Origin of the sequence: Haematospirillum sp. H1815, assembly GCF_012102705.1 — a bacterium.
Taxonomy (GTDB): Bacteria; Pseudomonadota; Alphaproteobacteria; order Rhodospirillales; family Rhodospirillaceae; genus Haematospirillum.
In genome coordinates this window covers 1-56102 of sequence record NZ_JAAVTA010000011.1, presented here as the reverse complement: position 1 = coordinate 56102, position 56102 = coordinate 1, and the positions used below count along the sequence as shown (strand labels likewise).

Sequence of the window (56102 nt, the reverse complement as noted above, 5' to 3'; positions counted from 1 at the left end):
CAGAGATATGGTGCCGGGGTCATAGCCGGCATCACCTATGTTCTGCCACGCGGGCTGCTATGCTCAGCACCCACCATTGCGGGCCAGAACATTACCAGCCAGATAAAGGGAGCCACAGATCAGGACACGCCGTGGGGAATCACCTGCTTTTTCCGCAAGGCCTGCCAGCGCTGCCGGCACATCGGCGCAGGCAGCCGTATCCTCTACCCCAAGACCACGGGCTACCTGTGCCAAATGTTCGGGAGAACGACCCGCCAAGCTTCCCTGCACCGGAACAGTTCGGATACGAGAGGCAACACGGACCAAGGGTGCCAGAAAACCACCTTCATCCTTGGTATCGATCATACCAACAACCAGATCCAGCGGCCTGTCCTGCCACTGTGCACAGATGTAATCTGCCAGATTCAACCCGGCATCCGGATTATGACCGCCATCAAGCCAAAGATCCCACCCCTTTGGCAAAAGACCTGACAGAGGTCCCTGACCCAGGTTCTGCAAACGCGCAGGCCAGACGACACGTGGCAGCCCACGCCCCCACGCATCAGATGGGACCATGCCAAGCTGCTCAATCACGGCCAGGGCAAGAGTAGTATTATGGACCTGATGCCCCCCGGGCAGAACGGGGGCAGGAAGAGTATGAGCCGCCCCATTCAACCCCGTATAAACCAGAGACCGATCATGCAGCACACCGGAAAAGTCCCTGTCCTGCAACAGGATCGGTGCCCCGATTGCGGACGCAGAAGACTCCAGAACCGGGAGCACATCTGCTTTCTGCTTCATGCTGATACACGGCACCCCGGCACGCATAATGCCGGCCTTTTCTGCAGCAATGGCCGCAACCGTATCTCCCAGATAGGCTTGATGATCAAGAGAGATAGAAGTCAGAACAGTCACCGAGGGTTTCTCGACAACGTTGGTCGCATCAAGGCGACCACCCAGACCGGTTTCAAGCAAAACAACATCAGCCGGTACGCGCGAAAAAGCCAGAAAAGCTGCCGCAGTTGTCACCTCAAAGAACGTAATGGGCTGCCCGGCATTACAAGCCTCGACCTCTTCAAGAAGAGCAGACAAGGCTTGATCTGTAATCCGTGAACCAGACAGAACAATGCGTTCATTGAAGCGAACCAAGTGCGGAGAGGTGTAGGCATGCACACGCAGGCCACCTGCCTCCAGCAAAGCCCGCATCGTTGCCAATGTCGAGCCTTTACCATTGGTCCCGGCAACATGGACAACCGGCGGCAGAGCGTTCTGTGGATTCCCGAGACGCCCCAGCAGAGACCACATACGGTCAAGGGAAAGATCAATAGCCTTGGGGTGGAGCGCCATAAGGCGCTCCAGAACACAGTCCGGACCCACGACGGGGGGAGAGATCAACATCAACCGTTCCTTTACTCCTGCCCGTCACTCCGCCGGAAAACGTGAACGCAGCGGCACCACCTGTCCCGCCGGCCCCCGGTGCCGCAGAAGATTCAGGATATTCCCCAAGACCCCGGGCAGCTCCTGCCGGGTGGCAACAATGTCAACCATACCATGCTCACGCAGATACTCCGCCTTCTGGAACCCTTCGGGCAACTTCTGGCGAATCGTGCTCTCAATCACACGGGCACCGGCAAACCCGATAACGGCACCGGCTTCAGCCACATGAATATCCCCCAGCATGGCAAAGCTTGCCGTTACCCCGCCCGTAGTTGGGTCCGTCAGGAGCACAATGTAGGGCAGGCCCTTCTCCTTAACCTTGTCCACAGCCACCGTGGTACGAGCCATCTGCATCAGGGACAGCGCCCCCTCCTGCATACGGGCCCCCCCGGATGCCGGCACAACGATCAAGGGCGCATCCTGTACTACAGCCAGTTCAGCTGCAGTAACAATGCCCTCACCGACAGCCATACCCATCGATCCGCCCATGAAGGCAAAGTCAAAGGCGGCGACAACGGTTTCAACACCGCCAATCGTACCGGTTGCCACGATAATCGCATCATGCTCCCCGGTCTTGGACCGGGCATCGCGAAGCCGGGACGAATAGCTCTTCAGATCCTTGAAGCGCAGGGGATCTTCCGCCACTCTGGGCAGTTCAACCCGCTTGTACTTTCCATCATCAAACAGCAGCTCCAGCCGCTTCTTGACGGCAATCCGCATATGATGGCCGCAGTGCGTACAAACATGGAGGTTCTTCTCCAGCTCGCGATGGAATACCATCTGCTCACACGAAGGGCACTTGACCCATAAATTGTCCGGCACATCCTTGGGACGAACCAGTTGCTGGATTTTGGGGCGGACGAAGTTGGTCAGCCAGTTCATTATCGGGAAATCCCGTGTTGCCTCGACTATAAAATAACCCACCTGTTCGGGGGCAGGACAGAGCGTATACCCTATTTCCCCGCCAAGCGCACCCCCTCTGCCAAAGAGGCTACAAACCCAAGCGCTGTCGGCACCTGCCCCAACCCTTTGCCCTTGTCGGCAATCACCTCAACAAGGGCAGAGCCAACGACAACGGCATCGGCAAATCGGGCAAAGGCGGCTGCCTGATCCGGCGTACGAATCCCGAAACCCGTTGCCACAGGCAAATCGGTCATCCGCCGCAGGCGATCGACAGAAGAACGAACTTCTTCGACATCGGCAAGGACGGTCCCGGTTACTCCCGTGACAGAGACGTAATAAAGGAAACCACCCGCACGGTCCAGTATGACCGACAAACGGCGACTGTCCGTCGTAGGGGCCGCCAAGCAAATCATATGCAGGCCGTTATGAGCAAGATCCACAACAAAGGACTCGGCTTCCTCGGGCGGAAGATCCACAAGAATCACACCATCAGCACCAGCCTCCGCCGCATCCGCAGCAAAACGGGCCGGCCCGTAAGAATAAACAGGATTGTAATACCCCATCAGAACAACCGGCGTCTTGCGGTCCTGCCGACGGAATTGCCTCAAAAGCTCCAGCGTACCCGGCAGGGTCATACCCGCCTTCAAAGCACGACCGGCTGCTGCCTGAATGGTTGGACCATCAGCCATGGGGTCCGAGAAGGGCATTCCCAGCTCGATGATATCAGCCCCGGCTGCCGGTAAACCGGCCATAACCTCCAGGGACAAAGCCGGATCAGGATCACCGGCCATAATATAGGTCACAAGAGCAGCCCGCCCTGCCTGCCTCAGGTCGGCAAAACAATCATCCAAGCGATTGACCACAAGGGTCGATGTATGGGTGTGCATTGGTCTCTCCATCTTCACAGCGCAATCCCCATGGCCGCAGCCACAGTGTTCATGTCCTTGTCCCCCCGCCCGGACAGACAAACCACCATCCGATGATCCTGCGGTAAATCCGGTGCCACACGGATGGCATGCGCCAAGGCATGCGCTGACTCAAGAGCCGGTATAATACCCTCCCGCCGCGTCAGACGATGAAAGGCTTCCAATGCTTCCTCGTCTGTGACCGATACATATTCAACACGCCCTGTATCATGCAACCACGCATGTTCCGGACCAATCCCGGGATAATCCAGACCTGCTGAAATGGAGTGAGCCTCTGCAATCTGCCCATCATCATCTTGCAGGATAGAGGTACAGTTGCCATGCAAAACACCGGGACGCCCCCCGGCCAGGCTGGCGGCGTGCTTGCCCGTTTCCAGGCCATGCCCCGCTGCCTCCACCCCGATAATGCGGACATCACGGTCATCAAGAAAGGGATGGAACAAGCCCATGGCGTTGGATCCACCACCAACACAGGCCACCAGGCTGTCTGGAAGCGACCCACACTCACCCTGCATCTGGGCGCGGGTTTCCTCGCCAATAACACACTGAAAATCACGTACCATGCTCGGATAGGGATGCGGACCGGCAACAGTCCCGATCAGGTAGTACGTATCCCGGACGTGGGCAACCCAGTCCCGCAGCGCTTCATTCATCGCATCCTTGAGGGTTGCAGCACCACTCTGGACTGCCCTGACATCGGCCCCCAGAAGTTTCATGCGGAAAACATTGGGCTGCTGCCGGGCGATATCTGTCGCCCCCATATAAATGACGCAGGACAAGCCAAACAGGGCGCAAACCGTTGCGGTTGCAACCCCGTGCTGACCTGCACCGGTTTCGGCAATAATACGCGTCTTCCCCATCCGACGGGCCAGAAGAATCTGCCCCAGGCAGCTGTTGATCTTGTGGGCACCGGTATGGTTGAGGTCTTCCCGCTTCAGGTAAATCTTGGCCCCACCCAGCTCGTCACTCAGACTGCGGGCCAGATATAGCGGACTGGGACGTCCAACATAGGCGGATAACAGCTGGTTCAACTCGGCCCGGAACGCGGGATCTCGGCGAAGGGTATTATAAGCCTCCTCAACCTCCAGGATCAGCGGCATCAGGGTTTCTGCAACATAGCGGCCACCATAGATACCAAAATGGCCGCGCGAATCGGCTCCCCCACGCAGGGAGGAGGAATCTGGATGATGTGTCATTGAACAGTCGTCTCATCAAAACAGGAAAACAAGGGAATGGCACAGCAGCCAATCCCACGGGGCAGCCTTTTACCAGGCCCCTGTTCCTGTCCAGACTGTAGCGCTCAAGACCAAGCGCCGCATGGACCGCATCGGCGGCCGACGCCACACGCGCCCTGCTGACAACAAGGAGAAAAGAGGAAACACACACGGCTCCCACGGCAACCGTAAACGAACAGGGAGAACGGTCGCACATCCTGAACCAGGACGCAAGAGGCATCGCTATTCTACTGCTGGGTACCCGCTGCGCTCCGACGGGCCAGCACATCCTCAAGCGCCTTGTTGAAGGGAGGAATCACGCTTGCATCGACCGATGCCTTGCCAAACATGTAATAGACAGGGCCATTATCAAGCAGATAGCCAGGGTACAACGTGACCGTATCATCCAGCCCGTTTCTATAGATGGAATACAGGCCGGATCCACTGTCTGTCAGGAATGCATCAATCCGCTTGGTTGCCACCAAGGCAAACTGGTCCTGCCGGGGATCTTCAACAACAACCTTCTTGAAAGCAGGGTCATCAACCAGCTTTTCATACTCTCCACCGATGTAGGTATCAGCTACAACGCCAAGCCGTAGCGGTGTTCCAATGAACGAGGACAAACCAGTCAAGGTCAGCTTCCCCACGTCCGCACTGCGAACAAACAGACCCAGCGTCTCCTGGCGATACGGACTGCTGTAATGATGATTCCGGGCCCGCTCCTTGGTCCAGGAGGCCCCCCCGATCACATCAATCTTGCCCGACAGAAGACCACTGAGAAGGCGACTCCAAGAGGTAATTTCAACAACCAAGGGACACCCAAGGGCCTTGGCTGTCTCGCGAATAAGCGCAACATCATCGCCCAAAGGGGAACCACTGGGGCTGACATACTGGTAAGGCGGCCAGTCCGGCGTAATGCCAAAATACAGGGGGCGGCTGCATGTTCCACGTTCCCAGCGCATGACGGGGCCGGATGCCTCTGCCGGGCGCAACGGCCCATCAACGGCCAGAAGAAGCGCAAGAGCAGCACATACAGCCGCACCAAAACGCCTTGGACATCCCCAGAAAGAAGCCATTGCGACACTCTCCTGCCGTAGCACCCCGTTCTTTTCCCCGATGGCAGTGGAACACGCCACCAATAACACCGCAAGAACGTTCTGGATTGGCTGTCTGACGGGATAAATGACCGACCCTGGAACCTGCTATAAAGGCAACTTCGAGTATAAGAACTGGACACAGCTACGGATATATCTCCGTACAAACATTATGTGCACCATAAAGCAGGATCTTCCTAGTGCTGTGCAAATGACTTGGCATGATCCCCCAAGGCAACCAGGCGCGTTTCTGCCCTTTCTACCAGCAAGCGACAAGAGCCGGACGTGGCCTGCCTGTACAAACCGGCCGCGGAATGCCAAAGCCCCGCAGTCTCGTGCAGGCCGGCCAGTCGGTATGCATCCAGCCCTTCCCTGTCAGCTTGGCAGGTCTCTAGAAGCACAGCCAGGGCCAAAGGATAGCCGTGAGCGTTCAGCACGGATCGAGACTGTGCCACGCGCCGGAAATACAAGGCAGCCCGCGGGTATTGCCCATGAAGAAAAAATGATGTAGCCCGCCAGTACGTTGCGATGGGCTCTCCGCGCGTTCCCTCACAGGCATGTACAGCAAAGGCTGTTGCCCGCAACGCATGCTCAACCCACGCACGTTCATCAAAGCGCGACGGCGGCAAAGCCAGATAACCGCTAACAGCATCAAGTGCACCCTCAATCGCAACCGGACACCGTGCATTGCTGTCGATATTCTGTCCATTACCAGAATTTGGAGGGACTGTGGGAGGACGGGACAGAAAATCAGCAACTGAGGAATGGTCACCTTCAGCAAGACGCGGAGACGGTCTTGGTTCAGGCGCACTGAAATCAACAAAAGGCAGGGAAGAAGCGTCATGCGGAGCGCCAACTGGTACTTTCGCTTCTCCATCTTGCGAAACATGCAAGGCAGAAGGCGCACCAAAGTAGCGTTTCTCCAAAACAGGCGCCGATGTATCAGCAACATCAGACTCTGGACTCTGTACACATCCAGATACCAAAAGCATAATCAGTGAAAGTGTAAGGACAGGACGCCAAGAAAACATCAGACGGAAACCCAACATGCAAGCCAGAGTACTTTTGCGCACAGACACTACCATGACACGAATACAATGAATGGCACAATCCATGTGACATAATACGCAAAAAAGTCCCCCGTTGTAGCGGAGGACGAAGGCAGAAATTCAGAATAACGTACTGTCATTGTGCCTGCTGGCTCTAGGCCCGCCGACGGTCAGCATAACTTCTGACCTTTCGGCTCATTGCTTCAAATGCATCCCTGAGCGCGATCGCAATATCCTCACCCCCATCGCTTTCATGGGGGCCGCGTTGCACCACCAGCACATCACCGGGCACGGCAACGTCTATACCAACCTGGAACGGCTCTCCCTTGTGATATTCGACATGCGGGCTCTTCCGCTGCTTACCTATCGTGACACGGCAACTGATAATATCAGGACAAAAGCGCCCAAGCTTGGCGACCTTGTCATGCACCTTCTGCTTTACCGAATCGGAATGATCTACACCATGAAAGGAAACCTGAACGGGAATCTGCATCAAGGCCTCTCCCTTGGATCGGACCCCACCTTCTACTCGTGCGGTAGCAGTGGGGCGCTGAAAACACCGGCCACCAGAGCTGACCTGCACACCATCCAAGGGCTGCGTAGATCATGCCCAACGGCCAGATCTATGGGGCGCAACGCCGCGCCCGGGAATTCAGACAACCGTCTGTTTATAAAGACGACTCTGATTCACTTACCCTCGTATTCTGATCCCTTTTCCCCAACGCTGCAACAGGCATCAACAACCTTCACCGGAGGATATTTCTTGCCCCTTGCAAAATATGGGAATCTCCACCATATGGGCCCCTACCTGTGGAAAAAACGGATGCACTGCATCCTGCAACCGAAGCAATCATGATGACCAGAGGAAAACCATGACGATCACCGAAGAAAAGATGACCTTCCAGGCCGAGGTCAACAACCTGCTTGATATAGTGGTAAACTCTCTTTACTCGCAGCGGGACATCTTCCTGAGAGAGCTGATATCAAATGCCTCGGATGCCTGCGACAAGCTGCGTTATGAGGCACTGACCAAGCCTGAGCTGATTGCTGAAAACAGTACCCTCGCCGTACGGTTACAAACCGATCGTGATGCGGGAACCTTGGTCGTTGCCGATAATGGTATTGGCATGAGCCGTGATGAACTTGTCACCAATCTGGGAACCATTGCCCGTTCCGGCACCAGCGAATTTCTGAAGTCACTGTCCGGCGACGCCCGCAAGGATATGACCCAGATCGGCAAGTTTGGCGTTGGCTTTTACTCTGCCTTCATGGTTGCCGACCGGGTTGAGGTCGTATCGTGCAAGGCCGGTTCAGAAGAGGGATGGAAATGGTCCAGTGACGGGCGCGGCAGCTTCACGGTGACAGAAGCCCCAGGTGCCACGCGCGGCACCGTCATTACCCTGCACCTGAAAGAAGATGCAAAGGAGGATTTCCTGGAAGGATGGACCCTGCGCAAGGTTGTAAAGTCCTATTCCGAGCACATCGGGCTGCCAGTCATTCTGGTGGGCGGCAACGATGGCAAAAGCGATGATGAAACACTGAACACCGCCTCGGCTCTCTGGACACTGAACCGCAATGACATCACAGAGGATCAGTACAAGGACTTCTACCAGCACGTTGCCCATGCCTTTGACACACCATGGATGACAACGCATTACCGTGCTGAAGGAACTCTGGAATACACGGCTCTTCTGTTCGTGCCGTCCGAAAAACCTCTGGATTTGTTCGAACCATCCCGTCGCCAGCATGTGAAGCTCTATGCCAACCGGGTCCTGATTTCCGAAAGTTGCGAAGAACTTCTACCAGCTTGGTTGCGTTTTGTGCGTGGCGTCGTGGACAGTGCGGACCTACCGCTGAACGTCAGCCGTGAAATGCTGCAAAACAACCCGATGGTATCGAAAATACGCACGGGCCTGGTCAAACGTCTCCTTGCCGATCTGAGCAAGAAGGCCAATGACACGGACAGCTGGCTTGTTTTCTGGAAAACATTTGGCCCCGTCCTCAAGGAAGGCCTGTACGAAGACTTTGAGCGGCGTAATGATATTCTGGAACTGGCGCGCTTCCATTCCACAGCCAGCGATACACCCGTCAGCCTGACACAATACCTGGAACGCATGAAGGATGGACAGGAAGCCATCTATTTCATAACAGGCGATTCCACAGAAGCCCTGCGCAAAAGCCCTCAGTTGGAGGGTTATCTTGCACGCGGGATCGAGGTTCTTCTCCTCTCTGACCCTATTGATGAGTTCTGGACCGGCATGGTGCCGTCATTCCGTGACAAGCCGTTCCGTTCCGTTAGCAGCGGCGCAGCCGACTTGGATACAATTGCGTGCGAGGACAGCAAGCCTGACGAAGAAAAAGACGTGCCACCAACCGATCAAATGGACCGGCTGGTTGCCGTGCTGAAAGGAACACTGGGCGACAGGGTCAAGGATGTTCGTCCATCGTCACGTCTGACAACATCTGTGTGTTGCCTTGTTTCGGACGAAGGCCAAATGTCCATTCATCTGGAACGTCTGATGCGTCAGCACAGGGGTGAAAAAACAGATGGAGCCGCTGCACGGGTTCTGGAAATCAATCCAGGGCATGCCTTGATCCGCAGCCTGGCAGCCCGGGCCAATGAAGAAACAACCAGTCCGGCACTGGAAGATGCAGCGTTTCTCTTGCTGGATCAGGCACGGATTGTTGAAGGGGAACTGCCCATTGACCCCGCCGCCTTTGCAGGACGCATGGCTCGCCTGATGGAACAAGGACTGGTTTAATTGAAAAAGACAGCCTGACCGGTGCCACAAAACCCGGTCAGGCTGTCGCTACGGCTTCGTAAACAGCCGCTGCCCTTGACGTGTCGTCACATACCGTCAATGGCAAGAAGACAACAAACGTCGAGCCTCGTCCTATAGCTGACGAAACACGGATGCTACCGCCGAAACTCTCGACAATCTTGCGGCTGACAGCCAGCCCAATGCCACGTCGTCCGCATTCTGTCACGGAACTGGAACCTAGCTGAAAATCAAAAAGATTGACCTGCGCATCATCCGGAATGCCAATGCCGTTGTCAGCAATGGATACCTCCACTCCCTGTTCTGTGCAGCATACAGAAAAGCGTATCTCCGGTGCGTGTCCTGCTTTCTTGTACTTCAATGCATTATCAAGAAGATTGCCAAGAACCCGGCACAACATGTCACGGTTACAACGCACATCGGCATCCGTACCGATAACCCGCACCAAGGCGCCGGCGGCTTCAATCTGCCCCCGGAGAGCATCACAAACATCGTTGATAACATCCATGACAGAGACCTGATCGGCGTGCACCTGAACACGTGTCAGGGATATGTAGTCCAGAAGGCCCTCAAGGGACCGGTCTATGCATAACGCACCCTCCGATGCCAAACGCAAATACTCGCGCTCTCCCTCACCCAGAAGCGATTCTATACGACGCTCCAACAGGCCAAGATAGCCGGATATGGAGCAAGCCGGGCCTCTGATATGGCTGGATACAAGGGCTGCAATCTGATCCAGATCCTTGTTACTACAGCGCAGGGCCGCGCGTTCCTCGACCAAGGCAGCCTGAGCATGACGTCGTTCCGTCACATCAACAACAGACATAACAAGACTGACCGGATCGCCACCCGCACGGCATACCATGGCCAGCATCCGGTCAACCCAGATAACCTGGCCAGAACGATGCAAGCCGCGTTTCTCAACATGACTGACTGTGCATTCGCCCCTGAGCATGGAGGAAATGACATCCCGCTCGGCCTGTACATCTTCTGGGAAAGAAAAATCATGGCATGAAAGACCCACAACAGGGTCAGAGGCGTCATACCCAAACAGGCGGACAAACGCATCATTGGCTACAACAATACGGCCATCAAGATCCATCAGGGCAATACCAACGGCAGCCTGACGGAAAACAGCCTGAAAACGGACGTCAGCCTCTTCGCGTGCACGCTCTGCCTTTGCACCTGCCCGGGCCGCAGCCACGGCCGTTGCCTGCCAGCGGCTGGTCATAACCCAGCTGAAGGCAACGATAGCAGCATACTGCAGCATTTCCGCAACAAGGATAGTTACGGAATTGACATTACCAAGCTGCAGAAAATCAATACCGGGCGGCAGGGAAACACCATACATTCCGCGGCTGCCCATGGCCACACCCAGAAAGAAAAGAATAATGGCACCAACCGTGCCCGCTTCGCCTTCGACAGATGAAAACATCCTCCATGCTGCAACCCAGCAGAAAAAAGCCGCAAAGATTCCCATAAGAACCATACGTGCCGGCAAGCTGGGATCCACAATCGTGAACCAGGTAATCAGGAAAGCGAAAACAACAACACCCAGTACAGATGCCAATGTAACCCGGAACGAACGGCGCATACCACTGAGACGGTCGACCACGACAAGAGACAGGGCGATAACCACCAGCAAAGAAATATTGGCGACAATGACAAACAACCAGTCCCCAGCAGATCCACGCAGGGCAAGCAGAAAACTGCCCAAGGCCTTGAGTATCTGGGACAGGCATAAAGGTGCCATAATAGGGCGCCATCCTGGAGCAAAGGCCATTATGCCGGTCGTTACTGCCATCAGGGTTGATATCGCCACCATCGATACCCATAACGTTGGCATATCAAGCATTGGTCCGTTCCCCCGGCAATCCCCATCCGCCCGGTCGCGATTATGGCAGAAGCGTTCTCGTGGACAAGCCCTGTGGTGTATGGTCAAGCATCCCCCTTGCCAGAACCGATGGTTTGCATAGGATGGTCCGGGCGTCCGGTGCCTGGAGCGATCACGCCTTTCATGATCTGAGTGGAGCCTGCTTCCTGTGTCCAATACACCTTCGGTATCACTGTCCCTGATGGCGGTCATCGCCGCAGTGACCGACGATGTTCCACGGATCCTGCTTGCCAGAGATCAACCTTCGCACTTTGATGTTACAGGCCATACCCATTATGCCTCTGCAGGAACACTGCCCTGCGGCCCCTTTGATCCAGCCAGCCATCGTAGCCTTGATCATGGGTGCCGGCAGTGGGTCGAAACACGAACAGGCCTGGCACTGCAATATGTGGAGCAGTTGTACACGTTCGGCGGCCGGAATCGTGATCCGCATGAACTACACGGAGCCGGACGCTTGGTTTCAATCGCATATCTGGCCCTGACACGCGAAACAGGAACCAACAAGCACAACAAGGCAACATGGCATGACTGGTACAGCTTTCTACCATGGGAGGACTGGCGAGCAGGACGTCCGGAACTGATTGACCGTGTCATCATGCCATGCCTGCGCTCATGGGCAAAGGAACAGGCCTGCTCCGTACGTAAACACCGTCTGGATCGTATTGATCTTGCCTTCGGAACAACAGCCCCCGGCACATTCGATCCTGTCAGAGCCCTGGATCGCTACGAACTTCTCTACGAAGCCGGCTTGGTCCATGAGTCCCGGCGTGATGCCGATGCCTTGGCCCAGGCCAATGGCAAAAAAGCCCCACCTGTGCCTGACACCAAAAGAAACGTGATAGCCGCCTTGGGCAAACCCATGGAAATGGATCACCGGCGCGTACTGGCCAGTGCCCTGACCCGGTTGCGGGGCAAGCTGGCATGGCGCCCGGTTGTTTTTGACCTGGTTCCGGATACCTTTACCCTGCTGCAGCTTCAGCGCGTTGTTGAAGCCTTGTTTGGCACCACAGTTCACAAGCAGAATTTCCGGCGGACCATCGCAAGCATGGATTTGGTGGAACCAACAGGAAAAATGGAAACCCAGGGACGTGGTCGTCCGGCTGAATTGTTCCGATTCCGCCGCGCCGCTATCCTGGAACGCCGCACGCTGGGTATTGGCGTCCCGGTTGTACGCGGAGAACAATCCTAACACATTGATATACATCGTGTAGAGCAGGCATAAACATCCATATCTTTGTTTCCGGGCTCACATTCCTCTTGCCACATTCCATAATATACTCTAGAAGAGCATATTAATTATACTCAGGATGAGCACGATTCTGCCCGCTTCCCACAGGCGGCAAGGAATCATCGGGAGTTTTTCCTATGAATATGCCCCGGAAACCGGATCTTGACCTTCTCTATACGCGCATGCAGTCCATGCTGACGCCAATGGAATGGTCCCTGATAACACCGGTTATCGAACACATTCAGGCCCTGAAAGCAGAGCGTCAGGCTGTTATTCTGGCCCATAATTATATGCGCCCGGAAATTTTCCACGGCGTTGCCGATATCACGGGGGACTCTCTGGCCTTGGCGCAGAAAGCCGTTGAGGTAGATGCGGAGGTTATCGTCGTTGCCGGGGTTCACTTTATGGCAGAAACAGCCAAGCTTCTGAACCCGACACGAACGGTCCTTATTCCGGATATGCGCGCCGGGTGTTCACTGGCTGAATCTATTACACCAGATGCTATCCGGGCCTTGAGACAACAATGGCCCGGGGTGCCTGTGTGTGTGTATGTCAACACCTCGGCTGCCGTCAAAGCCGAAGCAGACATCTGCTGTACATCAGGAAATGCAGTACGAATTGTGGAGGCGATTGCCCGCGAAACCGGCAGTGACAGCGTTCTGTTCCTGCCCGATCGTTATCTGGCAGCATGGGTTCAGACCCAGACCGATGTCCGCATTATCCCCTTTGATGGATCCTGCGAGGTGCATGAACAGTATCGTCCCGAGGACATACACAGCATCCGCGAAGACTACAACAATGACCTGGTTGTAATTGCCCACCCGGAATGCCCATCTGACGTGATCCAGGCCGCAGACTTTGCCGGTTCAACCGCCCAGATGGCAGATTACCTGGAACGGGAGAAACCCGGTCGGGTCCTTCTGATCACAGAATGCTCGATGGGGGACAATCTGATGAAGTCCCATCCTGAAACAGACTTTATCCGATCCTGCCACATGTGCCCGCACATGAAGCGCATTACCCTGGAGTCTATTGCAAACAGCCTGCAAACGCTGGAGCCACGCATTGATATTCCGGCCGAACTGGCACGCCGCGCCCGGGTATCTGTTGAACGGATGCTGGCTGTCGGGCGTTCGTAACATGGATCAGCCCGTCGTTGTGGTAGGAAGCGGGGCCGCAGGCATGGCAACAGCCTTGGCCTTGGCGCCCCTTCCGGTTGTTCTGATCACAAAAACCAATGCCATCATCTCAGGCTCAACGCCCTGGGCACAGGGGGGAATGGCAGCCGTTCTGTCTCCGGACGATCATGTTCGGGAGCATGCAGCCGATACCATTGCAGCGGGGGCAGGCCTGACGGATTCCGAAATGGCCCATCTACTGGCAAAGGAAAGTGCATCATACTTCTTGGAGGCGCTGAAGAAAGGGCTGCCCGCCGACCGCAAGGAAGATGGTTCGTTGTGCCTGGGGCGTGAAGCAGCGCATTCTACCAATCGTATTCTTCACATCAACGGCGACCGGTCTGGCCTTGGTCTCGCATCCTGGTTGGTCAAACAGGTGCAGGCTGCAGAACATGTAGCAGTCCTGACATCAACCATGGCCGCACGGCTGACATCAACAGACAGCCGCGTGGATGGTATCTGGCTGTATAGCGACACGATGGGATGGTTCCATCAACCGGCCCGGGCCGTTGTTCTGGCAACGGGCGGCTGGGGGCAGCTATGGCCCGGCACAACCAACCCGGTGGAAAATACGGGTGATGGTCTGGCAATAGCCGCTCAGGCCGGGGCCATGATCGCAGACATGGAGTTCATGCAGTTCCATCCAACGGCCCTGTCCGTTCCGTCCCGCACCATACATGGCTTTTCCCGCCTTCCCCTGCTGACAGAGGCACTGCGCGGGGCTGGCGCCATTTTGCTGAATGAACACGAACACCGCTTTGTCGATGAGCTGGCCCCGCGTGACATCGTTGCCCGCGCCATAGAAGCCGAACGCCTGCGCGGACAAACTGTCTTTCTGGATTTACGCCCTGCCCTGGCCCGAAAAGATGGCAACACGTTTCCCCAGGTGATTGAAATCTGTCGGTCACATGGGCTGGACCCCAGACGGACACCAATTCCCGTAGAACCCGCCGCACACTACGCCATGGGTGGCATCGTAACAGACAGTCACGGACGAACCAGCTGCCAAGGACTGTGGGCTGTCGGAGAGGTTGCGTGTACGGGCATCCACGGTGCCAATCGCCTGGCTTCGAACTCCCTGCCCGAGGCTCTTGTTTTTGGAAAAAGGGCAGCTACGGGTATTCAATCCACACCTTCTGTTGGTAGAAAATATAGAGTGGAGCAGAGGGACAAGCCACCTTTCAACACCCTGCCCGATCCTGGCTGCCTTGGAACCTTGCGCCTTCTGGCTGGTCAGGCACTGGGGATCAGTCGCAACGCGGAAGGAATGGAACGCATGCTTGCCTTCCTGGATGAACGAACAGCAGAAGCACCAAACGGGATGCATCCAAGCGCAGCCCTGGAAACACATTCCCTTCTGATGACGGCGCGCCTTGTCTGTACTGCAGCCTTGAAACGCAAGGAAAGCCGGGGAGCACATATGCGCACAGACTTCCCCCATTGCGACCCTGCCCTCGCACACCGTCACAAGCAAATCCTGACACCCGCTACACTAACGCACCAAAGCGCAGGGGCCATGACTTCTCTCTCGTCCCACACTGTGCCGGAGCCTTTCTTGTCATGAGCATACCCCACCCCCTTCTGCTTGACCCAATCCTTCAACAAGCCCTGCGCGAAGACATAGGACGGGCCGGTGACATCACCACCGATGCCATTGCGCCACCACATCTGACCATGCAGGCTGAATTCCGGTTCCGTGAAGGAGGGCGCCTGTGCGGTCTTGCTGCAGCAGAACGAACCATGATGCTGGTAGACCCATCCGTGGCCTTCCGAAGCCTGGCAAAAGATGGCGATGATGTTGAAGCCGGCACGGTTGTTGCTACGGTTACAGGCTCAGCGCGCTCCATCCTGACTGGAGAGAGGGTTGCCCTTAACCTTCTGGCCCGCCTTTCGTCCATTGCCACGGTAACACGGCTCTGCGTCCAGAACGCCCAACCACACAAGGCACAAATCGCCGATACCCGCAAAACAACGCCAGGGCTTCGCATTCTGGAAAAATGGGCTGTCCGGACCGGTGGAGGAATTAATCACCGCTTTGGCCTGGATGATGCCGTCATGATCAAGGACAATCACATTGCAGTGGCTGGTTCTGTCAAGGAGGCTATTCGGCGTGTCCGCGAGCATGTTGGTCATATGGTGAAAATAGAGATTGAGGTTGATACCCTGGATCAGCTGGACCACATCCTGTCTCTTCCACCTTCACTGTCTGTTGACGTCGTCTTGCTTGACAACATGACACCAGATGCCCTGGGGCAGGCCGTGGCCATGGTAAACCATCGCCTTGTCGTAGAGGCCAGTGGTGGTATAACCCCCAATACCATCGCAGACGTTGCGGCGACTGGTGTAGACGTCATATCTCTTGGCTTCCTCACGCACAGCGTACGCCAGCTTGATATCGGCCTGGACGTGGCACCACTGTAAACAAATACACCTATACGGAGATGACTCCCCATAAGCATCAACCCCTGTTATCATAATGGCATCACTGTGCCTGATGGGGGTGAGCACATGAAACGGGGACAAAGCCTATGGCCTGCCGTTATGGCATGGATTGGCATTATCACGGTATGTTCCGGATCCTGGGCAGGCAGCGCTCCACCCTCCATCAATCTTCCCGCACTGGGACTTGAAGCCGACAGCATCACCGTTTCCGGCCTGAGTTCCGGCGCGTTTATGGCTGTACAGATGCAGGTTGCACACTCGGCAACAATCAAGGGAGCCGCTGTTTTTGGCGGAGGACCTTTCGGGTGTGCCCGTGGCGACGGCACGATGGCGACACTGACAGAAGCGGCAGCTCATTGCCAGAATCTTGTTGGCATGCCGTGGAATCCTATCAGCAGCTTTATGGGGCCTCCCGATACGCTGGCCTTGATGAACGGGGCGCAAAAACTTGAAGAGCAGAACAAGATTGATACGCTATCAAACATCAGAAAGCATCGTGTTTTCCTGTTCTCAGGAATCAATGACACCCTTATTCCTCAAGCTGTTATGCAGGCACTGGAGAACTGGTACGGGAAACTGATGCCCGCTTCTCAGATAGAAACGCTCTTTGATGTCAACGCCGGCCACGGAATGTTAAGCTTGCAAGGCTCTGTCCCGTGCCCTGTGACGCGCCTGCCCTATATCAATGACTGTCATATGGATGGTGCAGGTCGAGCCTTGTCTTTCCTGATGGACGAGACGCTACAACCTGCCGACAAAGAAAAGGGAAGATTATTCGCTTTCTCACAGCGCCCTTTTGTCCCCAACACACCAACGCGGGATGGCATGCACGAAACCGGCCATGTCTTCATTCCTGATGACTGCACAGCCGGGGAATCCTGCCGGCTGCACGTGGCTTTCCACGGATGCCAACAGAACCAGTTTTTTATAGGGAATCGCTTTTTCACAGAAACAGGCTACAACCAGTGGGCAGCCAGTAACAGGATTGTTGTTCTGTACCCCCAAGTCAGCGCAGCCCCTCTCTATAACCCGGCAGGCTGCTGGGATTGGTGGGGCTACACCAATCAAGATTACCTGAACCGTGACGGCATCCAGATACGATCCGTCCGGGCTATGATCAACCAACTGACATCACTGCCCATGGAAAGTAAAAAGCAACCAGCGCAGAAGCCAACTGGGCAATTTGCCTCCCGCTGATCCAAAGCACCGGTACCATCAGGCCCCCCCTGAGGAACTAGGAAAGGATCAGCCGAACATCAATATTCCCGCGGGTGGCATTGGAATACGGGCAAACCTTGTGGGCCTTGTCGATCAAGCCCTGCGCCGCTGCACGATCCATACCCGGCAAGGAAATCTTCAGCTCAACCTCTATCCCAAAGCCGTCCGGGATGGGACCAATGCCAACAGACCCCTCTATGCTGGCATCTGCTGGCATTGCTATACCGTCACGGTTTGAAACAAACTTCATGGCACCCAAGAAACAGGCGCTATACCCGGCAGCAAACAGCTGTTCAGGGTTTGCTCCCTCGCCACCGGGACCATTCAGCTCCTTGGGACTGGTCAGTTTAAGCTCAAGACCAGCCTCCGGGATCGAGGCATGACCATTGCGACCGCCCGTCGCCTTGGCATGGGCACGGTAAAGAACCTGCGCAATAGACATGGAACATACTCCGTAGTGAATTCAAGCGAACAGACCATCCGATCGCCTTGGTCAGCTTCCCATCTTGCGACGCAAACGACCATCCAGTTCTTCCAGGAATTGGGTCGTCGTCATCCACGGCTGATTCGGACCAATCAGGATGGCCAAGTCCTTGGTCATCTTTCCGTCTTCAACCGCCTCAACACAGACAGTCTCAAGAGCTTCCGCAAACTTGATCACCTGTGGTGTATTGTCAAACTCACCACGGAATTTCAGGCCACGAGTCCATGCAAAAATCGAGGCTATGGGATTTGTCGACGTTTCTTTCCCCTGCTGATGCAGACGATAGTGACGCGTCACAGTACCATGAGCGGCCTCAGCCTCGATTGTTTTACCATCGGGGCTAAGAAGAACGGATGTCATCAAGCCAAGCGACCCGAAACCCTGCGCTACAGTATCAGACTGCACATCACCATCGTAATTTTTGCAGGCCCAGACGAAACCACCGGACCACTTCATGGCGCAGGCAACCATGTCATCAATCAAACGATGCTCGTACGTTATGCCCCGCGCCTTGAATTCCGAGGCAAATTCGCTGTCGAAAACCTCTTGGAACAGGTCCTTGAAGCGACCGTCATACGCCTTGAGAATAGTATTCTTGGTGGACAGATAAACTGGCCAGCTCCGCATCAGTCCGTAATTGAAACAGGACCGGGCGAAGCCACGCACAGATTCATCCAGATTATACATTCCCATGGCCACACCAGCCTCGGGGAACTTGAAAACCTCATACTGGACAGGCTCACCACCGCCATCCGGCGTAAACGTCATGGTCAGGGTGCCCTTGCCCGGAACCCTGAAGTCAGTAGCGCGGTATTGGTCACCAAAAGCATGGCGACCAATGACGATTGGCTTGGTCCAGCCGGGTACATAACGGGGAACGTTACGGCAGATAATAGGCTCGCGGAATACGGTTCCATCCAGAATATTGCGGATTGTCCCATTCGGGGATTTCCACATCTTCTTCAGGCTGAATTCCTGAACCCGCTGCTCATCCGGCGTGATGGTCGCACACTTGACACCCACCCCGTACTGCTTGATCGCGTTCGCAGAATCAACCGTAATCTGGTCAGCGGTCTCATCACGCTTCTGGATGCTGAGGTCATAATACTTCAGGTCAATATCCAGATACGGAAGGATCAGCTTATCCTTGATAAACTTCCATATGATGCGGGTCATCTCGTCGCCGTCGAGTTCGACGATCGGCTTGGCGACCTTAATCTTGCTCATGTTCGGACCCTTTTACGGTTTGAGGATGGCCACACGCCCGGGATGGAGGGATCGGCCCGGTCCGGCCCACCTGAAGAAATCAGGCGGATGCACGAACCTTAAGCGCAACAGCACCTGTCACGCAAGAGCCGAACCCATATTATCTACTGACTTGAAAAACAAAGAAGACAAGAGACATCAAAACAACCCGACCCTTTCATGCACACGGCTGGCCAGATCAAGATTATTACGCGCCGCCGGCAGAACATCATCTACGTCGCTGACAACTGAATACAGCTCAAGGCCCTCGGGCCGCACGAATCCCTCGGCCGCCATGGATTCATTGAACCGCAGGAACGGAGTCCAGTACCCCCCTATATCCGCAATCACAACCGGGCGATCATGGAGCTTGAGCTGCTTCCAGGTCAGAATCTCGAACGTCTCATCCATGGTCCCGAAACCACCGGGAAGAACAGCAAAAGCATCGGAGCGCTCAAACATCATGCGTTTGCGTGTGTGCATGTCCGGCACAACAATCAATTCGGTTAGGCCTTCCATTGCCACCTCGGCGCTGGCAAGATGCTGCGGAATAATGCCGGTTACCTTTCCACCGGCCTCCAGACATGCCTTGGCGACAGTTCCCATCAAGCCAACGGCACCGCCACCATAAACCAAGCGAATTCCGTTCTCCCCAAGAAGAGTTCCCAAACGATTTGCGGCATCGGCATAGCGTGGGCTGGAGCCAAAGGAGGATCCACAAAAAACACACAGGGCATGTAAGGATGACTGCAATAAAGACATGTCAGGATTCCCGATTGTTAGACATCAAATCAAATGTTCGACGCACGGATTATGTTCAGAATACTTTCAATCCATCAAGAAACATGACAACAAGTCATGTCCATCAAAACAATTAACATAACAAAATATCTCCATGGACGATTTTTTTTCGGTACTTTACAATAAAGATTATTAAAATTCCGCCATATTTGTTAGCAAAGTGTCATTATTCATGATCTTGGACAACACCATACAAAGGAATCATCTCATGCATACGATCAAATCTATGACCTTGGTCACATCCTGCCTGCTGGCGCTTCCGATCTGCGCACAAGCTGGCGAGAAAGAAACCATCAAATACCGTGAGAACAATATGGAGATCATAGGAGCTCACATGAACTCGATCGTGGCCATCATTAAGGAACAAGTTCCGCATAAAGAGCACTTGACGGCACACGCAAACGGCCTGTCAGCGGCAGCTAAAATGAGCAGCGCTGCTTTCAAGGAAAAAACCAGTGGCGGGGATACGACAGCCAAGGACACAATCTGGTCTGACAGTGCAAAATTTGATGAAGCCATGCAGATGCTACTGACAAGCACAGCCAAACTGGAAACGGCCGCCGCATCCGGCGACATGCCTGCTGTACAGGCCGCCGTCGGGGATGTCGGCAAGAGCTGCAAGAACTGTCACGACACATTCAGAAACAAGAAATAGATCGCCTTACGATCACGTGGGAAGCACCCGCCCCTTCCCACGTGATACAGAACGCACGCACAGGCCCATCTTGGCTCACATCAAAGCTTCAGAATAAAGCCCCACACGATGAAACACGAAAAAGCAAAAAGAGCTGCGGCCCAGATCGGCCTGACAAAAGCTGGCAGCGGGGAATCGGCGGGGACATCGGCAGAATGCTTCCAGCCTGTTATCATCGGCGTTACCAGATCTTCCCCCCGTATCCGGTAATACAGCGCAGCGCTGACGTGCAGCGACACGCACAACAGCAAAAGACTAAACGAGATTCCATGAATCTCCGTCATCAGGTCGCTGATATCTTTGCCAACCAGATGCGCCAAGGGACCTTCGGAGAATATATCATCATTGGAAAAAAGCCCTGTTCCAACCTGCAGAAAGAGCACACCCAACAGAGCCAAGACCATAAGGGCACCGGCAGGATTATGACCAACATGCCGCGGTAATTCACCACGAAGGAGTGCACGCAGGTAATCCAGAACGTCAGATGGACCACGCACAAAGTGAATGAAACGGGCCGTTGATGACCCCACGAGGCCCCACAACACCCTGAAAATCAGCAAGGCCAGCACAACACTTCCCAAGGTCATGTGCAAATCCATATTGCCAACCAACATCCCCGTAAATGGCATGCTGAAATCAAGACCGCCAATCTCGCCTGTCAAGAACAGCATCAGAACACATGTGACCAGAGACCAGTGAAAAAGCCTTACCGGCAAATCCCAGACCTCCACTCCCTTGTCATCACCGCTCATCAAAAACCTCCTCTACATACTTCAATTCTTTGAAAAAACCTATAATACTATTCCAGTATAGAGAAATGCTCCCCTTGACACATAACAGTGTACCCCCCATAATTCTTTCGCGCAAATGCTGCAAAACAACGCAGATTTGCGCCTGCACCGTAGCATGACACGCCGCAAAGCGGGTGATATGCGCTTGGTGCCAGATAAAACCCGGGCAGGAAAACCTTGCTTTTCAAAAGGTTGGCCCGCACGGGCGGTACGACGTGTGGTGGCCATAATGGCACCTTTATTCATGTCGGAGTTCCTGACTTGGTCCGTATGATGGGAAATCACGGATTAAAGACATGAAAAGCGGCAATTTTTTGGCTTTCCATATGCCAAAGATGCGCCGATGCGGGCCTGAAAACGCTGCTCTACGGTTATGGGCAGGAAGCCTGCACACTCCACCACACGTTCATTGAGTTACCGCGTTCGCCTCGCTGAGGATCGAACTCGGGGTCGGTGCTGCTTGGTCTACAGGACGGGCAGCGTAACATCGCTCGAAGGAGGATGGACATGAATACGTTTGATTTTTCCCCCCTGTTCCGCTCTGGCGTAGGATTTGACCGTCTTGCGCGTCTGGCAGAGTCCACGTTGCGGCATTCGGGAGAACAGGCCACAAGCTGGCCACCATACAACATTGAAAAGACAGGCGAAGATTCGTACGCCATCACACTGGCCGTTGCCGGCTTCCCTGAAAATGACCTGGACGTTGAAGTGCACGACGACCTGCTGGTTGTCCGTGGCGATCGGTCTCCCTTGGCCGGTAACACTGACGCCGCCCCGAATAACGGGGACCAAGGGGATCGCCGCTATTTGCATCGGGGTATAGCGTTCCGCAGCTTTGTGCGCCACTTCCAGCTGGCAGACCATATGACGGTTACAGGCGCCCATCTGGAAAACGGGCTATTGACCATCACACTGGTCCGCAAGATCCCTGAGGCGTCAAAACCAAGGCATATTGCCATCGCCACAGAGGCGAAGGCATTGCCCAGCGCCGCTTGATCCCGGCTTGTACCGGGGCAGGTGCCATGATCCTGCCCCGGTCATGAGGGATAATTGCATCGCCACACAGCAGGGAGATGATCATCATGACAACACTGGCGCTCTCGCCCCCCCGCTCGTCGTTGCCGGTAGAGGAAAGCTTAACTCTCTACTTGGCCGAGATACGGAAGTTCCCCCTTCTTTCTGTGGAAGAAGAGCATGGACTGGCGCGTGACTTCACCCTGACAGGCAACCAGAAAAGCTTGCACCGCCTGGTTACGAGCCATTTGAGACTGGTCGTAAAGGTAGCCATGCAATACAAACGCTATGGCTTGCCAATGGCAGACCTGATTGCCGAAGGCAACCTTGGCCTGATACGGGCCATACAAAAGTTTGAGCCAGACAAGGGATTCCGCCTCTCCACCTACGCCGTATGGTGGATACGGGCTGCCGTCAACGAGTATGTCCTGAACTCCTGGTCTCTTGTCAAAATCGGAACGGCATCAACCAGAAAGCGGCTCTTCTATAACCTGAGACGCATGAAAGCCAAGCTTGGTATTTATGGGGACAAACCGCTCCGGGATGAACAGGCCGAGGAGATTGCCCGCACACTGGATGTCAGCGCAGATGATGTGCTGGCCATGGATGCCCGCCTGAACCGACGGGACGGATCGCTGAACGCAATGGCAGGAGCCGAAAGCGATACAGAGCGTCTCGAGCTTTTGGTCGACGAACGGCCGGACCAGGAGTCTGTCCTGGAGACAACCGAGGAACGTGACCGCTCTCACCACCTTGTGCACACGGCGCTCGGTACACTGAACGAACGCGAGAAGGACATCCTGACCCGTCGCAAACTGACGGATGATCCGGCCACTCTTGAAAGCTTGGGCGAAGACTATGGCCTGTCACGGGAACGCATACGCCAGATCGAAGCCCGCGCGCTACAGAAGCTGGAAACCCGCATCCGCGAACTGATTGCAACAGAGCACCGGAACATCAGACAGGCCCTGCAACGCTGGAAAAATCCGATACTGGCAAACCCAAAAATGGGTGGAATATGCCCCGCCTGAAATCGGAAATTCCTGATGAAAAGGGCTATATGAACAGGAGAGCCTGCCTGCAAAGATGTGGACCTAGCGTGGAAGATGAATAACGGCCCGCAGTCCACCGAGGGTGCTGTCATCCAGCAAAACCTCACCCCCATGGGCGTGGGCCATCTCACGCGCAATGCTCAACCCCAGGCCGACACCGCCGGTCTGGGTGTTGCGTGAAGGATCACCCCGCCAGAAAGGCCTGAACACATCCTCTCTGACAGGGAGCGGTATACCAGGGCCATCGTCTTCAACAACCAGGCTGATCCACTCTTTCCCCACTTCAAGCCCCAAACGCACACGCGTCCCGTAATGGGCTGCATTGGACAGCAGGTTTCCCAGGGCACGCTCCAGCCCTTGGGCCCTTGCTGTCAGAAGGACCGGCGCATCAGGCAAAGGAACAAGCTCAATATTCACCCCGTGGCGACGAAACCGACCAGCCATTCTGTCAACCAAGTCCGAGAGGTCGGTCTCGACGGCTGTTTCTGTCCCCTCTCCACGGGCAAAATCCAGATATCCGTCCAGCATCCTTTCCATCTCGGCAATATCATCCTTGAGATCAGACGTTTCCGCACTATCCCCCATCATCGCTAATTGAAGTCGCATCCGCGTCAATGGCGTACGCAAGTCGTGGGAAACACCCGCCAGCATCTCTGTACGCTGATCGATTTGCCTACGAATTCTAGCCCGCATCTGATTGAAGGCGATGCCAGCCTGCCGGACCTCTCGCGCTCCTTCCGGTTTGATCGGTGGAAGGTCACGTCCCTTGCCAAAACCTTCTGCACTGGCAGCAAGACGCCGGATGGAGCGCACCTGATTAGATGTAAAAAGGATCGCGATCCCCAGCAGGATCAACGACGTGCCAACCATCCAGAGCAGAAAGATATACGTTGTCGATGTAAAAAGCCGTTTGCGTGGTGCCACCACGTGCAACACACCATCGGACAGCTGAACGGCGATGACGATATCTCCGGAAAAGAAATTGGCCTCGATCAAAACCGGACGCTGCAAGCTCTCACGCAGGCTGGCAGCCAGAACATCGGCCGCTTGCTCTCCTGCACTGGGTGGCGGAAGGTTCGGAAGAATCTCATCGGGAGCAAAAACGCTGTCCAAGTGCATCCGGCTGCGAGCCAGATCAAGAATCCAGCCCTGCTGTCCCTCATCCGGAAAACGGGCGAGAAGCTCGACGATAACGGCAACATCGCCGGCAATACCCAATGCCAGCCGCCGCAAGACTGTATCCCAGTGACGATCAAAAAAGACCTGCGCCGTCACAGCCTGCAGCACGACAAGAGGAACGGCAAGAATCAGCAGAAAGCGGCCCAGAAGCCCCCTTGGAACAAGACTGCGCAAGGCACGCGGTGTACCTGTTACAAGACGCATCTCAGTCCGGCCTCAAACAGTAACCGGTGCCACGCACCGTCTGCAGATAAAGAGGCTGGCGCGGATCAACCTCTATCTTGCGACGCAGGCGCGTGACCTGCACATCAACAGCTCGCACACCCCCCTCAATACCAAGGGCATCGGCCAGATCTTCACGCGACAAGGGCTCCCCGCTACGCAAAGCCAACGCCATCAACAAGTCGACTTCTGCCGTTGTCAAATGCACCCGGTCCCCACTGCACACAAGTTCTCGACGCTGAAGATCAAAAGAACACTCCCCCATACGGATATGACGAACAGCAGACTGAACATCAATGGGCCTTGGCTGCCGCCGGCGCAGAATAGCCTGGATGCGCAGCAAAAGCTCCCGCGGATCAAAAGGCTTGCCAAGATAATCATCCGCCCCGGTCTCAAGGCCTGCAACCCGATCGTCCTGCTCTCCCTTGGCGGTCAGCATCAGAACGGGAACATCAGACTGTTGACGGATTGCACGGGTCAGACTGTAACCATCTTCACCGGGCATCATGATATCGACGATCAGCAGATCAAATTCAACGGCGGCCATTTGCGTTCTGGCCTCGGCCGCATCGGGAGCAACAGAGACCATATATCCTGACTGCCCCAGAAAACGACGCAGAAGATCGCGCAAACGCGTATCGTCATCCACAACCAGAATATGAGCTGGCGCGTCGACTGGATCACTCACGGCTCAGGTCCGGTCCAGATCAGGTACCTTGGCACCACCGGGCACAGAAAGCTTGGAACGGTCTGTTTCACGCAGGATCATACCCGAGAGGACATGCCGGAAACCATCAACAGCTTCCCCCCCCGCATCACGGTAAGAACGCGCCAGAATACTTTTCTGACTCTCAAACAGCTGGCGTTCCAGGGCATAGCCCTTCTCGGTCAAATCCAGAAGGCGCTGTCGCCGGTCTTTGGTGCCCGGATTCTGGATAATATAGCCATCCCGCACCAGCTCCCCCAGAACACGCGAAAGACTTTGCTTGGTAATTTTCAGGATCGAGAGCAGATCAGATACGCTAAGCCCGGGATGACGCCCGACGAAATAGATCATCCGGTGATGGGCCCGACCAAGGCCCAGCTTGCGTAGCACAAGATCAGCTTCGGCTGTAAAATCACGATAGGCAAAGAACAGAAGCTCCATACCGCGCCGCAGCTCCTCCTCGCGGAGAAAAAGCTGGTTAACACCCGCCTTGAGATCAGTCATGAGGAAATCACCGTCATCCTTCACCTTACCCCTGGAATACCTGTAAAAAAGCCACGCTGCAACTCTGGCTCTTGTCAGCCTGTTCCAGATCGCTACAAGACATCACACAAACGACGCCACATCATCGCCAGAACCAGCAACGGCGTGCGCATCCAGCGCCCCCCGGGGAAGGCATGGTGTGGTATACGGGTGAAGACATCAAACCGACCGGCTTGGCCATCAATCACTTCGGCCATCAACTTGCCGGCCAATCCGGTCAAGGCAATGCCATGACCGGAAAAACCATGAGCAAACAAAACATTTGGTGCCAGTCGTCCAAAGTGAGGCATACGGTTCATGGTAATGGCAACCAATCCACCCCATGCATAATCAATACGCACATCGGCCAGCTGCGGGAAACAGTCCACCATGTTTTTTCGCATAGCCTCCGACACACTGGGGGGATCCAGGCGCGAGTAACTGACACGACCACCGTAGAGCAAACGATGATCACGTGAGCAGCGGAAATAGTTCAGGACAAAGCGACAGTCAGCCACGGCCTCGTTACCGGGAACAAGCGCACGGGCACGCGCCTCCCCCAAAGGCTCCGTCGCCGCAATATAGGTGCCAACCGGCATAATCGTACGGGCAAGGGTAGGCTCGCTTCCCCACAGATAGGCATTGCCGCAGAACAAAACAAAGCGTGCATAAACCTGCCCATGAGGGGTCCGGACAACAGCAGGATCGCCATCCTGCCAGGACACCATCGGGGTTTGCTCACAAAAAACAGCCCCGGCACGCTCGGCTGCAGATGCAAGTCCAAGGGTATAGTTCAATGGATGCAAGTGCCCGCCACCAGGATCATAGAGAGCGCATGTATAACGGGGGCTTGCAACATGAGCCTGTGTTTGCGCGTGGTCCCACAGCTCCAGCCCCTTGCGCCCGCCGTCTTCCCACTCCCGGCAAAGCGCATGCAAGGCAGAGGCATGCCGGCTCTGCTCCCCGACCATCACGTGACCATTCACAAAGTCACAATCGATGGCATGCTCTGCAACAAGCGAACGGGTCAGTGAGAGGGACTCTTCACACAAATCCCACAAATGGCGGGCATCATCCTCGCCGACCAGCCGGGCAATCCTGTCCTGCCCAAGATTATAGCCAGCAATCATCTGCCCGCCGGAACGGCCGGATGCACCACATCCGACCGTTCCAGCGTCCAGAACCAAGATGCGGTACCCGCGTTGCGCCAGATGCAAAGCGGCAGAGCATCCCGTAATACCTGCACCGATGATACAAACATCAACATGGCAGCTTTCCGACAACGCAGGACGCGGAGCAGCCTTGTGGGCTGAGGCAGCATACCACGACATAGAGAATTTCTGCATGTTGTCTCCCGGTTCTGTCCGTCCACATCAGCAAGATGTAACTTGAATGAATTCAGCAAGAATATCAACTTGCACAGCATCCAAAAGGTTGCGACATTTCATCCGCGTACGCGCCATGCTGTAAAATCTTGCACGCTGGCGTCCGCATAATGTTGGCCCTGCTTGGCTGTGCCCTGTTGCATGGCATACAAAACACTTCCCGGTCCCGTTTGATATGCGGGAACCGGCCATGATCTGGGAGGAATTATCGATGTCCAGGTTCCGGATTGCGCTCTCCGGCCTTCTTGCCCCCGCACTTGCCCTGATGACGGTTGTCACACCGGTGAAGGCCGAGGAAGAGAAGAAGCTGAACCTGTTTATCTGGTCGGACTATCTGGGTGAAGATACGATCCAGACCTTTGAGAAAGAAACAGGAATCAAGGTGACCGTGGATGTCTATGATTCCAATGAAATGCTTGAAGCCAAGCTTCTGGCCGGCAAGTCCGGCTATGATCTTGCTGTCCCTACCGGCGCATTCTTCCAGCGCCAGATCAAGGCCGGCGTATACCAGCCCCTGAAACAGGACCTGATCCCCAACCTGGGCAACCTGGATCAGAAACTGATGAAGGGTGCCCAGGAATTCGATGCAAATAACACCCACGGCATCATCTACATGTGGGGCACCAATGGCATGGCCTATAACCCGGCCAAGGTCGCCGAAGTTGCTGGCCCTGATGCACCGGTGGATTCATGGGCACTCATGTTTGATCCCGTATGGGCCGAAAAAGTATCAAAATGTGGCTTGTATATGATGGACAGCCCATCCGAAGTTTTTCCTTCCGCCCTGAAATATCTTGGACTTGACCCCAACTCTTCAGATCCGAAAGATATCGAGAAAGCTGAAGCCCTGCTCATGAAAGTTCGCCCTTTCGTGACCAAGTTTCATTCTTCCGAGTCCATCAATGCCCTTGCCAACGGTGATATCTGTGTGGCCATGGGCTTCTCGGGCGATATGTTCCAGGCTATCAACCGTGCTGAAGAAGCAGGTAAAGGCGTAAAGGTCACATACGTCATTCCCAAGGAAGGCAGCGAAATCTGGTTTGACTTCATGGGCGTTCTGAAGGATGCCCCACACCCGGACAATGCCATGAAGTTTATCAATCATATCCTGAAGCCGGAGATTACGGCCGGAATATCGAACACCGTGTTTTATGCCAATGCAAATACCAAATCTTTTGACCTGATTCATGATTCCATCCGCCATGACCCGGGGGTTTACCCTCCGGAATCCGTCATGAAGCATCTGTTTGTCAAAAAGGTTCCGGATCAAAAAGCTGAACGGGTCTTCACCCGGATCTGGAACCGGATCAAAACAGGGATATAAGCAATACCTGTCTCCGCCTGCCTCCAATCTTGGCCAGGCAGGCGGTTCGCCCTTTACGGCAGGCCTATTCACCTGTATTGGTCGGCACCATTCGCTCCAGTCATCGGTATGCCTGCTCGGCGACCCTCGCTCTCGCCGGTTCGGGAGACCAGGGCGTAACGGCCGCGTGCTTTTGAATCAGGGATCACGCACGGAATGTCACAACTTGCCAGAAATCTCCGCGACAAGGTTAGTAAAACCGAGAAGGGAGAAGGTCCGGAAGAGACTGTAAAAGCACTCATCCGTATTGAAAATGTCACCAAGCGCTTTGGTGACTTTGTCGCTGTCAGCGATGTATCCCTGACCATATATCAGGGGGAGCTCTTTTCCCTTCTTGGCGGCTCTGGATGCGGAAAGACAACCTTGCTGCGCATGCTGGCGGGATTTGAGACCCCATCTGCCGGACGGATCCTGATCGACGGACAGGACATGACAGACGTTCCGCCCTATGAACGTCCGGTCAACATGATGTTCCAGTCCTACGCCCTATTCCCCCATATGTCTGTGGAGCAGAACGTCGCCTTTGGCCTGAAGCAGGACAACCTGTCACGTGTTGAAATCCGCAACCGGGTCGAAGAAATGCTGGATATGGTGGAACTGGGGCATCTGGCACGCCGCCGGCCACATGAATTATCAGGTGGCCAGCGTCAACGCGTAGCCTTGGCCCGTGCCTTGGCCAAGCGACCGAAAGTCCTGCTGCTGGATGAACCCTTGGCGGCCCTTGACAAGAAACTGCGCGAACGCACGCAGCTCGAACTGGTTGGGATCCAGGAGAGTCTTGGCGTGACCTTTGTGGTTGTGACCCACGACCAGGAAGAGGCCATGACCATGTCAACCCGGGTTGCCATCATGAACCAGGGGCACATCCTCCAAGTTGATACTCCATACGCCATGTATGAGTACCCCAACACCCGGTATGTCGCGGAATTTTTTGGATCCGTGAACCTGTTTGAAGCCGTCCTGATCGAAGACGAACCTGATCATATCGTGGCACAATCCAGTGACCTTGATAAACCAATCTATGTTGGGCACGGCATCAGCGCCCGTGAAGGAGCTACGGTATACGCGGCAATCCGCCCTGAGAAAATCACCCTGTCAAAAGAAATGCCGACGGATACCAGTCATAACGTTTCTGCCGGTACCGTTCAGGACATTGTCTATCTGGGCGGTGAGAGCACGTACTTGGTCAGGCTGGATACCGGTCGCATCGTACGCGTTGACATGCAAAACCAGACCCGCTCTTCCCAGCCGGAAATCACGTGGGAGGACCGGGTCTGGATAGCATTTGAAGGCAGCAATGTTGTGGTTGTGACGTCATGAGCAACCCCGCCATCTTTGAGGATGAAGGGGTTGTTCCCCCCCATCATTCCCGGAACAACAGCAACGACAGCACCACAATACCTCCGAACCGCTTGGGACTGGGCGGACGGCGTCTGGTAATTGCCGTGCCCTATGGATGGCTGCTGCTTTTCTTTCTGGCTCCCTTTGTCATCGTCCTCAAAATCAGCTTTGCTGAATTCATGGTCGGGATTCCGCCGTATACGCCACTGATTGAGTGGGTTGATGATCAGTATCTGAAGCTGACCGTATCGCTGGAAGCATACAAGTACCTTCTGTCCGATCCCCTATACATCGGCGCCTATCTCAGTTCGCTAAAGATTGCCTTGATCTCGACATTGCTGACATTACTGCTCGGCTACCCAATGGCATACGGCATCGCGCGGTCCCCTGAAGGAATCCGCAGCGTCCTGTTGCTGATGGTGGTTCTGCCGTTCTGGACCAGCTTCCTGATCCGCGTCTATGCTTGGATTGGCATCCTGAAGCCTCAAGGATTCCTGAACAATTTCCTGATGGGTCTTGGCCTGATCACTGAGCCCCTGCCCATCTACAACACGGAAATCGCGGTCTATATCGGCCTTGTGTATTCGTACCTGCCTTTTATGGTGCTACCGCTGTATACAACCCTGGAAAAGATGGATACCTCACTGCTGGAAGCCGCAGAAGACCTTGGCTGTCGCCCGTTCAAAGCATTCCTGAGCATCACCCTGCCCCTGTCCATGCCGGGTATTATTGCTGGCTGCATGTTGGTTTTTATTCCTGCCGTCGGGGAATTTGTTATCCCGGATCTTCTGGGTGGTGCAGAAACCTTGATGATCGGAAAAGTGCTGTGGGCCGAATTCTTCAACAACCGTGACTGGCCTGCTGCATCAGCTGTTGCCGTGGCCATGCTGCTGTTTCTGGTCGGGCCCATCATGCTGTTCCAGCATTACCAGAACCGCCAGAACAGAAAGGCAGGAGAGATAACCTGATGAACCGTCGCTCTCCTTTCCTCGTCACAACACTGGCCTTCGGATTTGCATTTTTGTATATCCCGATCCTGTTGCTGGTCATCTATTCGTTCAATGAATCACGCTTGGTAACAGTATGGAGTGGCTTCTCAACGCATTGGTACGGGGAGCTGTTTCGTGACCAGCAAATTATCGCTGCGGCAAAGGTCAGCCTGCTGGTTGCATCCCTGACCGCTACCTTTGCCACTGTGCTTGGTACAATGGCGGCCATCGTGCTGACACGGTTTCGTCGATTCCGGGGACAAACCCTGTTTTCCGGGATGATCACCGCCCCCATGGTGATGCCCGAAATTATCACCGGGCTTTCCATTCTTCTGATGTTCGTCGCCCTTGAAGACTTGGTTGGATGGCCGGACGGGCGGGGCATCACAACCATTACCATTGCCCACATCACGTTCTGCATGTCCTACGTCACCATTGTTGTGCGGGCACGCCTGTCCCAGATGGACGAAAGCGTAGAGGAAGCAGCCATGGATCTGGGGGCAAGGCCGTTCAAGACCTTCCTGTTCATAACGCTGCCAATCATCAGCCCTGCTCTTCTGGCGGGGTGGCTCCTAGCGTTTACAATCTCTCTCGATGACCTGGTCATTACCAGCTTTGTTGCCGGCCCATCGTCATCAACCCTGCCCATGGTTGTTTTCTCCAGCGTCCGCCTAGGGGTAACCCCGAAGATCAATGCACTGGCAACCATCCTGATATCGTTGGCCACACTCTGTGTCCTTGTAGCAGGCTGGCTGATGGTACGACGCGAAAAGCAACGCAAGGCTGCAATGGCCCGCGCCATTGCAGAGCAAGAGCAAAATATCGCCATGCAGGGCTTGACACGATCATAGTGGATCGTCATCAAGGGCTCTTGGTTTTCACATCCACGAGCCCTTTTTCTCTCAGAATGACCCGCATTCTTGTTTTTGACTCCGGCCTTGGTGGCCTTTCTGTTGTGCCGGAAATCCGTCTGTCCCTGCCAGGGGCGGCCTTGACCTATGCCGCAGATGCAGCGTTCTTCCCTTATGGAGATCGCGACCCCTTGTTTCTGCGTTCCCATCTTGTCAGGACTTTGGGTCATCTTATAGAGACAGAGCGCCCCGATGCTGTTGTCATTGCATGCAATACAGCATCAACACTGGCCTTGGATACACTTCGGGATACCTTCTCCGGAATGGCATTTGTTGGAACCGTACCCGCTCTGAAGCCAGCAGCCCAGGGCAGCAAAAGCGGCGTAATCGGCCTTCTGGCAACACCGGGAACCATTACAAGCCCCTATATCGATGCCCTGAAGCAGAAAGTGGCACCGGCTTGTATCTTGCTTCGGCATGGTACAGCCCGCCTGGCCGCTATGGCTGAAGCTTGGTTGCAGGGTGACATGGTCAAGGATACAGATATTGCCGAAGAAGCGGCCCCACTCTTCCAGCATCCGGATCTGGATACGGTGGTTCTGGGGTGCACCCACTATCCCCTTCTTCGGCACATTCTGGAAGATACCGCACCCCGCCCCGTGACATGGCTTGATTCCGGTGCGGCGATAGCCAGGCAAACCGCACGCTTGGCTGGCCCGGTCAGCCCCGGGGGCATGGATCGGGCTTTGGTATCCCGGCTGTCTGCCGGATACGAGAAAGCTATGGCACACTATGGCTTCCCGGCACCTATCGTGTGGGATATCAACAAACATCCTGCCGTTCAGGATTTGGCAAGCAATCACCCCTAAACTGTTCAAGGCGGGCGTATCATGGCCTCATGTATGCGGGTTTCAGGGCATGGCCAAGGCTTTTCTGTTGCATATCCTGTGGTACGGGGCTGTCTTGGCCCTTACCTTGCCTTGGCCTTCCACAAGCCAGGCATGGGATGGGAATGCACGTATTTATGCCAAGTCTAACGCGCCATACTGGGATGTCGGGCGACGCGACAATAATCTTTCACGCTTGTGTGGACTGGGACGATTCAATCAGAAATATAAGAACCGGATGTACATTCAATTTTCCGGTGAGAAGGGACGTGGCCTGACCGGCATTGCCCTGAAAGGCTGGAATCTGATTGATGTTGATAGCAAGGCACTGGACGGCAAAACATATCATTTCTACCGTGACGGTACCAGCCAGTGCATAGTATTCGTAGCTCCGTAATAGATGCATACGCCTGAACAGACTGCTGATACGGAGAAAGAAACGGATGAAATACCTTGCTGCCGCCCTTGCTTGCATTACCCTGCTGAGGAGTACCCCCTCAGGGGCAGAAGATATCGGATCTGTTGATACGGCCTTCAAGCTGCTGGGACCCAATCACAAAATTGCCATAGAGGCTTTTGATGACCCGGATGTACCCGGGGTTACATGCTACATCAGCCGCTCGAAGACAGGTGGCATCAGCGGTGCCTTGGGCTTGGCCGAAGACACATCGGATGCATCTATAGCCTGCCGTCAAGTTGGCCCCATCACCGTCCCTGCCAATCTGAAGGCAAAAGACGGCGACAACGTATTCAGCGAAAGGCGATCGATCCTTTTCAAGACGATGCAGGTTGTAAGGTTCTACGACCAGAGCCGGAACGTTCTGCTGTATCTTGTTTATTCTGACAAGCTGATCGAAGGATCACCGAAAAATGCCCTGACAGCCGTGCCTGTCATGCCATGGGACATTGAGACAGCGCCACAATAAAAATAAAGGGGTGACGCACGATCACATTGCACACCCCTTACGCTGATCCTCTCACAATATACCGTACGTCAGTGCATTCCGTCATGACGCTCGCCTTCACCCTCAACCCTGCCTCCTGTCAGCATGACAACCAAGGTCAAGGCCAGAAACGTTAACAAGACAGCAGGCAGGGTCAGGAAGCCACTGATACCGAAGACACCGGCAACGTAAGTGCCGATGTAAAGAAAGAGCGCAACCAGACCAACCAACAAAACACCGACCGTTGCCAATGTACCCCGCCAAGGCTCTGGTGACTCCTCTTGTGCAGCATCAGGGGCGAAGGCAATGGATATGGTCCGGAAAATCCCGAAACCTGCCAAGAGGCATACGATCAGCAAGATAACAGAGGGCCCAGTTGCCGTCTTGGCAAGGGCAGCTGATCCATATAGCGCTGCAGCCGCTACAATCGAGAAGATCGTTCCGACTATCCAGTATCTGGCCATGTTCGTTGCTTCCTTCCCGAATCAAGAGGGCACCGCAGCAAGGCTTGGCGCATTCCGCAGTGCTTATGTGCGTAAGTCTTAATTTTATCTAATATTCAAGTCAATTCCTGACGATAATCCTGGAGCCACAAACAAGCCCAACGAGCGCCAAAAACATCGGGAACCCACTCGCATACAGAGAAATACCCTGTGTCCCGTGGGCGACAGTCTTTCCACAAGACCTGCAATGGAAATCCAAAGCTAACCACAATGCGCCGGAGTCGGGTTCCGACACGACAGGACTGGACAGAATGCCTCTGTCAGGGCAGGAAAGAAGGCTGATTTTCTACCCAACGGAGAGACCCCTGTGGCCTGCACCTTGCCTCCAACACTTCCCCCGACAGCTCTGGTGACCGGTGCCGGACGCCGAATTGGACGCGAGATCGCCCTTGCCCTGGCTGCCGATGGCATCGCTGTGGCTGTTCACTGCCACACATCAACAACAGAGGCTCACCAGGTTGTGGCCGCAATCGAGGCCAACGGCGGGAAAGCCATGGTTGCCCAGGCCAATCTGGCGCGGGATGATGAAACGGAAAGCCTGTGCCAAAAAGTTACCAACCACTTGGGTCCCATTGGCATCCTGGTCAACAATGCATCAACGTTTACCTATGACGATGTGGCAACGGCCACCCGGGACAGCTGGAATCATCACATGGAGACCAATCTCAGGGCACCATTTGTCTTGGCCCAAAGCATGGCATCTACGCTGGATACGGATCAACAGGGCTGTATTGTCAACATCATTGATCAGAGGGTCTGGAATCTAACCCCCCATTTCATGACCTACACCCTTTCAAAGGCCGGACTCTGGACCTTGACCCAGACCTTGGCCTTGGCACTGTCACCGCGCATACGGGTCAATGCCATAGGGCCTGGCCCGACACTTCCCAGCAGCCGGCAAACAGAAGAACAGTTCCGCTCGCAGTGCGATAGCGTCCCCCTGCATCACGGGACCAACCCGTCAGAAATTGCCGATGCCGTGCGCTTTCTTGTTGCAGCCCGGTCCATGACAGGCCAAATGATAGCCTTGGATGGAGGGCAGCATCTTGGCTGGAGTTTTCCCACCCCCGGCACACCCCCAGAAGAGTAAAGAGATACAAGGGTCTCTTTTGGTTCCCGTTCCGTACCCGGAGTACTGTTTTCAATGACCACACGGCTAGCCAAGCCCGGACCGGGCCCCGTAGACCATCCAGACCATCCCTCTGGCCCCGTCCTTGCGCCAATAAAGCCTGTCACACCATCCATTGCCAATGCATCACACAGGATCCGCCACGTCTTCGTACGCGACATGATCGTGTCGTGCCTGATCGGCGTGTACAAACACGAGCACACCGCTCCCCAGCGTATCCGCGTCAATGTTGACCTTGGGGTTCTGGAGCAGCCTGGAACAAGGCATGATGATCTGGCCGAGGTGGTCTGTTACGAACATATTTGCCACTGTGTACGGTCCGTTGCCCATGATGGCCATGTCAACCTGGTCGAGACCATGGCAACCCGCATTGCCGATATTTGCCTGCAGGACCGGCGGATCCGCTCGGCCAGGGTGCGCATCGAAAAGCTGGACGTGATCCCCGATGCCATTGTCGGGGTGGAAATTGAACGGCTGAGCCACCTCCCTCCTCCCTGAGACTGCTTCTGAACAACCACCCGGGAATGGCCCACTCATGAATCGTGGCGGTGCCTCATGGCTGTGTATAAGATAGCATGGCGTCTCACACAGCGAGCCAAGCTGGCTTCTTCTGTACAACAGGATGCTTGTGGAAACAGGATATCCACACACTTACTCTTTCTCTTGACGTACGTTATCAACATCAAGACCATTTCAGATCGTAAGGTATTCCAGTATCGCATGAAGCTCTCCTCCATCACCAAACAGAAAGTTTGCCTATTTTTTGGGCAAACAGCTTGGTAGCAAGGCGTCATGGGGGACTCAGGATAGAGCACCCATATCATGCACGACTTTATCCACAGATTCCGTGGACAGCCGGAAAAGAGAGTCCATGTCAGCCTCTCGTGGACCTTTGACGGATCAGCGAACCCCATGCGATAGAACATGCCATGAGCAAGCGCCCATCCTCTCCATCAGACAACCACGACACCGCACCAGAAGCCCTGCGCGGCGCGGCGTTAATACGCTCTGTCCTAAGGACCCTTCCGGACTCTCCGGGCGTATACCGGATGCTGGATGAGCAGGGAGCGGTCCTGTATGTTGGGAAAGCCAAGAGCCTGAAGAAACGGGTTGTCGCCTATACGCGACCAGAATCCCTGTCCTTGCGTCTGCAACGGATGGTGCGGGAAACAGCGTCCATGGACATTGTGACCACCCATACCGAAGCCGAAGCCCTGCTTCTGGAATCCAACCTGATCAAAAAGCTGAAACCACGCTTCAATATCCTGCTGCGCGATGACAAATCCTTCCCCTATGTTGTCATTACCAGCGGGCATGACTTTCCCAGACTTGTCAAACACCGTGGAGCGCGCGACCTTCCGGGGGAATATTTTGGGCCCTTTGCATCAGCCGGGGCTGTCACCGAGACCTTGTCCATCCTGCAAAAGGCCTTTCTGCTCCGTACCTGTACAGACTCGGTTTTTGCCAATCGCAGCCGCCCCTGCCTTTTACACCAGATACGGCGATGCTGCGCACCATGCGTCAACCACGTCGAGCAGAGCGAGTATGCAACATTGCTGGACCAGGCCCGGTCTTTCCTGTCAGGCCACAGTACCGAAATTCGCCAACAGCTTGTGCAGCACATGGAAGCTCATGCCGAAGCACTGGAGTTTGAACAGGCCGCCCGTTTGCGCGACCGACTGAAAGCCTTGTCGCACGTGCAAGCACGTCAGGATGTGAATGTCGAAGGACTGGCCGATGCCGATGTCATCGCCTTGTACCAGGCCGGTGGACAAACCTGTATCCAGGTTTTCTTTTTCCGGGGTGGGCAGAACTGGGGCAACCGGGCCTATTTTCCATATCATGCCGCCGAAGACCAATCCGGCGCCATACTGGAGGCCTTTGCTGGACAGTTCTATGCCGCCCACCAACCTCCCCCCCTGATACTGCTATCAGAAGATGTACCGGATCACACGACACTGGAGCACGCCCTGCGTTTGCGGCGCGAGCACAAGGTCGATGTACGCGTTCCGCGCCGTGGAAGTAAAATGAAAGCGGTTGAGCACGCCCTGACAAATGCCCGGGAAGCTTTGGGAAGGCGCATGGCCGAAACATCCGCCCAGCGCACTCTTCTTCAGGAGATGGCCACCGTTTTTGCCCTTCCTGCCCCGCCGGAACGCATTGAGGTGTATGACAATGCCCATATCCAGGGCACACACGCTGTAGGCGGTATGATTGTCGCAGGACCGGAAGGATTTATACGACAGGCTTACCGTACATTCTCCATTCGCGGAGATAATATAACCCCCGGAGATGACTTTGGCATGATGCGGGAAGTTCTTGCCCGACGCTTTCGCCGTGGCAGGGCCGGGGATAACGAAAGCGGTACCTATCCAGATGTTATCCTGGTTGACGGCGGCGTCGGACAGATGAATGCCGCCCTAGGCGTTCTGGAAAGCCTGAACATCAATGACGTCCACCTGATCTGTATTGCCAAAGGCCCGGACCGGAATGCCGGACACGAAACCTATCACCAACCCGGACGGGAGCCGTTTACCCTGCCACCATCCCATCCAGTACATTACTTCCTGCAAAGACTGCGGGATGAAGCGCATCGCTTTGCCAACGGCACACACAGGGCAAAACGATCACGGGCGATCGGTACATCAACCCTGGACAATCTGCCCGGCATTGGTCCTCGCCGTAAAAAAGCCCTTTTAAACGCGTTTGGTTCAGCACGTGGCATCGCTGCAGCCGGTATCAGTGATTTGTCTGCTGTAGAAGGAATAAGCCAGGCACTGGCAAAAAAAATCTATGGTTACTTCCATCCCGGCCGCTAAACTGTGCCGGATCGTTTCATTGTCCATGCTCCGGGGAGCTTCTTGTATCGTGTCCAGCCTGCCAAACCTGCTGACGTTGTTCCGCATTGTGGCAATCCCGTTGCTGGTTGCCACGTTTTACCTTGATTCGCCAACCATGCGCTGGATTGCCCTTGGGCTGTTCTCCCTGGCCGGAATATCCGATTTTCTGGATGGATGGCTGGCGCGCCGATGGCAACAGGTGTCCAGTCTAGGGCGTTTCCTGGACCCGATTGCCGACAAGCTTCTGGTTGCTTCTGTCCTGATGATGCTGGTTGCTTTTCACCGGATCGATGCATGGGGTGTTCTCCCGGCGCTGGTCATCCTGTGTAGGGAGATTCTGGTGTCAGGCTTGCGGGAATTTCTGGCTGAAGCCAAAGTGGGGTTGCCCGTGACCAACTTGGCCAAGTGGAAAACCGCCGTTCAGATGGTTGCCCTGCCGGTTCTGCTGGTGGGATCAGCTGCGCCATCCTGGTTACCGGCAGAACATATCGGAATGGCCCTGCTATGGATTGCTGCCTTTCTGACAGCTGTAACCGGGTGGGATTACCTCCGCGCCGGACTTCACCACATGGATCAGACACCAAAACACGATAAAAACACTGTAGGCGCGACAGAAATCTGATCACCCTTTTCCATCGACCATAGCCAGAATATCCTGAGGGGTGGCCCCGGCTGCCCTGAGGGATCGTATCGTGACAGACCGGTTGCGCTTGGCATAGCGCCGCCCCTGCGGATCCAGCAGAAGGGGGTGATGGTGATACTGCGGGACCGGAAGCTCCAGAAGCGCCTGCAGGATACGGTGGACATGTGTGGCCTGAAACAGGTCCTCGCCCCGCGTTACCAATGTCACCCCCTGCAAAGCATCATCCAGGGTAACAGCAAGATGGTAGCTGGTCGGTGTATCCTTGCGCGCCAGGACAACATCGCCAAGTCCATCCGTTGGCACCCTGACAAGACCCTGTCTACCATCTCTCCAGCTGAGAGGACCGGTTCGCCTCAAGGCCGCCTGCATATCCAGACGCAGGGCGTATGGAACCCCGGATTCCCGGCGCTGTTCGGACTCATGACGCGACAAGGAACGGCATGTACCCGGATACAAAAGACCATAAGGACCATGGGGGGCACGGTGAATATCCCCGACTTCCCGCATAATATCGGAACGGGTACAGAAACAAGGGTAAATCAGCCCCTGATCATAAAACTGCTCCAAGGCAAGCCTGTATGCGCCAAGATGCTGCGACTGGTAACGGACGGGATGCTCCCAGGACAGTCCAAGCCATGCGAGATCATCAATCAGGGCGTTAGCATACCTGTCCTGACAGCGTGCTTGATCAATATCCTCAATCCTCAGCAGGAACCTCCCGCCGGAACCCGCCCGATGGTGGGCATAACACGCGGAAAAAACATGGCCCAGGTGGAGATAGCCCGTAGGGCTGGGGGCAAAGCGCGTAACATCAGGCATTTTGTTTTCCGGGGATTGCGGGCTGACATGTCCGGTCAACAGCAACCCACCCCGGGGCTTTGACAAGAACAGACAAGACGCGCACCATGGGAGCATCGGGAACGGACATCGCACAGCCCCGTTCCCAAAGCAAGAGGGGAACGACCTTGCTGGCAACGCTCGAAAAATCCCCGGCCTTGGTCCTGAATGCTGATTTCAGGCCCTTGAGTTACTTCCCGCTCTCCCTGTGGTCTTGGCAGGATGCCGTCAGGGCCGTGTTTCTAGGGCGGGTCAATGTAATATCGGAATATGACAGAGTTGTTCGATCGCCATCTGTAGAATTCCGACTCCCCAGCGTCATAGCCCTTAAAGACTACGCCCCCCCTGCCCGAAACCCCGCCTTCACCCGCTTCAATGTTTTCCTGCGCGACCAGTTCCGCTGTCAGTACTGCGGGCGACGACTGCCAACACACGACCTGACCTTCGATCATGTTATTCCCCGCTCACGCGGGGGGCGGACGAACTGGATCAATGTGGTGGCTGCGTGCGGATGCTGCAATCTCCGCAAAGCAAACCGGACTCCCTCGGAAGCCTACATGCCCCTGATACGTGAACCGTTCCGCCCGTCCAGTCACCAGCTCCGGGACATTGGCCGAGTTTTTCCACACAACTGGCTACACGAAAGCTGGCGCGATTATCTTTACTGGGACAGCGAACTGGAAACCGGGTAATCTGCTTCTTGGGTACCTTGTATCTGTTGTGTATCGGGGGTGCATGCACCTTTGACCAGAGCAGACATCACAGACAACCCCTTCTTCAAAGCTGTGCCCCGAACTCTGGAGCAGCCTTCCGAACGACCAATCCCAGAAGATAAAATGAATGACCTGATTGCACCTGTATCCTTTGCTTTCGGCCTAGCCGTGACTGTCTCATGTATCATTCGGATGACCGGAGGCCATGACCATGGTCAGGCCTTGGCAGCCAGTGGCATTCCTGCAGGGTTTCTCGCAAGCTGGGCCTGGATGTCGGGGTTTTCTTTCAGCACAGAAGGGCTTCTTGAACAAACGGCACATGTTGCCCTAGGAGGAGCATTGGCAGGTATAGCGCTGGACAGCACCAATGCCCGCCGATGGCTGCGCATTCCGGTCATTCTTTTGTTTACGGCTGTGTGTATATGGGCTGCTTTCGGCTTCCCGACCCACCTTCCAACCGGACCGGTAACGCGCATGGAACTTATGGTCGGCTGCATCCTTTTAACAATGGTCTGGGTTACAACACTGCTTGGCCTTGACCTTCATCACAAACCCGAACGCAGCACACAGGGACTGTCTATTCTCTTGGTGCTTGCCATTGGCATCGGACTGATCGCCTCGGTTATCAAGGCAGAGCCGGTGACAGGACCGGCCTTTGCCCTGGCTGCTGCGACAGCCGGCGTTCTGGTTCTGGCCAGTCCGCTGGGAACAGGACTGTCATCATCGGCGATTCTTGGTGGGGGTGGCGCTCTTCTTGGCTTGGCGCAAGGGCTGGGAGCACGGTGGCCCGGATCCATTATGCCTCTCCTGATTACAGGGCTTGGCCTTTTTGCCGGCCCAACAGCACGCCGCATGCCCGGTCCTGTGTGGGCCAAGCCCTTATGGGCTGCTCTTCTTGCCTCAATCCCTGTTATGGCCGGATGCATTCTTGCCCTTGCCAACCGCAACCCATAGATGGATTTTCACCGTATAGCTTTTCATGATTGAGCGGGAACATTTGCCGTACGGTGCATCTTCAGGCATAAAGGGCAAGATACTCTCCCAAGACAGTTTGCGCCGGACATTGGACTTGCGGACATGACAGCAAAGAAAAACCAGACAGCGACCAAGGCCGCACGTGGCGCCACACCCTTGTTCCGCAAGCCATTGTTCCTTGTCGCCGTCGGGGTTGGACTTGCAGGAACAGCTGCGCTTCTGGCTTGGATAACGTACGAAGGCAATACGGTTGCTCCCCTGTCTGTCGCAACCCCCGCAATCCAGAGACCATCAACCGATATGCAGGCTGTTCTGCCAACGCCCGGAACAGACACCCCCACATCCATGCCTGCCCCAACAATGTATGCAACCCAGGAAGCGTCGTTTGACGTTGTACGTATTGACCCAGAAGGCAATACCGTCATTGCCGGACGGGCACCGGTGGGCAGCACCGTTGTTGTAATGGACGGCGTGCGGGAACTGGGCAAAGTCATCACGGACGCACGCGGTGAATGGGTCTTCCTTCCGGATCAACCTCTGCCACCAGGCTCCCGCGAGCTGACGTTGAGAGCCACAGACCAGAATGGGGCGGATATTCCGTCACGCGACGTTGTGATCCTGGTTGTGCCGGAACACAAAGGCACGCGGACACTGGCTGTGCGTTCCGACCAGAAGACCGGTGAAAGTACCTTGTTGCAAGGTGCCGCACCCCTTCCAGAGGGGAGCCTTCTCTCCCTCGATACCATTGATTACGACCGGAACGGCACCCTGGCCGTGTCTGGCCGCTCATCCGGACCGGGGCTGATCCGCCTGTATCTGGACAACAACCCGGCAGGGGAGGCTCAGTCACGGGAAGCAGGAATATGGCGCATCCGCCCGGAGCAGAAAGCCGCCTTGGGTGATCACACTCTGCGGGCCGACTTTGTGGATGACAAGGGGGCGGTCAAAGCCCGTATTGAGCTACCCTTCCAAAGGATAGAGATGGACTCTATGCCCGAAGGACGCCGCGTTATTGTGCAGGAAGGAAACAGTCTGTGGCGACTGGCTCGCCGTGCGTATGGCGATGGACTGGCCTACACCGTTATCTACGATGCGAACCGTGGTCAAATCCGGGATCCTGACCTGATCTATCCAGGCCAGATCTTTGTGGTTCCATCATCACGCAGCAAGGAATCCTGAACCATTGCCCTCAGCGGAACAGGGCACCGGAAGCAGCATCCTGTAACGCAATAGCCCATGGCCTGCAGACCAGGACTTTCTTCGTCAGGGCCGTCAGAAGACGCACCGGCGTTACAGGTATCGACAGGGGATGGTGATCAAAAAGGAGCACATGCCCCTCCTGGATGGTAAAGTGCAGGCCCGCAGTTTTTGCAGCCCGGATCAGGGCCGCAATCGCCTCCATCCGCTCCGGGCGCCCTGGAACCGTGCAGATACTGGTTGCCATTGTCAGACGAGCCCGCCCCTGCTTCTCAAGAAAACGACAACTCCACGTCAGGCCGTGACTGGAAAAAGAGAAGTCAAGAGGACCAATGGTCCGGCGGCGCGAAACCGCACCCTCTTCGTCAAAGGACAACGACTTCAGGCTCAGGGCCTCTTCATGATGCAGGATGGAAACGCTCACGCTACACCTCTCCTGTAAATAGGCCCCGGATCTGATATAGAGGCATCCGGCCCCACAAGCCCATGATGGCATCCCCAACAGAAGAGGGCTACGCTCAAACGCTCAGATTCACTGCCGGGAAACACTGTACTTCCTATCATGACAAGAGAGGTCTATTCTGGCCGAACCGCATAGGTACCCTTGGTTGCTTGCGGTGCTGTGTTGTCCATTGCAAGAAGGTTGATCGTGAAATCTGTCGACGTCCCCTGGAGCCGCTTCCTGATGCCCCCTCTGCATGAGGAGGGGCCTCGTTTTCTTGCCGTCTTCGCAGCTCTAGCCCTTGTCCTGTACCTGCTGACAGGGTGGCCTGGCGGCCTGATCGGCTTGGTTGGTACTGTGTGGTGCTTTTTCTTCTTCCGCGATCCGGTACGCTATGTGCCGACACGACCCGGACTTATGATCAGCCCGGCTAGCGGTGTGGTGCAAATGATCGGGGAAATGGTTCCCCCCCCTGAATTGGGATTGGGTGATACAGCGGTCACACGCGTATCCGTCTTCATGAGCGTGTTTGACTGCCACGTAAACCGGATCCCATGCACGGGTGAAATACGCTCTGTGATTTACAAGCCAGGGCGATTTGTAAACGCCACACTGGACAAGGCCAGCGAAGACAACGAGCGCAACGGGCTGCGCATCGCCCTGCCCGATGGCCGTGAGTATGGTGTCGTACAGATTGCCGGGTTAATTGCACGGCGCATTCGCTGCGATGTTCATGAAGACCAGACTTGCCAGACCGGTGATCGTTTTGGCCTGATCCGCTTTGGATCACGTCTGGACATTTATCTGCCTCCCGGCATCAACCCCTTGGTAGTCCTTGGTCAGGTTTGCGTGTCCGGTGAAACCGTGCTGGCCGATCTGACAGCAGACGAACCAGCCCGTGAAGGAAAGGCTGTATAATCATGCCGCTGCACCATACGGCACGCCTGCAAAGCCTGTCGTTCAACAAAATGCTGCCGAACCTGATTACCCTGCTGGCCCTGTCCGCAGGATTGACCTCCATACGCTACGGCCTGCGCGGTGAATTCGGTCACGCTGTCATTGCCATATTTTTTGCCGCTGTCTTTGACGGTATAGACGGCCGCGTAGCCCGGATGCTGCAATCCACATCCAAATTCGGGGCCGAGCTGGACAGCCTTTCAGATGTGGTCAGCTTCGGCGTTGCACCAGCTGTTCTCCTGTATATGTGGAGCATGAGCAGCGCCGGTGGTATCGGGTGGGCCATCTGTGTCCTGTTTGCCCTGTGCATGGCCTTGCGTCTTGCACGATTCAACACCATGCTGGGCGAACCGGACCTGCCATCGTACGCACATAACTACTTTGTTGGCACCCCGGCACCAGCAGCGGCCTTCTTGGGCGTCCTGCCCATGGTCATGTCCTTTGAATTCGAAGGTGGTATGTTTTCCAGCCCGTGGCTGGTTGGCCCGTACATGCTTGGCGTATCGTTTCTGATGGTCAGCCGGATCCCGACCTATTCCATGAAACGGTTCCGCATCCCAACCCGCTGGGTTCTGCCTTTCATGATCGGGATCGGCCTGCTGGCAACATTCCTGGTGACGGAACCGTGGTCAACATTGGGCATAGTGGGGCTGATTTATCTGGGAAGCATTCCCTTTGCACGCTCATCCTTCCTGCGCCTTGAGAAACGTGCCCGGACAGGAAACCCGAACGAGACATCGGGCGGAAACCACACAAATCCGGAAGATCCGGAACAGGGTATACAGCAAGTGACAGACCGCCCCTTGCATTGAAAGCCCCGACGCGCCCAACCTAGCCCGCAAAACCGGCTCAGGTCTTTTTACCTGATGAATCAGCCGCTTTGCGGGCAAGGGGATGGGCACGGATCACAACATCGTGCAGACGCTGTTCCATCACATGGGTATAGATCTCGGTTGTTGCGATGTCCCGATGCCCCAGCATCTGCTGTACACTTCGCAGATCAGCATCACGAGCCAGAAGGTGGGTCGCAAACGAGTGCCGCAAAACGTGAGGCGATACGCGGGCAGGATCCATACCCGCTGTCTTTGTGATTTCACGCAGGATGCGGAAAAAGCCATCACGGGTCAGATATCCGCTCTTTCCTGTAGAGGGAAAAAGCCAACGGCTGTCTTTCTTTGCTTTCTGAAGATCATGCTCACGCACAGGCAACCAATCCCGGATAGCACTGCGCGCTGACCGTGTAAGGGGGACAAGACGCTCCCTGGATCCCTTTCCCATGACCCGCAGGCTTTCCTGATCCCGCGCAACAGCAGAAAGCGGAAGCCCGACAAGCTCTGACACACGAATGCCAGTGGCATAAAGAATCTCGAGAAGGGCCGTGCTCCGTATCCCTGCAAAACCGGAAGACATCCGGGCTGCATCCAGAAGACGTGAAACCTCTTCCTCGGACAAGAACCGTGGCAACATGCGCCCCAGGCGGGGATTGTCAAGATTTGTGGTTGGATCATCTCTCCTGATGTCTTCCACCAGAAGAAAACCAAAAAACTGACGCAATGTTGAAAGACGACGCGATGCCGTGCGCGGAGACATCGCCCGTTCATCCAGGGAGCGAACATAGCAGCGCAGATCAGCCTCAGACAAGGCTGCCACATTCACATGCGGACAATGTTCAGCCAGATCCAGCAAATCCCGACGATATGCCTCCAGCGTCCGCAGGCTTGCACCGCGTTCTACCGCCATCATTTCCAGAAAAGATTCAACGTGGTGCAAACCTTGCGCGCCCACTCCTTATTTCCCCCCACAGATACAGGTCAGGCAAAAAAGGTTGCCCACATGCCTACCCCGTCACGCGTTCAGAGCGCACAACCTTTTCGAAAGAAACACGCGGGGGAGGCATATCCCATGTAGCCAGGAAAACTGCACCACCCACCAAAGACAACAACAAGACGGCCAAAAGAAAACGCATCACCACACTCTTCCATAATCACAACACACGCCTATAGCCCACCTACGCGCAAAACCACGACAGTCTAGACGGTCAGGCCCTGCACGCCTACTTACTTTTTCTGCCGCAGACCTCCAGGACACAACACACCTCACTAGAGATGAGAAAAATTCACTGATATCATATCATTATGATGTTCACGAATGAATGTGCACACGTGTATTTCTTCGTTTCTGTTTTCTAAGCTACAGGATGAAAAAAGATGAAAAAAGTCATAGCCATCGTATCCACTATTTTTATCTCATTCACAATGAACAACGACGCGGAAGCTAAAGGTCCCGCTGTATGCTTTGATCATGCAAGAGTCACCTTGGTAAAAGTTCATGACAATTATGACGTTCATTTTTCAACAACTGGATCAACCAACGGGAGGGACTTCAAATACGGTAAGACAAAGAGCGGAATTAATTACGCCAGTACACAAGGTATGCATAAGATGCTCTCCTTGGCTCTAGCGACAGGAATAAAAGTACGCGGAGAGGCTGATTATGAAAGCGACTGCAGAGAGCAAAATATAAAGAGCCTTACCATTCTTTCTGAATGAGTCCTTTAAATGAATTTATATATCCTCAAGAATAAATTTCGCCAGATAATGCATCTAATTATACTAGCATTTACACTGGGATTTTTATCGTCCCCCGCAGTTGCGCAAACAAAACCTCATGTTGTATACCTGCGCCATGCATCACCATCTGCCGACAGCAGCACTGATGATCGCACATATCTCAATGAAATTGAGAGATTGCGTTCAGCGTTGACAGTCGCATCTGCCCCATCGGAATCACGGATACCGCCCTACGCCCCTGGGTCATTGCGATATACGCGCATCAGCAATGGCCGGTCTTTAGTGGATTTCATTAATCTGGATAGAGATAACAGGACCCCCATAGGGAATTCTGTAAGCTTGGTTGTTCGTGACAGGGATCTTTACGTTCTGGGCTTCATTAATGGACCACCGGGAAGGCGTGTTTTCTTCAGAATGCGGGAACCGCAACAAGATTCTAGGGGGTCAACGCCATCAACTCAGACTTGGCCCGGCACAAGAGCTATCAATTTGCCTTTTTCTTATGATTATCCAGACATCGAACGGGTAGCAGGACTTTCTCGGTACGGGCAGAGCCATGATCAATACGATGGCCTCCAGCCCAATAGCATCAGAATATCTATGCGCACATTAAGACAGTCTGTTGTAATTCTGTCTGAGTATGATGGAACACCTCATGATCAGGAGGCCGATGCAGAAGTAGCCATGTCACTCCTGCGCATCGTTGTTGCCTATTTTGAAGGGATGCGTTTCCATGACATTTCAAACCGGATACATGAAGCACGCCTTGATGAGGGACATTCATGGACTGTCGATTATCGAGCTGCTGTTGTTACAAATAACTGGAGAAGTTTAACAGAGTTTGGCTCGAGAACATCGTTACACAGTAGTGATACAGATTCTGATAGCATATCCCAAAGGATGGAACTCAGGGGGCGACGGCGTCCCTCGGACGAGCCAAGAATCTGGGTTAGTTCAAGCCTGAGGGACATCAGTAACCATCTGCAAAGCTGGGGAGCTGTCTTGGCGGTTGCGCTAACCCCACGGTGGGTCGTTCCGGACGCAGGCAGTTGTTCACGTCGTCAACGTCGTGACGTAAGTTTTCTTGAAGCACCTCCCTTGGAATTAAAAGGCGAATGCGAGAAGCTTCTCTTGCAAATTGGTGGCACATTCTTCGACCGCAGAACTGGATATGCTGTTCTGGAATCAGCGCTCTCGACTTACTGAAGAAGCAAACCCGCCCGACAATCATAAAAATAACAACGCATGTGTAGTCTTGGCAATGAGGCTCCAGGGGACAGATTGCCTAAAGTCGAACACAGTCACTTGAACCCCTGATGCCAAAGGAGCCAGTGGACCACAGACGTACTTCCGGCAGATAAAAAGAAAACACCACGGGACATCTCCGTGGTGTTTTCACATCCATGACACTTTGAGAACCATCGACCTGAAATTACGCTGGAGCACTCCTGTACCCACCAAGACCAACTGCCCGCTGCTGCGCAACAGCACCGATGCTGCATGAAGAAAAGTGACTGTAGACTATAATGGAACCAATGCATGAGCAGGCTACCTTCTATTGGCTGCTGGCATGCATGCCTGATACGGTTGCCCCTTGCCCTGCACCGCAAACCCGGAAACAATGCGGAACTCTCAGTGAAGAATACAAACTTTCTCAATGTCGCACGCCCCGAACCAAGCCACCTCTCCCTCGCACTGTCATCCCTCCTCACGCAGCCTGGTTCTTGTTGGCTTGATGGGAGCCGGGAAAAGCGTGGTCGGGAGGAGACTGGCCAAGCAGTTGAGTCTACCTTTTCATGACTCTGATGCCGAAGTGGAGAAAGCGGCCGGCTGTACCATAAACGATCTGTTCTCACGGTTTGGTGAAGAGGATTTCCGGGCCGGAGAGGCCAAAGTGATTGCCCGCCTCCTGAATGGTGAACCGTGCGTTCTGGCAACAGGCGGCGGGGCCTTTCTGGCCGTGGAAACGCGCACCCTCATCACCCATCGTGCGATTTCAATATGGCTGCGGGCAGAGCTGGATCTGCTGGTTTCACGTACCACAGGGCGTATGCACCGCCCGCTGCTGAACCAGGGCAATCTGCGTGAAACACTGGAACGCCTGATACGAGAACGCTACCCCATATACGCCAGCGCTGACATCGTCATCGAGGCCAAGGACGAGTCTCCCGGCATGACCTGTCGCCGTATTCGCAGGGCACTTGCCCACTTCACCCACGGCTCTGTCACGGATTCTGAATGATGCCTGCTCCGGAAATGTACCGTCATTTGACTGTTGATCTTGGTCCACGGTCCTACGAAATCCTGATTGGTCCCGGGCTGCTGGCACAGGCGGGCCGGTTGGTTGCAGAAACAACCAAGGGACGCCACGCCTTTATTGTCACAGATCAGAATGTTGCTCCCCTTTACCTGGACACCCTGCAACATAGCTTGGCAGAGAACGGCTTTCGTACTGGACAGGCCATTCTGCCCCCTGGCGAGCACAGCAAAACGTTCCAGACGCTGCAGGCTTTACAAGAACAAATGCTCGCCAACCACTGCGAGCGCTCTTCCCTGGTCATAGCCCTGGGGGGTGGTGTTGTCGGCGACATAGCCGGTTTTGCTGCCGCAACGTTGCTTCGAGGCATTGATTTCGTTCAGATCCCAACAACCCTTCTGGCCCAGGTTGACAGTTCCGTAGGGGGTAAAACGGGAATCAACACCGCGCATGGGAAGAATCTGGTCGGGGCCTTTCACCAACCCCTCAAGGTCATCACGGATACGGAAACCTTGTCCACCCTGCCTGCACGGGAGCGTCTGGCCGGCTATGCCGAAGTTGCCAAATACGGGCTGATCGACGATGCCGCATTCTGGCACTGGCTGGAAGACAACGGGCCTGCTGTGCTGTCACTGGATACAGCGGCACTGGCACAGGCCATCCATACCAGCTGCGTGGCCAAGGCCAGACTTGTCGGGGCAGACGAACGCGAACGCGGTGTACGCGCCCTCCTGAATCTCGGGCATACATTCGGTCATGCCCTGGAGCGTGCGTACAGCTATGACGGCACCCTGCTGCATGGTGAAGCTGTAGCGATTGGCATGGTGATGGCCTTTGACCTCTCGGCACACATGGGGCTGTGCCAACCTGCAGACACTGACAGGATCCGCCATCACTTCCGAACACTTGGCCTGCCGGTTGTACCCCCCCACCATGAGGGACACCCTCTGGATGCAGACCGCCTTGTCGAGTATATGGCATCAGACAAGAAAGCCAAGGACGGCACCGTGACTTTCGTTCTTTCACGCGGGATTGGGCAGGCTTTCCTGTGCCGGGATGTTGTGCCTGCCGATGTTTCGGGTATCCTGCAACAGGCGCTGACATCTGCCCGAAGTACCGTTACCGGTCCCTGAGAACAAACTGGAAAGGCCCATGCGGGCATAGACCATGATTACAACCTTGATCATCATCCTGTTTCTTTTGCTGCTTTCAGGTTTGTTTTCCAGCTCGGAAACAGCCCTGACCGCCGCATCGCGCCCCCTGATGCATGCCCTGGAAAAAGAAGACAATGACCCCCGGGCCGGTCTTGTAAACCGCTTGCTGGGAAAAAGGGAACGGCTGATCGGTACTATTTTGCTGGGCAACAACCTGGTCAACATTCTTGCCTCTGCCTTGGCAACCAGCATCATGATCAACCTGTTCGGTGATGCCGGCGTCGCCTATGCCACAGCCGTCATGACAGCCTTGCTGCTTATTTTCGGGGAAATTCTACCCAAAACTCTGGCCTTGATGCACACTACGGCAACGGCCCTGCGCGTGGCCCGCATCATGAGCATTCTTGTCTGGCTTCTTCACCCGATTGTCAGCTTGCTACAGGCTGTCGTCAGCCTGACCCTGCGCTTTTTCGGTGCCAGCTCGGCGGGTCATCAGTCCGCAGATCTTCTGCTGGCAGAACTGCGAGGGGCCATTGACCTGCACACCGAGGCCATAGCCAGCCAAGATCACGATGTCCGGCACGAACGCGCCATGCTGAAAAGCGTTCTGGACCTGGCTGACGTCGAAGTCAGCGAGATTATGGTGCACCGGCGTAATCTTATGACGATTGATGCAGACCAGCCGGTTGATGTCATCGTTGACCAAGTATTGACCAGTCCGCACACACGGATTCCGCTCTGGCGCGAGCGCCCGGATAACATTATCGGTATCCTCCACGCAAAGGATCTTCTGCGGGCCGTACGGGCCAATTTCAATACCCCCAACCAGCTCAAACTCGACGATATTGCATCCAGCCCCTGGTTTATACCGGACTCCACCAACCTTCTGGACCAGCTGCAAGCCTTTCGCCAGCGCCGGGAGCACTTTGCCCTTGTTGTCGATGAATACGGTGCCCTGCAAGGCATTGTGACCTTGGAGGATATCCTGGAGGAAATTGTCGGCGACATTGCAGACGAACACGATGAACCTGCCTACGGCATATGTCAGGAAGAAGGTGGAACCTGGCTGATCAACGGCGATGTTACCATCCGCGACCTGAACCGTCAGTTTGACTGGTCCCTGCCGGATGAAGAGGCAGCAACCCTAGCCGGGCTTCTGCTGCATGAAACCCGGTCCATACCGGAACAAGGCCAGGTATTCCGGTTCCATGGCTTCCGCTTCGAAGTTGTTGAACGGCAGCGGAACCAGATCGTACTGGTCCGCATGACCCCGGATAAGCCCGCCAAACCGGATTCAGGCCATGGGTAACAGCGCCCACATCTGTGGATAACGCGGAATCTTGACTTACCGGGTTGTACAGCGTATGAAGCCCGGACCGGCAAAGGCCGGTTTCTCTCTGCTTCGGGTTCCTTTTCCTCCCGAGGGGGTCCGCCAGTCCGCGAAGATACGCGCACTGGCGCATTTTCTGTTGTGTAACAGGAAGATTCTCCGGCATAGCCCGGAACACGAGGCAGAGCGAGAGAAAGGACGCGGAAAGAAGAATGTTTGACAGCCTGTCGCAACGCTTGGGAACCATCTTTGACAAACTTCGCGGGCGCGGTGCGCTTGGCGAGAAGGATGTTCTTGATGCAATGCGGGAGGTTCGAGTCGCGCTTCTGGAGGCGGATGTCGCCCTCCCCGTCGTCAAGGATTTCATTGCTGCCGTACAGGAACGAGCGGTCGGGCAAGAGGTCATCCGCTCTGTTACCCCTGGGCAAATGGTTGTCAAAATTGTCAACGATGCCCTTGTTGACATGCTCGGGGGTAGGAAAGACGACAATGGCCTGAACATCCACCGCACACCGCCCGTGCCCATTTTGATGGTTGGCCTGCAGGGATCAGGTAAAACAACGACATCAGCGAAAATTGCCCTGCGCCTCAAGACTCGTGAGCGAAAGAAAGTACTGCTTGCCTCGCTGGATGTATACCGTCCGGCAGCACAACAGCAGCTGGGCATTCTGGGGGAGCAAACCGGCATTGATACCTTGCCGGTCATTGTCGGTGAAATGCCGGTGGCGATTGCAGCACGGGCCATGGGCGAGGCCCGCAAGGGCGGTTATGATGTTGTAATCCTTGATACTGCCGGCAGGCTGCACATTGACAATGAGCTGATGGCTGAAGTCGCTGCCGTACGGGACATAACAACCCCTGCGGAAACGCTTCTGATCACAGATGCCATGATTGGCCAGGACGCCGTTACCCTGGCCCGCGAATTCAATGAAAAGGTTGGCGTTACGGGCATTGTCCTGACCCGCATGGACGGGGACTCCCGTGGGGGGGCAGCCCTTTCAATGCGTGCGGTCACTGGCTGCCCCATCAAACTGATCGGCGTCGGTGAAAAACTCGATGCCTTGGATGATTTCCACCCGGATCGCATCGCCTCCCGCATTCTGGGAATGGGCGATGTTGTGGCCTTGGTCGAAAAAGCTGCCATATCACTGGATCAGGACGAAGCCGAGAAGCTGGCCGCCCGGATGATGGAGGGCAAGTTCGACCTGGCCGACATGCTGGGCCAGATCCGCCAGATCCGGAAGATGGGCGACGTCAAAGGGCTTCTTGGTCTGATGCCCGGCATCTCGAAAATGAAAAAGCAAATCGAGAATGCCAACATCAGCGACACCATGGTTGCCCGGCAGGAAGCCATTATCCTCTCCATGACCCCGACGGAACGGCGCAAACCAGACCTTCTGAAAGCAAGCCGGAAACGGCGGATTGCCGCCGGAGCCGGGGTTACCGTCGCTGATGTCAATCGCCTGCTGAAGCAGTATCAGCAAATGGCTGACATGATGAAGCAGATGCGGAAAATGGGGGGCAAGAAAGGCCTGATGGGGGCCCTTGGGGGCCTGTTCGGCAAAGGTTCACTGCCTGCTGAAGCCGATCTGACCGGTCAAACCAATGCGCTTCCTGATCTGTCTCAATTCTCCGGTGGGCTCCCGCCGGGATTTCCGGGCGGAATGCCCGGGCTACCGGGGAAACTTCCCCCTGATCTTCTGCGTTCCATGTCACGTAAAGGTGGCAAGAAACGCTGAGGCTTACTTGGGTTATGCGCATCAGCACAACCCCGTACCAACTGTCTTGAGGAAACACATATGTCCCTTCGTATTCGCCTGGCCCGTGGTGGCGCCAAGAAAAAACCGTTCTATCGCATTGTTGTCGCTGATTCCCGCGCACCGCGTGATGGCCGCTTTATCGAGAAGATCGGCACCTATGACCCAAGACTCCCTGCCGATCACCCTGATCGCATCCGCGTGCAGGATGAAGTAACCCGGCAGTGGATTGCAAAGGGCGCGGTTCCATCCGACCGTGTCGAGCGCATCCTTGGCTTGGCCGGCGTTGTGAAGACCCCTGCCATCCCGGCTCAGACCAAGAAGAACCAGCCCCGTGCCAAGGCTCAGGAACGCCTGCGTATGGCTGAGGAGCGCGCCAAGGCTGCTGCCGAAGCCGCTGCTGCTGAAGCCGCCTCTGAATAAGACGGCCAAGGATTTTGCGGTCATGATCCGGGAACCTGTGCATTCCGCTAACAATGACTCCACCCAACGCATATGCATTGGTATCATTGTGGGCGCACACGGCGTGCGTGGCCTTGTGAAGGTCAAATCCTTTACAGCAACGCCCAAAGATCTGGGGGCCTATGGCCCCCTGACCGACCTCAGCGGTTCCCAGGTTTTTGACCTGGAAATTGCCGGCAGGGTAAAAGGTGCCATTCTGTGCCGGATCGAGGGCGTCAATGATCGTTCGGCTGTCGATGCCCTGAAAGGGCAGAGGCTGTACATCGACCGTAATGCCCTCCCCTGTCCAGATCACGAAGAAGAATTTTACCACTCTGACTTGCTTGGACTACCCGTTTTCTTTCCGGATGGCACCAAGGTCGGGACTGTTGGCGCCCTGTATGATTTTGGTGCGGGAGATGTCCTTGAAATTCGGGGCGACACGGGCGGGGCAGCCATGATCCCGTTTACCCGTAAAACTGTGCCAACCGTGGATATTGCCTCAGGGCGCGTTGTTGTGAACCCTGTCCCTGGTCTTCTGGAGGCACCGGTAGCTCAAGCCACCGATTCCCGGGATCACCCCCCACGAGGGAAAAAGAAGCCACCGATTCGTGATCACGAGTCCGTGATTCGCACGGATGAGTGGCCCGAGGAGGACTGGCATTGATGGATGCGTGTGCTGATACTGCGCATGCGAAGAACAATCAGGCCCCTTTTTCTGTCCGGATTCTGACCCTCTTTCCCGAGATGTTTCCGGGGCCTCTGGGACTTTCCCTTCTCGGAAAGGCCTTGGCGGATGAAGTGTGGTCTCTGGAAACAGTGGACATCCGCGCCTTCGCGAGCGATAAACACCGCTCGGTGGACGACGCCCCCTTTGGTGGGGGAGCCGGCATGGTTATGAAACCCGATGTCATTGATGCCGCCCTTGGGGCTGTAAAGCCTCGCCCCGGGCGCCTTCTGTACCTGTCACCCAGGGGAAAGCTCCTGAACCAGGCTCTAGCCAAGGAACTGGCCGCTGAGCCTGCCCTGACGCTCCTCTGCGGACGGTATGAAGGGGTAGACCAAAGGGTGATTGATGCTTGGGACATGGAGGAAGTCAGCTTGGGTGACTTTGTCCTGACCGGGGGAGAGATCGCGGCCATGGCCTTGGTTGACGCTGTTGTTCGCTTGTTACCCGGCGTCGTTGGAAAAACGGAGTCGCTGGAAGAAGAAAGTTTCGAGCGGGGGCTCCTAGAGTACCCACTCTATACCCGGCCTGCCGACTGGAAAGGCCGGGTTGTCCCGGAGGTTCTGCTTTCGGGGCACCATGCGCGGGTTGCCCAATGGCGGCTCGTTCAGTCGGAATACATTACCCGGCACCGCCGTCCTGATTTGTGGGAACGGTATTGTGCACAGAAGCAAGAGCAAGAGGGTTAGTTCCATGAACATTATTGAGCAACTTGACCAGGAACAGATTGCCAAACTGACTGAAGGCAAGAAAATTCCGGCCTTTACCCCGGGCGATACCGTTCGCGTGTATGTAAAGGTGGTCGAAGGCACCCGTGAACGCCTGCAGGCGTACGAGGGCGTTGTGATCGCACGCAAGAATGCAGGTATCAACTCCAACTTTACCGTTCGGAAGATTTCTTTCGGGGAAGGCGTGGAGCGTGTGTTCCCTCTGTATGCGCCTGCTGTTGATCGCATCGAACTGGTTCGCCGCGGCAAGGTGCGCCGGGCAAAACTGTACTACCTGCGTGACCGTCGCGGTCGTGCGGCACGTATTGCTGAAGATATCGCAGCCAACGTAAAGGCTCGCGAAGCTGAGGCCGAGGCTGCCAAGGGTTGATACCCCGTAGCCTTCCCGGATAATCCCGGGAAAAACAGGAGACTCCGGGAGGCAAAACTCCCGGGGGCTGCTTTCCTGATCATCACGATTGTCTCTATGCATACCGGCGGTTTGTTCGGCCGGCAGGGAAAGGTGTTTCTATGGCTCAAATAATTGCAGAATGGCCGGAAGATAGCCCGGCGATCCTTGTCAGCCCGGCCCATAACGGGAAACAATACTTGGTATCCAATATCGTGGTCAGCGCAAACTTGCTGTCACGAGCTCAAGTTTTTGCGACCACACCTGTTCTGGCAGAAACGTCTGAAGAACAGGATGAAGATAATAACGACATTGTCAGCACCTTTAACTTGGATTGGGTTTGACCTGCCCAGTAGCCGGAGCGGTGTTGAAATCTCTGTCCCGGAAAAATAATCGAATAACGCAGTCCACCTGCAGTCTGGCCTGCTGCGACACATAAATTGTATGCTGGCGCTCGTTCTTCGAGAAGACACATTTCGGATGAAATGTTAGTGTTGTGGCTTGACCACTTCTCCCTCTATGATTGCACATCAAGGCACGGATCCCGTCCCCGTACACCCTCGCCATCAGGCGAAGCGGAGACAGGAAACAAGATGGAGAGACAAGTCCATGCCCAGAATTGTACCTGATGTTATCAACGAACAAACGCTGGCTATCGTATCCTCCTCTCTCTCTGTACGCGACGCAGCACGCCTGATGGCG

The 56102-nt window shown here is 55.2% G+C and carries 57 protein-coding genes; 36 read left to right on the top strand and 21 right to left on the bottom strand.

Features of this window, described 5'->3' with window-relative positions; translation table 11 throughout:
* Positions 1 to 63 precede the first annotated feature (63 nt).
* The 7 genes from HEQ60_RS09350 to HEQ60_RS09320 form a co-directional block, all read right to left on the bottom strand.
* Positions 64 to 1377 carry a bifunctional folylpolyglutamate synthase/dihydrofolate synthase gene (locus tag HEQ60_RS09350; RefSeq protein WP_168071418.1) on the bottom strand — a complete coding sequence of 438 codons (1314 nt, stop codon included), beginning with the start codon at positions 1375 to 1377 and terminating at the stop codon, positions 64 to 66.
* Positions 1378 to 1401: 24 nt separating this feature from the next.
* Positions 1402 to 2298 carry an acetyl-CoA carboxylase, carboxyltransferase subunit beta gene (gene accD / locus HEQ60_RS09345; RefSeq protein ID WP_168071417.1) on the bottom strand — a complete coding sequence of 299 codons (897 nt, stop codon included), beginning with the start codon at positions 2296 to 2298 and terminating at the stop codon, positions 1402 to 1404.
* Positions 2299 to 2369: 71 nt separating this feature from the next.
* Positions 2370 to 3206, bottom strand: a complete 837-nt coding sequence (gene trpA / locus HEQ60_RS09340; RefSeq protein ID WP_168071416.1) for a tryptophan synthase subunit alpha — start codon at positions 3204 to 3206, stop codon at positions 2370 to 2372.
* Positions 3207 to 3220: 14 nt separating this feature from the next.
* Positions 3221 to 4441 carry a tryptophan synthase subunit beta gene (gene trpB / locus HEQ60_RS09335; protein ID WP_168071415.1) on the bottom strand — a complete coding sequence of 407 codons (1221 nt, stop codon included), beginning with the start codon at positions 4439 to 4441 and terminating at the stop codon, positions 3221 to 3223.
* Positions 4442 to 4707: 266 nt separating this feature from the next.
* Complete coding sequence (locus HEQ60_RS09330; protein ID WP_168071414.1) at positions 4708 to 5535, bottom strand: substrate-binding periplasmic protein; 828 nt, start codon at positions 5533 to 5535, stop codon at positions 4708 to 4710.
* Positions 5536 to 5750: 215 nt separating this feature from the next.
* A complete protein-coding gene (locus HEQ60_RS09325) occupies positions 5751 to 6626 on the bottom strand; it encodes a hypothetical protein (RefSeq protein ID WP_209315496.1) in 876 nt (291 codons plus the stop codon).
* 130 nt (positions 6627 to 6756) lie between these two features.
* Positions 6757 to 7095, bottom strand: coding sequence for an HPF/RaiA family ribosome-associated protein (locus HEQ60_RS09320; protein ID WP_167805152.1), 339 nt, complete (start codon positions 7093 to 7095; stop codon positions 6757 to 6759).
* A gap of 385 nt (positions 7096 to 7480) precedes the next feature.
* Here HEQ60_RS09320 and htpG point away from each other — a divergent pair, with 385 nt between their 5' ends.
* A complete protein-coding gene (gene htpG, locus HEQ60_RS09315; RefSeq protein WP_168071425.1) occupies positions 7481 to 9364 on the top strand; it encodes a molecular chaperone HtpG in 1884 nt (627 codons plus the stop codon).
* Positions 9365 to 9401: 37 nt separating this feature from the next.
* Here the strand turns inward: htpG and HEQ60_RS09310 are convergent, their stop codons facing one another.
* Complete coding sequence (locus HEQ60_RS09310) at positions 9402 to 11237, bottom strand: sensor histidine kinase (protein ID WP_168071412.1); 1836 nt, start codon at positions 11235 to 11237, stop codon at positions 9402 to 9404.
* Positions 11238 to 11424: 187 nt separating this feature from the next.
* Here HEQ60_RS09310 and HEQ60_RS09305 point away from each other — a divergent pair, with 187 nt between their 5' ends.
* From HEQ60_RS09305 to HEQ60_RS09285, 5 genes are all read left to right on the top strand, one after another.
* Positions 11425 to 12465 (top strand): NrtR DNA-binding winged helix domain-containing protein, encoded by a 1041-nt coding sequence (locus HEQ60_RS09305; protein ID WP_322099332.1) that lies wholly within the window; start codon positions 11425 to 11427, stop codon positions 12463 to 12465.
* A 176-nt stretch (positions 12466 to 12641) separates the two neighbouring features.
* Positions 12642 to 13643, top strand: a complete 1002-nt coding sequence (gene nadA, locus HEQ60_RS09300; RefSeq protein WP_168071411.1) for a quinolinate synthase NadA — start codon at positions 12642 to 12644, stop codon at positions 13641 to 13643.
* A 1-nt stretch (position 13644) separates the two neighbouring features.
* Positions 13645 to 15246 carry an L-aspartate oxidase gene (locus tag HEQ60_RS09295; protein ID WP_168071423.1) on the top strand — a complete coding sequence of 534 codons (1602 nt, stop codon included), beginning with the start codon at positions 13645 to 13647 and terminating at the stop codon, positions 15244 to 15246.
* A complete protein-coding gene (gene nadC, locus HEQ60_RS09290; protein WP_168071410.1) occupies positions 15243 to 16103 on the top strand; it encodes a carboxylating nicotinate-nucleotide diphosphorylase in 861 nt (286 codons plus the stop codon). The genes HEQ60_RS09295 and nadC overlap by 4 nt, the downstream gene beginning before the upstream one ends.
* Positions 16104 to 16190: 87 nt before the next feature.
* A complete protein-coding gene (locus tag HEQ60_RS09285; protein WP_168071409.1) occupies positions 16191 to 17321 on the top strand; it encodes a hypothetical protein in 1131 nt (376 codons plus the stop codon).
* Positions 17322 to 17358: 37 nt separating this feature from the next.
* Here the strand turns inward: HEQ60_RS09285 and HEQ60_RS09280 are convergent, their stop codons facing one another.
* From HEQ60_RS09280 to HEQ60_RS09270, 3 genes are all read right to left on the bottom strand, one after another.
* Positions 17359 to 17784 carry an organic hydroperoxide resistance protein gene (locus tag HEQ60_RS09280; RefSeq protein WP_168071408.1) on the bottom strand — a complete coding sequence of 142 codons (426 nt, stop codon included), beginning with the start codon at positions 17782 to 17784 and terminating at the stop codon, positions 17359 to 17361.
* Between the two features lie 51 nt (positions 17785 to 17835).
* On the bottom strand, positions 17836 to 19053 hold the full coding sequence (locus HEQ60_RS09275) for an NADP-dependent isocitrate dehydrogenase (protein WP_168071407.1): 1218 nt from the start codon (positions 19051 to 19053) through the stop codon (positions 17836 to 17838).
* 177 nt (positions 19054 to 19230) lie between these two features.
* Complete coding sequence (locus HEQ60_RS09270; protein ID WP_168071406.1) at positions 19231 to 19833, bottom strand: TIGR00730 family Rossman fold protein; 603 nt, start codon at positions 19831 to 19833, stop codon at positions 19231 to 19233.
* A 247-nt stretch (positions 19834 to 20080) separates the two neighbouring features.
* Here HEQ60_RS09270 and HEQ60_RS09265 point away from each other — a divergent pair, with 247 nt between their 5' ends.
* On the top strand, positions 20081 to 20527 hold the full coding sequence (locus tag HEQ60_RS09265) for a c-type cytochrome (protein ID WP_168071405.1): 447 nt from the start codon (positions 20081 to 20083) through the stop codon (positions 20525 to 20527).
* 80 nt (positions 20528 to 20607) lie between these two features.
* Here the strand turns inward: HEQ60_RS09265 and HEQ60_RS09260 are convergent, their stop codons facing one another.
* Complete coding sequence (locus tag HEQ60_RS09260) at positions 20608 to 21318, bottom strand: cytochrome b/b6 domain-containing protein (protein WP_168071404.1); 711 nt, start codon at positions 21316 to 21318, stop codon at positions 20608 to 20610.
* 546 nt (positions 21319 to 21864) lie between these two features.
* Here HEQ60_RS09260 and HEQ60_RS09255 point away from each other — a divergent pair.
* On the top strand, positions 21865 to 22353 hold the full coding sequence (locus HEQ60_RS09255; RefSeq protein ID WP_168071403.1) for an Hsp20 family protein: 489 nt from the start codon (positions 21865 to 21867) through the stop codon (positions 22351 to 22353).
* A gap of 86 nt (positions 22354 to 22439) precedes the next feature.
* Positions 22440 to 23402, top strand: coding sequence for an RNA polymerase factor sigma-32 (locus HEQ60_RS09250; protein ID WP_168071402.1), 963 nt, complete (start codon positions 22440 to 22442; stop codon positions 23400 to 23402).
* Positions 23403 to 23465: 63 nt separating this feature from the next.
* Here the strand turns inward: HEQ60_RS09250 and HEQ60_RS09245 are convergent, their stop codons facing one another.
* From HEQ60_RS09245 to HEQ60_RS09230, 4 genes are all read right to left on the bottom strand, one after another.
* The gene (locus HEQ60_RS09245) at positions 23466 to 24806 is read right to left on the bottom strand and encodes an ATP-binding protein (protein WP_168071401.1); all 1341 of its coding nucleotides are present in this window, start codon (positions 24804 to 24806) and stop codon (positions 23466 to 23468) included.
* A gap of 1 nt (position 24807) precedes the next feature.
* Positions 24808 to 25512: a response regulator transcription factor gene (locus HEQ60_RS09240; protein WP_322099331.1), complete on the bottom strand. Its 705-nt coding sequence runs from the start codon at positions 25510 to 25512 to the stop codon at positions 24808 to 24810.
* Between the two features lie 3 nt (positions 25513 to 25515).
* A complete protein-coding gene (locus HEQ60_RS09235; protein WP_168071400.1) occupies positions 25516 to 26034 on the bottom strand; it encodes a MarR family winged helix-turn-helix transcriptional regulator in 519 nt (172 codons plus the stop codon).
* 92 nt (positions 26035 to 26126) lie between these two features.
* A complete protein-coding gene (locus tag HEQ60_RS09230; protein ID WP_168071399.1) occupies positions 26127 to 27398 on the bottom strand; it encodes an NAD(P)/FAD-dependent oxidoreductase in 1272 nt (423 codons plus the stop codon).
* 250 nt (positions 27399 to 27648) lie between these two features.
* Between HEQ60_RS09230 and HEQ60_RS09225 the strand changes: the two genes are divergently transcribed.
* The 7 genes from HEQ60_RS09225 to HEQ60_RS09195 all read left to right on the top strand — a co-directional run bounded on the left by HEQ60_RS09225 (position 27649) and on the right by HEQ60_RS09195 (position 33794).
* Positions 27649 to 28761: a polyamine ABC transporter substrate-binding protein gene (locus HEQ60_RS09225; RefSeq protein ID WP_168071398.1), complete on the top strand. Its 1113-nt coding sequence runs from the start codon at positions 27649 to 27651 to the stop codon at positions 28759 to 28761.
* A 195-nt stretch (positions 28762 to 28956) separates the two neighbouring features.
* Positions 28957 to 30120, top strand: coding sequence for an ABC transporter ATP-binding protein (locus tag HEQ60_RS09220; RefSeq protein WP_168071397.1), 1164 nt, complete (start codon positions 28957 to 28959; stop codon positions 30118 to 30120).
* On the top strand, positions 30117 to 31109 hold the full coding sequence (locus tag HEQ60_RS09215) for an ABC transporter permease subunit (protein ID WP_168071396.1): 993 nt from the start codon (positions 30117 to 30119) through the stop codon (positions 31107 to 31109). The genes HEQ60_RS09220 and HEQ60_RS09215 overlap by 4 nt, the downstream gene beginning before the upstream one ends.
* A complete protein-coding gene (locus tag HEQ60_RS09210) occupies positions 31109 to 31981 on the top strand; it encodes an ABC transporter permease subunit (RefSeq protein ID WP_168071395.1) in 873 nt (290 codons plus the stop codon). Before HEQ60_RS09215 ends, HEQ60_RS09210 begins: the two co-directional genes overlap by 1 nt.
* Before the next feature lie 56 nt (positions 31982 to 32037).
* Positions 32038 to 32850, top strand: coding sequence for a glutamate racemase (murI, locus tag HEQ60_RS09205; RefSeq protein WP_168071394.1), 813 nt, complete (start codon positions 32038 to 32040; stop codon positions 32848 to 32850).
* Positions 32851 to 32899: 49 nt separating this feature from the next.
* Entirely contained in the window at positions 32900 to 33265 is a 366-nt protein-coding gene (locus tag HEQ60_RS09200; protein WP_168071393.1) for a hypothetical protein, read from the top strand.
* 46 nt (positions 33266 to 33311) lie between these two features.
* Positions 33312 to 33794, top strand: a complete 483-nt coding sequence (locus HEQ60_RS09195; protein WP_168071392.1) for a CreA family protein — start codon at positions 33312 to 33314, stop codon at positions 33792 to 33794.
* Positions 33795 to 33862: 68 nt separating this feature from the next.
* Here the strand turns inward: HEQ60_RS09195 and HEQ60_RS09190 are convergent, their stop codons facing one another.
* Positions 33863 to 34276: a hypothetical protein gene (locus HEQ60_RS09190; protein WP_168071391.1), complete on the bottom strand. Its 414-nt coding sequence runs from the start codon at positions 34274 to 34276 to the stop codon at positions 33863 to 33865.
* A 346-nt stretch (positions 34277 to 34622) separates the two neighbouring features.
* On the opposite strand from HEQ60_RS09190, the gene HEQ60_RS09185 reads away from it, so the two are divergent.
* From HEQ60_RS09185 to pgsA, 4 genes are all read left to right on the top strand, one after another.
* Complete coding sequence (locus tag HEQ60_RS09185; protein ID WP_322099330.1) at positions 34623 to 35405, top strand: SDR family oxidoreductase; 783 nt, start codon at positions 34623 to 34625, stop codon at positions 35403 to 35405.
* Between the two features lie 54 nt (positions 35406 to 35459).
* On the top strand, positions 35460 to 35942 hold the full coding sequence (folB, locus tag HEQ60_RS09180) for a dihydroneopterin aldolase (protein WP_168071390.1): 483 nt from the start codon (positions 35460 to 35462) through the stop codon (positions 35940 to 35942).
* 431 nt (positions 35943 to 36373) lie between these two features.
* The gene (uvrC, locus tag HEQ60_RS09175) at positions 36374 to 38263 is read left to right on the top strand and encodes an excinuclease ABC subunit UvrC (RefSeq protein WP_168071389.1); all 1890 of its coding nucleotides are present in this window, start codon (positions 36374 to 36376) and stop codon (positions 38261 to 38263) included.
* A gap of 46 nt (positions 38264 to 38309) precedes the next feature.
* Positions 38310 to 38906, top strand: a complete 597-nt coding sequence (pgsA, locus tag HEQ60_RS09170) for a CDP-diacylglycerol--glycerol-3-phosphate 3-phosphatidyltransferase (protein ID WP_168071421.1) — start codon at positions 38310 to 38312, stop codon at positions 38904 to 38906.
* Here the strand turns inward: pgsA and gluQRS are convergent, their stop codons facing one another.
* Complete coding sequence (gene gluQRS / locus HEQ60_RS09165; protein ID WP_168071388.1) at positions 38907 to 39746, bottom strand: tRNA glutamyl-Q(34) synthetase GluQRS; 840 nt, start codon at positions 39744 to 39746, stop codon at positions 38907 to 38909.
* Positions 39747 to 39832: 86 nt separating this feature from the next.
* On the opposite strand from gluQRS, the gene HEQ60_RS09160 reads away from it, so the two are divergent.
* The 3 genes from HEQ60_RS09160 to HEQ60_RS09150 all read left to right on the top strand — a co-directional run bounded on the left by HEQ60_RS09160 (position 39833) and on the right by HEQ60_RS09150 (position 42631).
* A complete protein-coding gene (locus tag HEQ60_RS09160; RefSeq protein WP_082811793.1) occupies positions 39833 to 40456 on the top strand; it encodes an HNH endonuclease in 624 nt (207 codons plus the stop codon).
* A 144-nt stretch (positions 40457 to 40600) separates the two neighbouring features.
* Complete coding sequence (locus HEQ60_RS09155; RefSeq protein WP_168071387.1) at positions 40601 to 41431, top strand: YfhO family protein; 831 nt, start codon at positions 40601 to 40603, stop codon at positions 41429 to 41431.
* A gap of 123 nt (positions 41432 to 41554) precedes the next feature.
* Positions 41555 to 42631 carry a LysM peptidoglycan-binding domain-containing protein gene (locus HEQ60_RS09150; protein WP_168071386.1) on the top strand — a complete coding sequence of 359 codons (1077 nt, stop codon included), beginning with the start codon at positions 41555 to 41557 and terminating at the stop codon, positions 42629 to 42631.
* Between the two features lie 10 nt (positions 42632 to 42641).
* On the opposite strand, the gene HEQ60_RS09145 is transcribed toward HEQ60_RS09150, so the two are convergent.
* Positions 42642 to 43073 carry a hypothetical protein gene (locus tag HEQ60_RS09145; protein ID WP_167805165.1) on the bottom strand — a complete coding sequence of 144 codons (432 nt, stop codon included), beginning with the start codon at positions 43071 to 43073 and terminating at the stop codon, positions 42642 to 42644.
* Positions 43074 to 43298: 225 nt separating this feature from the next.
* On the opposite strand from HEQ60_RS09145, the gene HEQ60_RS09140 reads away from it, so the two are divergent.
* Positions 43299 to 44009 (top strand): phosphatidylserine decarboxylase, encoded by a 711-nt coding sequence (locus HEQ60_RS09140; RefSeq protein ID WP_322099328.1) that lies wholly within the window; start codon positions 43299 to 43301, stop codon positions 44007 to 44009.
* Positions 44010 to 44011: 2 nt separating this feature from the next.
* Complete coding sequence (gene pssA / locus HEQ60_RS09135) at positions 44012 to 44860, top strand: CDP-diacylglycerol--serine O-phosphatidyltransferase (RefSeq protein ID WP_168071385.1); 849 nt, start codon at positions 44012 to 44014, stop codon at positions 44858 to 44860.
* Between the two features lie 37 nt (positions 44861 to 44897).
* Here pssA and HEQ60_RS09130 read toward each other — a convergent pair whose 3' ends face one another.
* Together HEQ60_RS09130 and HEQ60_RS10815 are read right to left on the bottom strand one after the other, a co-directional pair.
* Complete coding sequence (locus HEQ60_RS09130; protein ID WP_322099327.1) at positions 44898 to 45833, bottom strand: site-specific tyrosine recombinase XerD; 936 nt, start codon at positions 45831 to 45833, stop codon at positions 44898 to 44900.
* Positions 45834 to 45885: 52 nt separating this feature from the next.
* A complete protein-coding gene (locus tag HEQ60_RS10815) occupies positions 45886 to 46017 on the bottom strand; it encodes a hypothetical protein (RefSeq protein WP_280842063.1) in 132 nt (43 codons plus the stop codon).
* A gap of 238 nt (positions 46018 to 46255) precedes the next feature.
* Between HEQ60_RS10815 and HEQ60_RS09125 the strand changes: the two genes are divergently transcribed.
* The 11 genes from HEQ60_RS09125 to HEQ60_RS09075 all read left to right on the top strand — a co-directional run bounded on the left by HEQ60_RS09125 (position 46256) and on the right by HEQ60_RS09075 (position 55744).
* Complete coding sequence (locus HEQ60_RS09125) at positions 46256 to 46597, top strand: hypothetical protein (protein WP_168071384.1); 342 nt, start codon at positions 46256 to 46258, stop codon at positions 46595 to 46597.
* A 9-nt stretch (positions 46598 to 46606) separates the two neighbouring features.
* Entirely contained in the window at positions 46607 to 47824 is a 1218-nt protein-coding gene (locus tag HEQ60_RS09120; RefSeq protein WP_168071383.1) for a ribosome-inactivating family protein, read from the top strand.
* A gap of 451 nt (positions 47825 to 48275) precedes the next feature.
* Positions 48276 to 48860, top strand: a complete 585-nt coding sequence (locus HEQ60_RS09115; protein WP_168071382.1) for a shikimate kinase — start codon at positions 48276 to 48278, stop codon at positions 48858 to 48860.
* Entirely contained in the window at positions 48857 to 50008 is a 1152-nt protein-coding gene (gene aroB / locus HEQ60_RS09110) for a 3-dehydroquinate synthase (RefSeq protein WP_168071381.1), read from the top strand. Before HEQ60_RS09115 ends, aroB begins: the two co-directional genes overlap by 4 nt.
* Before the next feature lie 34 nt (positions 50009 to 50042).
* Positions 50043 to 51338, top strand: coding sequence for an HlyC/CorC family transporter (locus tag HEQ60_RS09105; RefSeq protein WP_168071380.1), 1296 nt, complete (start codon positions 50043 to 50045; stop codon positions 51336 to 51338).
* Between the two features lie 233 nt (positions 51339 to 51571).
* On the top strand, positions 51572 to 53098 hold the full coding sequence (gene ffh, locus HEQ60_RS09100; RefSeq protein WP_168071379.1) for a signal recognition particle protein: 1527 nt from the start codon (positions 51572 to 51574) through the stop codon (positions 53096 to 53098).
* A 60-nt stretch (positions 53099 to 53158) separates the two neighbouring features.
* Entirely contained in the window at positions 53159 to 53539 is a 381-nt protein-coding gene (rpsP, locus tag HEQ60_RS09095; RefSeq protein ID WP_066132565.1) for a 30S ribosomal protein S16, read from the top strand.
* A gap of 22 nt (positions 53540 to 53561) precedes the next feature.
* Complete coding sequence (gene rimM, locus HEQ60_RS09090) at positions 53562 to 54224, top strand: ribosome maturation factor RimM (RefSeq protein ID WP_168071378.1); 663 nt, start codon at positions 53562 to 53564, stop codon at positions 54222 to 54224.
* Complete coding sequence (gene trmD / locus HEQ60_RS09085; protein WP_168071377.1) at positions 54224 to 54973, top strand: tRNA (guanosine(37)-N1)-methyltransferase TrmD; 750 nt, start codon at positions 54224 to 54226, stop codon at positions 54971 to 54973. Before rimM ends, trmD begins: the two co-directional genes overlap by 1 nt.
* Before the next feature lie 4 nt (positions 54974 to 54977).
* Positions 54978 to 55382 carry a 50S ribosomal protein L19 gene (gene rplS / locus HEQ60_RS09080; RefSeq protein WP_066132574.1) on the top strand — a complete coding sequence of 135 codons (405 nt, stop codon included), beginning with the start codon at positions 54978 to 54980 and terminating at the stop codon, positions 55380 to 55382.
* Between the two features lie 140 nt (positions 55383 to 55522).
* A complete protein-coding gene (locus HEQ60_RS09075; protein WP_168071376.1) occupies positions 55523 to 55744 on the top strand; it encodes a hypothetical protein in 222 nt (73 codons plus the stop codon).
* Positions 55745 to 56102: the final 358 nt, after the last annotated feature.

Bases quoted from the DNA above. Each gene is read 5' to 3' on its own strand.
- HEQ60_RS09125 (WP_168071384.1), top strand. From the start codon at position 46,256: ATGAAAAAAGTCATAGCCATCGTATCCACTATTTTTATCTCATTCACA.
- HEQ60_RS09220 (WP_168071397.1), top strand. From the start codon at position 28,957: ATGTCACAACTTGCCAGAAATCTCCGCGACAAGGTTAGTAAAACCGAG.
- accD (WP_168071417.1), bottom strand. From the start codon at position 2,298: ATGAACTGGCTGACCAACTTCGTCCGCCCCAAAATCCAGCAACTGGTT.
- HEQ60_RS09235 (WP_168071400.1), bottom strand. From the start codon at position 26,034: ATGACTGATCTCAAGGCGGGTGTTAACCAGCTTTTTCTCCGCGAGGAG.
- HEQ60_RS09115 (WP_168071382.1), top strand. From the start codon at position 48,276: ATGTCGCACGCCCCGAACCAAGCCACCTCTCCCTCGCACTGTCATCCC.
- gluQRS (WP_168071388.1), bottom strand. From the start codon at position 39,746: ATGCCTGATGTTACGCGCTTTGCCCCCAGCCCTACGGGCTATCTCCAC.
- HEQ60_RS09075 (WP_168071376.1), top strand. From the start codon at position 55,523: ATGGCTCAAATAATTGCAGAATGGCCGGAAGATAGCCCGGCGATCCTT.
- rimM (WP_168071378.1), top strand. From the start codon at position 53,562: ATGATCCGGGAACCTGTGCATTCCGCTAACAATGACTCCACCCAACGC.
- trmD (WP_168071377.1), top strand. From the start codon at position 54,224: ATGGATGCGTGTGCTGATACTGCGCATGCGAAGAACAATCAGGCCCCT.
- folB (WP_168071390.1), top strand. From the start codon at position 35,460: ATGACCACACGGCTAGCCAAGCCCGGACCGGGCCCCGTAGACCATCCA.
- HEQ60_RS09105 (WP_168071380.1), top strand. From the start codon at position 50,043: ATGATTACAACCTTGATCATCATCCTGTTTCTTTTGCTGCTTTCAGGT.
- HEQ60_RS09120 (WP_168071383.1), top strand. From the start codon at position 46,607: ATGAATTTATATATCCTCAAGAATAAATTTCGCCAGATAATGCATCTA.
- HEQ60_RS09195 (WP_168071392.1), top strand. From the start codon at position 33,312: ATGAAATACCTTGCTGCCGCCCTTGCTTGCATTACCCTGCTGAGGAGT.
- HEQ60_RS09245 (WP_168071401.1), bottom strand. From the start codon at position 24,806: ATGCGTCTTGTAACAGGTACACCGCGTGCCTTGCGCAGTCTTGTTCCA.
- murI (WP_168071394.1), top strand. From the start codon at position 32,038: ATGACCCGCATTCTTGTTTTTGACTCCGGCCTTGGTGGCCTTTCTGTT.
- HEQ60_RS09250 (WP_168071402.1), top strand. From the start codon at position 22,440: ATGACAACACTGGCGCTCTCGCCCCCCCGCTCGTCGTTGCCGGTAGAG.
- HEQ60_RS09230 (WP_168071399.1), bottom strand. From the start codon at position 27,398: ATGCAGAAATTCTCTATGTCGTGGTATGCTGCCTCAGCCCACAAGGCT.
- aroB (WP_168071381.1), top strand. From the start codon at position 48,857: ATGATGCCTGCTCCGGAAATGTACCGTCATTTGACTGTTGATCTTGGT.
- HEQ60_RS09275 (WP_168071407.1), bottom strand. From the start codon at position 19,053: ATGAGCAAGATTAAGGTCGCCAAGCCGATCGTCGAACTCGACGGCGAC.
- HEQ60_RS09160 (WP_082811793.1), top strand. From the start codon at position 39,833: ATGGGAGCATCGGGAACGGACATCGCACAGCCCCGTTCCCAAAGCAAG.
- HEQ60_RS09200 (WP_168071393.1), top strand. From the start codon at position 32,900: ATGGCCAAGGCTTTTCTGTTGCATATCCTGTGGTACGGGGCTGTCTTG.
- HEQ60_RS09310 (WP_168071412.1), bottom strand. From the start codon at position 11,237: ATGCTTGATATGCCAACGTTATGGGTATCGATGGTGGCGATATCAACC.
- uvrC (WP_168071389.1), top strand. From the start codon at position 36,374: ATGAGCAAGCGCCCATCCTCTCCATCAGACAACCACGACACCGCACCA.
- HEQ60_RS09225 (WP_168071398.1), top strand. From the start codon at position 27,649: ATGTCCAGGTTCCGGATTGCGCTCTCCGGCCTTCTTGCCCCCGCACTT.
- HEQ60_RS09350 (WP_168071418.1), bottom strand. From the start codon at position 1,377: ATGTTGATCTCTCCCCCCGTCGTGGGTCCGGACTGTGTTCTGGAGCGC.
- rplS (WP_066132574.1), top strand. From the start codon at position 54,978: ATGAACATTATTGAGCAACTTGACCAGGAACAGATTGCCAAACTGACT.
- HEQ60_RS09255 (WP_168071403.1), top strand. From the start codon at position 21,865: ATGAATACGTTTGATTTTTCCCCCCTGTTCCGCTCTGGCGTAGGATTT.
- HEQ60_RS09270 (WP_168071406.1), bottom strand. From the start codon at position 19,833: ATGTCTTTATTGCAGTCATCCTTACATGCCCTGTGTGTTTTTTGTGGA.
- HEQ60_RS09260 (WP_168071404.1), bottom strand. From the start codon at position 21,318: ATGAGCGGTGATGACAAGGGAGTGGAGGTCTGGGATTTGCCGGTAAGG.
- HEQ60_RS09150 (WP_168071386.1), top strand. From the start codon at position 41,555: ATGACAGCAAAGAAAAACCAGACAGCGACCAAGGCCGCACGTGGCGCC.
- rpsP (WP_066132565.1), top strand. From the start codon at position 53,159: ATGTCCCTTCGTATTCGCCTGGCCCGTGGTGGCGCCAAGAAAAAACCG.
- HEQ60_RS09330 (WP_168071414.1), bottom strand. From the start codon at position 5,535: ATGGCTTCTTTCTGGGGATGTCCAAGGCGTTTTGGTGCGGCTGTATGT.
- nadA (WP_168071411.1), top strand. From the start codon at position 12,642: ATGAATATGCCCCGGAAACCGGATCTTGACCTTCTCTATACGCGCATG.
- ffh (WP_168071379.1), top strand. From the start codon at position 51,572: ATGTTTGACAGCCTGTCGCAACGCTTGGGAACCATCTTTGACAAACTT.
- HEQ60_RS09280 (WP_168071408.1), bottom strand. From the start codon at position 17,784: ATGTCTATTGCGCAGGTTCTTTACCGTGCCCATGCCAAGGCGACGGGC.
- nadC (WP_168071410.1), top strand. From the start codon at position 15,243: ATGAGCATACCCCACCCCCTTCTGCTTGACCCAATCCTTCAACAAGCC.
- pssA (WP_168071385.1), top strand. From the start codon at position 44,012: ATGCCGCTGCACCATACGGCACGCCTGCAAAGCCTGTCGTTCAACAAA.
- HEQ60_RS09155 (WP_168071387.1), top strand. From the start codon at position 40,601: ATGAATGACCTGATTGCACCTGTATCCTTTGCTTTCGGCCTAGCCGTG.
- trpB (WP_168071415.1), bottom strand. From the start codon at position 4,441: ATGACACATCATCCAGATTCCTCCTCCCTGCGTGGGGGAGCCGATTCG.
- trpA (WP_168071416.1), bottom strand. From the start codon at position 3,206: ATGCACACCCATACATCGACCCTTGTGGTCAATCGCTTGGATGATTGT.
- HEQ60_RS09190 (WP_168071391.1), bottom strand. From the start codon at position 34,276: ATGGCCAGATACTGGATAGTCGGAACGATCTTCTCGATTGTAGCGGCT.
- HEQ60_RS09320 (WP_167805152.1), bottom strand. From the start codon at position 7,095: ATGCAGATTCCCGTTCAGGTTTCCTTTCATGGTGTAGATCATTCCGAT.
- HEQ60_RS09295 (WP_168071423.1), top strand. From the start codon at position 13,645: ATGGATCAGCCCGTCGTTGTGGTAGGAAGCGGGGCCGCAGGCATGGCA.
- HEQ60_RS09285 (WP_168071409.1), top strand. From the start codon at position 16,191: ATGAAACGGGGACAAAGCCTATGGCCTGCCGTTATGGCATGGATTGGC.
- HEQ60_RS09215 (WP_168071396.1), top strand. From the start codon at position 30,117: ATGAGCAACCCCGCCATCTTTGAGGATGAAGGGGTTGTTCCCCCCCAT.
- HEQ60_RS09210 (WP_168071395.1), top strand. From the start codon at position 31,109: ATGAACCGTCGCTCTCCTTTCCTCGTCACAACACTGGCCTTCGGATTT.
- HEQ60_RS09265 (WP_168071405.1), top strand. From the start codon at position 20,081: ATGCATACGATCAAATCTATGACCTTGGTCACATCCTGCCTGCTGGCG.